This is a genomic window from uncultured Rhodoblastus sp. (genome assembly GCF_903903185.1).
GTDB lineage: Bacteria > Pseudomonadota > Alphaproteobacteria > Rhizobiales > Beijerinckiaceae > Rhodoblastus.
Genome location: NZ_CAIUXT010000016.1, coordinates 56,986 through 105,814, shown reverse-complemented (window position 1 = coordinate 105,814; position 48,829 = coordinate 56,986). Strand labels below are relative to the sequence as shown.

43 protein-coding genes are annotated in these 48,829 nt (G+C 63.9%); 22 read left to right on the top strand and 21 right to left on the bottom strand.

Features of this window, described 5'->3' with window-relative positions; translation table 11 throughout:
* Positions 1–1,332 (top strand): lytic transglycosylase domain-containing protein (locus QZY01_RS01550; protein WP_294532540.1); only part of this gene is annotated, 1,332 nt, incomplete at its 5' end.
* Here the strand turns inward: QZY01_RS01550 and QZY01_RS01545 are convergent.
* Entirely contained in the window at positions 1,325–1,978 is a 654-nt protein-coding gene (locus tag QZY01_RS01545; RefSeq protein WP_294532538.1) for a uracil-DNA glycosylase, read from the bottom strand. The two genes, QZY01_RS01550 and QZY01_RS01545, sit on opposite strands and share 8 nt — an antisense overlap.
* A gap of 104 nt (positions 1,979–2,082) precedes the next feature.
* Positions 2,083–2,700, bottom strand: a complete 618-nt coding sequence (locus tag QZY01_RS01540) for an NYN domain-containing protein (protein ID WP_294532536.1) — start codon at positions 2,698–2,700, stop codon at positions 2,083–2,085.
* A 439-nt stretch (positions 2,701–3,139) separates the two neighbouring features.
* Between QZY01_RS01540 and rpoZ the strand changes: the two genes are divergently transcribed.
* The 7 genes from rpoZ to era all read left to right on the top strand — a co-directional run bounded on the left by rpoZ (position 3,140) and on the right by era (position 9,842).
* On the top strand, positions 3,140–3,523 hold the full coding sequence (gene rpoZ / locus QZY01_RS01535) for a DNA-directed RNA polymerase subunit omega (protein WP_294532548.1): 384 nt from the start codon (positions 3,140–3,142) through the stop codon (positions 3,521–3,523).
* A 178-nt stretch (positions 3,524–3,701) separates the two neighbouring features.
* Positions 3,702–5,897 (top strand): bifunctional (p)ppGpp synthetase/guanosine-3',5'-bis(diphosphate) 3'-pyrophosphohydrolase, encoded by a 2,196-nt coding sequence (locus QZY01_RS01530; RefSeq protein WP_294532534.1) that lies wholly within the window; start codon positions 3,702–3,704, stop codon positions 5,895–5,897.
* Between the two features lie 124 nt (positions 5,898–6,021).
* The gene (locus QZY01_RS01525) at positions 6,022–6,798 is read left to right on the top strand and encodes a pyridoxine 5'-phosphate synthase (protein ID WP_294532531.1); all 777 of its coding nucleotides are present in this window, start codon (positions 6,022–6,024) and stop codon (positions 6,796–6,798) included.
* Positions 6,795–7,196: a holo-ACP synthase gene (acpS, locus tag QZY01_RS01520; protein ID WP_294532529.1), complete on the top strand. Its 402-nt coding sequence runs from the start codon at positions 6,795–6,797 to the stop codon at positions 7,194–7,196. The genes QZY01_RS01525 and acpS overlap by 4 nt, the downstream gene beginning before the upstream one ends.
* A 210-nt stretch (positions 7,197–7,406) precedes the next feature.
* Entirely contained in the window at positions 7,407–8,183 is a 777-nt protein-coding gene (gene lepB / locus QZY01_RS01515; RefSeq protein ID WP_294532526.1) for a signal peptidase I, read from the top strand.
* Positions 8,180–8,914 (top strand): ribonuclease III, encoded by a 735-nt coding sequence (rnc, locus tag QZY01_RS01510; protein ID WP_294532525.1) that lies wholly within the window; start codon positions 8,180–8,182, stop codon positions 8,912–8,914. The genes lepB and rnc overlap by 4 nt, the downstream gene beginning before the upstream one ends.
* Positions 8,907–9,842 carry a GTPase Era gene (gene era / locus QZY01_RS01505; protein WP_294532523.1) on the top strand — a complete coding sequence of 312 codons (936 nt, stop codon included), beginning with the start codon at positions 8,907–8,909 and terminating at the stop codon, positions 9,840–9,842. The genes rnc and era overlap by 8 nt, the downstream gene beginning before the upstream one ends.
* A gap of 59 nt (positions 9,843–9,901) precedes the next feature.
* On the opposite strand, the gene QZY01_RS01500 is transcribed toward era, so the two are convergent.
* Positions 9,902–10,684 carry a hypothetical protein gene (locus QZY01_RS01500; protein ID WP_294532521.1) on the bottom strand — a complete coding sequence of 261 codons (783 nt, stop codon included), beginning with the start codon at positions 10,682–10,684 and terminating at the stop codon, positions 9,902–9,904.
* Positions 10,685–10,784: 100 nt separating this feature from the next.
* On the opposite strand from QZY01_RS01500, the gene recO reads away from it, so the two are divergent.
* Entirely contained in the window at positions 10,785–11,495 is a 711-nt protein-coding gene (recO, locus tag QZY01_RS01495; RefSeq protein WP_294532519.1) for a DNA repair protein RecO, read from the top strand.
* A 66-nt stretch (positions 11,496–11,561) separates the two neighbouring features.
* Here recO and QZY01_RS01490 read toward each other — a convergent pair whose 3' ends face one another.
* Both QZY01_RS01490 and QZY01_RS01485 read right to left on the bottom strand, forming a co-directional pair.
* Positions 11,562–12,614 (bottom strand): NAD-dependent epimerase/dehydratase family protein, encoded by a 1,053-nt coding sequence (locus QZY01_RS01490; RefSeq protein ID WP_294532517.1) that lies wholly within the window; start codon positions 12,612–12,614, stop codon positions 11,562–11,564.
* Positions 12,615–12,808: 194 nt separating this feature from the next.
* Positions 12,809–13,054, bottom strand: coding sequence for a hypothetical protein (locus QZY01_RS01485; RefSeq protein ID WP_294532515.1), 246 nt, complete (start codon positions 13,052–13,054; stop codon positions 12,809–12,811).
* Between the two features lie 250 nt (positions 13,055–13,304).
* Here QZY01_RS01485 and parC point away from each other — a divergent pair, with 250 nt between their 5' ends.
* Together parC and QZY01_RS01475 are read left to right on the top strand one after the other, a co-directional pair.
* Positions 13,305–15,551: a DNA topoisomerase IV subunit A gene (gene parC / locus QZY01_RS01480; RefSeq protein ID WP_294532513.1), complete on the top strand. Its 2,247-nt coding sequence runs from the start codon at positions 13,305–13,307 to the stop codon at positions 15,549–15,551.
* Positions 15,552–15,638: 87 nt separating this feature from the next.
* Complete coding sequence (locus QZY01_RS01475) at positions 15,639–16,115, top strand: hypothetical protein (protein WP_294532511.1); 477 nt, start codon at positions 15,639–15,641, stop codon at positions 16,113–16,115.
* A gap of 35 nt (positions 16,116–16,150) precedes the next feature.
* Here the strand turns inward: QZY01_RS01475 and murI are convergent, their stop codons facing one another.
* Positions 16,151–16,993: a glutamate racemase gene (gene murI / locus QZY01_RS01470; protein ID WP_294532509.1), complete on the bottom strand. Its 843-nt coding sequence runs from the start codon at positions 16,991–16,993 to the stop codon at positions 16,151–16,153.
* A gap of 136 nt (positions 16,994–17,129) precedes the next feature.
* Between murI and QZY01_RS01465 the strand changes: the two genes are divergently transcribed.
* Complete coding sequence (locus QZY01_RS01465; RefSeq protein ID WP_294532507.1) at positions 17,130–18,134, top strand: NADP-dependent oxidoreductase; 1,005 nt, start codon at positions 17,130–17,132, stop codon at positions 18,132–18,134.
* Positions 18,135–18,391: 257 nt separating this feature from the next.
* Positions 18,392–19,009, top strand: coding sequence for a 30S ribosomal protein S4 (gene rpsD / locus QZY01_RS01460; protein WP_294532505.1), 618 nt, complete (start codon positions 18,392–18,394; stop codon positions 19,007–19,009).
* Positions 19,010–19,241: 232 nt separating this feature from the next.
* On the opposite strand, the gene QZY01_RS01455 is transcribed toward rpsD, so the two are convergent.
* The 6 genes from QZY01_RS01455 to QZY01_RS01430 form a co-directional block, all read right to left on the bottom strand.
* Positions 19,242–19,799, bottom strand: a complete 558-nt coding sequence (locus QZY01_RS01455; protein WP_294532504.1) for an alpha/beta fold hydrolase — start codon at positions 19,797–19,799, stop codon at positions 19,242–19,244.
* Between the two features lie 49 nt (positions 19,800–19,848).
* Entirely contained in the window at positions 19,849–21,066 is a 1,218-nt protein-coding gene (gene glp / locus QZY01_RS01450) for a gephyrin-like molybdotransferase Glp (protein WP_294532502.1), read from the bottom strand.
* Positions 21,063–21,554, bottom strand: coding sequence for a cyclic pyranopterin monophosphate synthase MoaC (gene moaC / locus QZY01_RS01445; RefSeq protein WP_294532546.1), 492 nt, complete (start codon positions 21,552–21,554; stop codon positions 21,063–21,065). The genes glp and moaC overlap by 4 nt, the downstream gene beginning before the upstream one ends.
* Before the next feature lie 38 nt (positions 21,555–21,592).
* Entirely contained in the window at positions 21,593–22,408 is an 816-nt protein-coding gene (gene trpC, locus QZY01_RS01440; protein WP_294532500.1) for an indole-3-glycerol phosphate synthase TrpC, read from the bottom strand.
* A 344-nt stretch (positions 22,409–22,752) separates the two neighbouring features.
* Positions 22,753–23,796 (bottom strand): anthranilate phosphoribosyltransferase, encoded by a 1,044-nt coding sequence (trpD, locus tag QZY01_RS01435; RefSeq protein ID WP_294532498.1) that lies wholly within the window; start codon positions 23,794–23,796, stop codon positions 22,753–22,755.
* 3 nt (positions 23,797–23,799) lie between these two features.
* Positions 23,800–24,414, bottom strand: a complete 615-nt coding sequence (locus tag QZY01_RS01430; protein ID WP_294532496.1) for an aminodeoxychorismate/anthranilate synthase component II — start codon at positions 24,412–24,414, stop codon at positions 23,800–23,802.
* Positions 24,415–24,623: 209 nt separating this feature from the next.
* On the opposite strand from QZY01_RS01430, the gene QZY01_RS01425 reads away from it, so the two are divergent.
* Positions 24,624–25,001, top strand: a complete 378-nt coding sequence (locus QZY01_RS01425) for an iron-sulfur cluster assembly accessory protein (protein WP_294532495.1) — start codon at positions 24,624–24,626, stop codon at positions 24,999–25,001.
* A gap of 146 nt (positions 25,002–25,147) precedes the next feature.
* A complete protein-coding gene (locus QZY01_RS01420; RefSeq protein WP_294532494.1) occupies positions 25,148–26,029 on the top strand; it encodes a Dyp-type peroxidase in 882 nt (293 codons plus the stop codon).
* 91 nt (positions 26,030–26,120) lie between these two features.
* On the opposite strand, the gene QZY01_RS01415 is transcribed toward QZY01_RS01420, so the two are convergent.
* A complete protein-coding gene (locus QZY01_RS01415) occupies positions 26,121–26,591 on the bottom strand; it encodes a hypothetical protein (RefSeq protein WP_294532491.1) in 471 nt (156 codons plus the stop codon).
* 662 nt (positions 26,592–27,253) lie between these two features.
* Between QZY01_RS01415 and QZY01_RS01410 the strand changes: the two genes are divergently transcribed.
* The 3 genes from QZY01_RS01410 to QZY01_RS01400 are packed head-to-tail and all read left to right on the top strand — an operon-like array spanning position 27,254 to position 30,516.
* On the top strand, positions 27,254–28,039 hold the full coding sequence (locus tag QZY01_RS01410; protein ID WP_294532489.1) for a hypothetical protein: 786 nt from the start codon (positions 27,254–27,256) through the stop codon (positions 28,037–28,039).
* A gap of 7 nt (positions 28,040–28,046) precedes the next feature.
* Positions 28,047–29,156: an ATPase gene (locus QZY01_RS01405; protein WP_294532487.1), complete on the top strand. Its 1,110-nt coding sequence runs from the start codon at positions 28,047–28,049 to the stop codon at positions 29,154–29,156.
* Positions 29,149–30,516: a VWA-like domain-containing protein gene (locus QZY01_RS01400; RefSeq protein WP_294532486.1), complete on the top strand. Its 1,368-nt coding sequence runs from the start codon at positions 29,149–29,151 to the stop codon at positions 30,514–30,516. Before QZY01_RS01405 ends, QZY01_RS01400 begins: the two co-directional genes overlap by 8 nt.
* Positions 30,517–30,560: 44 nt before the next feature.
* On the opposite strand, the gene QZY01_RS01395 is transcribed toward QZY01_RS01400, so the two are convergent.
* Genes QZY01_RS01395 through QZY01_RS01385 form a run of 3 tightly spaced genes read right to left on the bottom strand, consistent with a single transcriptional unit; the run spans position 30,561 to position 33,155 of the window.
* Complete coding sequence (locus tag QZY01_RS01395; protein WP_294532484.1) at positions 30,561–31,304, bottom strand: methyltransferase domain-containing protein; 744 nt, start codon at positions 31,302–31,304, stop codon at positions 30,561–30,563.
* Entirely contained in the window at positions 31,294–31,962 is a 669-nt protein-coding gene (locus tag QZY01_RS01390) for an alpha/beta hydrolase (protein WP_294532481.1), read from the bottom strand. Before QZY01_RS01390 ends, QZY01_RS01395 begins: the two co-directional genes overlap by 11 nt.
* Positions 31,959–33,155: an 8-amino-7-oxononanoate synthase gene (locus tag QZY01_RS01385; RefSeq protein ID WP_294532480.1), complete on the bottom strand. Its 1,197-nt coding sequence runs from the start codon at positions 33,153–33,155 to the stop codon at positions 31,959–31,961. The genes QZY01_RS01390 and QZY01_RS01385 overlap by 4 nt, the downstream gene beginning before the upstream one ends.
* Before the next feature lie 179 nt (positions 33,156–33,334).
* On the opposite strand from QZY01_RS01385, the gene bioB reads away from it, so the two are divergent.
* Entirely contained in the window at positions 33,335–34,393 is a 1,059-nt protein-coding gene (gene bioB, locus QZY01_RS01380; protein WP_294532479.1) for a biotin synthase BioB, read from the top strand.
* Here the strand turns inward: bioB and QZY01_RS01375 are convergent.
* On the bottom strand, positions 34,333–35,586 hold the full coding sequence (locus tag QZY01_RS01375) for an adenosylmethionine--8-amino-7-oxononanoate transaminase (RefSeq protein WP_294532477.1): 1,254 nt from the start codon (positions 35,584–35,586) through the stop codon (positions 34,333–34,335). The genes bioB and QZY01_RS01375 overlap by 61 nt on opposite strands.
* A 22-nt stretch (positions 35,587–35,608) precedes the next feature.
* Here QZY01_RS01375 and bioD point away from each other — a divergent pair, with 22 nt between their 5' ends.
* The gene (gene bioD / locus QZY01_RS01370) at positions 35,609–36,277 is read left to right on the top strand and encodes a dethiobiotin synthase (RefSeq protein WP_294532475.1); all 669 of its coding nucleotides are present in this window, start codon (positions 35,609–35,611) and stop codon (positions 36,275–36,277) included.
* A 6-nt stretch (positions 36,278–36,283) separates the two neighbouring features.
* On the opposite strand, the gene QZY01_RS01365 is transcribed toward bioD, so the two are convergent.
* The 4 genes from QZY01_RS01365 to QZY01_RS01350 all read right to left on the bottom strand — a co-directional run bounded on the left by QZY01_RS01365 (position 36,284) and on the right by QZY01_RS01350 (position 42,621).
* The gene (locus tag QZY01_RS01365) at positions 36,284–36,928 is read right to left on the bottom strand and encodes a lysozyme inhibitor LprI family protein (RefSeq protein WP_294532473.1); all 645 of its coding nucleotides are present in this window, start codon (positions 36,926–36,928) and stop codon (positions 36,284–36,286) included.
* Positions 36,929–37,498: 570 nt separating this feature from the next.
* Positions 37,499–38,630, bottom strand: a protein-coding gene (gene prfB / locus QZY01_RS01360; RefSeq protein WP_294532472.1) for a peptide chain release factor 2 whose coding sequence is annotated in 2 segments (ribosomal slippage) — positions 37,499–38,560 and positions 38,562–38,630 — 1,131 coding nt in all. Because the reading frame shifts where the segments join, the coding sequence is not laid out codon by codon here.
* Between the two features lie 67 nt (positions 38,631–38,697).
* On the bottom strand, positions 38,698–41,103 hold the full coding sequence (locus QZY01_RS01355; protein WP_294532470.1) for a penicillin-binding protein 1A: 2,406 nt from the start codon (positions 41,101–41,103) through the stop codon (positions 38,698–38,700).
* Between the two features lie 195 nt (positions 41,104–41,298).
* Positions 41,299–42,621: an N-acetylmuramoyl-L-alanine amidase gene (locus QZY01_RS01350; protein ID WP_294532468.1), complete on the bottom strand. Its 1,323-nt coding sequence runs from the start codon at positions 42,619–42,621 to the stop codon at positions 41,299–41,301.
* Between the two features lie 895 nt (positions 42,622–43,516).
* Here QZY01_RS01350 and QZY01_RS01345 point away from each other — a divergent pair.
* Both QZY01_RS01345 and QZY01_RS01340 read left to right on the top strand, forming a co-directional pair.
* Positions 43,517–46,696 (top strand): Rne/Rng family ribonuclease, encoded by a 3,180-nt coding sequence (locus QZY01_RS01345; RefSeq protein WP_294532467.1) that lies wholly within the window; start codon positions 43,517–43,519, stop codon positions 46,694–46,696.
* An 896-nt stretch (positions 46,697–47,592) separates the two neighbouring features.
* Positions 47,593–48,606: an alkaline phosphatase family protein gene (locus QZY01_RS01340; protein ID WP_294532465.1), complete on the top strand. Its 1,014-nt coding sequence runs from the start codon at positions 47,593–47,595 to the stop codon at positions 48,604–48,606.
* Positions 48,607–48,829 lie beyond the last annotated feature (223 nt).

Genomic DNA, 48,829 nt, shown 5'->3' with positions numbered 1-48,829 from the left:
CTTTACGCGCGCATTCACGCCGCGCGCCACGCCGAGCGTATCGACGAGGCGGCCAGCCTGATGCTGGCGGCGCCGCGCGATGCGGCCGGACTTGCGAGCCCCGACGACTGGTGGACCGAGCGCCGGCTGCTGGCGCGCAAACTGCTCGATTCCGGCGACGCCAGGCGCGCCTACCAGATCTGCGCCGAACATTCCGCCGTGTCGAACGAGGCGCGGCTGGAGGCGGAATTTCACGCCGGCTGGATTGCGCTGCGCTTCCTCGACGATCCCGCCCTGGCGGCAAAGCATTTCGACGCCATGTCGCTACTGGCCCATACGCCGCATTCGGCGTCGCGCGCCGCTTATTGGCGCGGCCGCGTCGCCGAGGCTCGGGGCGACGACGGCCGGCCGTTCTATGCGCGCGCCGCCGCCGAGAGCCTGACCTATTACGGCCAGCTGGCGCGGGCCAAGCTCGGTGACGAGGCGGTGGCGCTGAGCGCGCCGACGCCGCCCGCCGAAGGCGCGGCGCGGCATGAGCCGGTGCGCGCCGCCGAACTGCTGTTCGCGCTCGGCGAAAAGGAAGCCGGCCGGCAATTGGCGCTCGAAAGCGCGCAGATCCTGCGCGACCCCGAGCAGATGGCGGCGCTTTCAAAGCTCATTGAGGCAAACGGGGATGCGCATACGGCGCTGATCGCCGGCAAGTCGGCGCTGCGTCGCGGCCTGGTGGTCGATAGTCTGGCTTATCCGGTCAACGGGCTGCCGGATTATGTCGTCCTGGCCAATTCGGCCAGCCGCTCGGTGGTCATGGCGATCGCGCGGCAGGAAAGCGCCTTCGACGCCAGAGCCCAGTCGGGCGCCGGGGCCTTCGGCCTGATGCAGATGATCGCGGGCACCGCGCGCAATGCCGCGCAGCGCGCCGGCCTGGCCTTCGACGAGGTCCGGCTCAAGACCGACGCATCCTTCAACGCCCAACTCGGCGCCTTTCATCTCGGGCAATTGCTCGGCGAATATCGTGGATCGCATGTGCTGACCTTCGCCGCCTATAATGCGGGCGGCGGCAATGTGCGCGACTGGATCAAGGCCTATGGCGATCCGCGCGCCGCCGGCGTCGATCCGGTCGACTGGATCGAACGCATTCCGTTCACCGAAACCCGCAATTACGTGCAGCGCGTGGTGGAAAACCTCCATGTTTACCGTGTCCGCCTCGGCGACCGCGCGCCCGACCTGTTCAAGGCCGATCTGCGCGAGCGCAAGGTGGCGGCGAAGGATCCAGCGGAATCCCTGCCCCCGGCAACCCAGCTCGCGACGGAGTTGGGGGAGGTGGGCGCCCCGTTGGAAACATCAGCTAAATAATTGATAAATCGTTTTTTATAGCGTCAAAAACCGCATCGAACATGGGCGGGGTCAGCACGCCGGTATTGGTGTTGTAGCGCGAGCAATGATAGCTGTCGTAAAGCGTCAGGCCCCGCTCGGACAGACGATGCGCGGCGCCATGTCCAAAAGGCCGGGTTGAGAGCTTTTCGCCCAGCGCGCGGACCGTGCTGTCATGGGCGATGCGGCCGAGGCACAGAATCGCGCGCAGATCTGGCATGGCGGCGATTTCGGCGACAAGATAATCGCGGCAGGCGGCGATCTCCGCAGGCGAGGGCTTGTTTTGCGGCGGGACGCAGCGGACGGCGTTGGTGATGCGGCATTTGCGCAATTGCAAACCATCGTCGGCGCGCTCGCCATAATTTCCCAAGGCGAATCCGAAGCGCAGCAGCGCCGGATAGAGCATGTCGCCGGCCCAGTCGCCGGTGAAAGGCCTGCCGGTGAAATTGGCGCCATGCAGGCCAGGCGCCAGACCGACAATCAGCAGCGCGGCGTCGAGCGGGCCGAAACTCGCCACCGGCGCATTATGGCCGTCCGGCAAAGCGCGCCGGTTGGCCACGCGAAAATCGGCAAGGCGCGGGCAGAGCGGGCAATTTTCTTCGGGACGGCGCGGCGAGGGAAGTGGCATGTCATTGCAACCGAATTTTCGCGCGAGGGCGGTAAACGAAAAACGCGCGGAAACTTTTCCGCGCGTTTAAAAATTAAGTGTCAGAGCGAAGCTTCAGGCCCGAATCACTCTTCGTCGACCGCCGGCTCATGCGCGATATTGGTCACCGGCGCGGCCGGGCGGCGCTCCTGGAAACGCTGCATCCGGTCGGTGCGGTCGCTGGGATCGCGGCCGATTTTATTGACCAGATGCACGAGATCGACGAACTCGTCGGCCTGGCGGCGCAATTCGTCGGCGACCATCGGCGGCTGGGTGGTGATGGTCGAGAGCACGGAGACGCGAACGCCCTTGCGCTGCACCGCCTCGACCAGCGACCGGAAGTCGCCGTCGCCGGAAAACAGCACCATATGGTCGATGTGGTCGGCCATTTCCATGGCGTCCACCGCCAGTTCGATGTCCATGTTGCCCTTGACCTTGCGGCGGCCGAGCGCATCGACGAATTCCTTGGCCGGCTTGGTCACAACGGCGTAGCCATTATAGTCGAGCCAGTCGATAAGCGGACGAATGGACGAATACTCCTGCTCCTCGACCAGCGCGGTATAATAAAAAGCGCGCAACAGCCGGCCTTTGGACTGAAATTCTTTCAGGAGCCGCTTGTAGTCAATGTCAAAGCCAAGCGATTTCGCGGTTGCATAAAGATTGGCGCCGTCAATAAACAGAGCGATGCGTTCCGGGTCTGCCATTATGTCTTTCCGTTTCCTATTGTGTCGCCCTGCGCGTCCCCCGCGCATCGGCAAAGCGATTTTCCCCGTCTTTAAATGAAAATACGTCGAAAACAAGATTGCTACGATTAAATGACGCATCCTCATACTTTGGCGCCATGCTGGCGTTTTTGGCGTCGCCTGTTCGGCACACGCCCCCCGCGCTGGCATGGAAACCACCAACGACGGCTTTCCTGGTTATTCCGGCACGACGCTGTCTAGTAGAATTTTCCTCCCTGCAAAACCCACCCTTGGCAATCTCAGACTAAAATTTGGTTATTTTTTGTTTTCCCTCTGCGCCACCTCCTGCTTTTGCCATTCCCGAGCGGGACGCCGCGCGCAAAACTTGCATCGCGACAGGTTTTTCGTTAACAGGAGCAAGATTCCGGATTTAGCCAGCTTTTTTGAGGAGTGGGGCCGTATGGCGCGCGTCACCGTTGAAGATTGTATTGACAAGGTCAACAACCGATTCGACCTGGTTCTGTTGGCCAGCCACCGCGCGCGGATGATTTCGTCCGGTTCGCAGATCAGCGTTCCCCGTGACAATGACAAGAACCCGGTAGTCGCGCTGCGCGAAATCGCCGAGTCGACGGTGGCGCCGGAAGATCTCAAGGAGGATTTCATCCACTCGCTGCAAAAGCATGTCGAGGTGGACGAACCCGAGGCGGAGGTCGTGCCGGCGCTGGTCACGGCGACGAGCGATGGGGCCGGCGACGTGCAGTTCGACCGCATGACCGAGGAAGACCTGCTGCGCGGGCTCGAAGGCCTGGTGCCGCCGGCCGAAACCGACGACGATTCGGAGTAATTCCAGAGTCTTCAACGAGGGTGGGGCGGTTTTGCGCGACGACGACCGGCGGGGATAGAGCCGTCTCCGCGTTTTCTCATCCGCAAGCGCCCTTGTGCATCCGCCCCGCCACGCCGATAGTGGCGAAGCACGGCCTTTCCCTTCCGGGCGGCCATCGGGCGCGGAGAGTTTTTTTGCAATGATGCGGCAGTACGAACTCGTCGATCGCGTTCGCAAATATAACCCGCAAACCGACGAAGACCTGCTCAATCGCGCCTATGTCTTCGCAATGCGCGCCCATGGCGCCCAGAAACGCGCTTCCGGCGACCCCTACTTCACCCATCCGCTCGAAGTGGCGGCGATTCTCACCGAAATGAAGCTCGACGACGCGACCATTGTCGCCGCCGTGCTGCATGACACGATCGAGGACACCGGGGCGACACGCGCGGAAATCGACTCGCTGTTCGGGGCCGAAATCGGCAGTCTGGTCGATGGCCTGACCAAGCTGAAAAAACTCGATCTGGTCTCCAAACGCGCCGCGCAGGCGGAAAATTTCAGAAAGCTTCTGCTCGCCATCGCCGAAGACGTGCGCGTGCTGCTGGTCAAGCTCGCCGACCGGCTGCACAACATGCGCACGCTGCATTACGTGTCGCCCGAAAAGCGCGCCCGCATCGCCGAGGAGACGCTCGAAATCTACGCGCCGCTCGCCGGCCGCATGGGCATGCAAAGCCTGCGCGACGAACTCGAAAACCTGTCCTTCAAATATCTGATGCCCGAAGCCTTCGCCATGGTTTCGACGCGGCTGGAGGATTTGCGCGACAAGAACAAGGAGCTGATCGCGACCATCGAGGACGAGTTGACCGAGGAATTGGCGCGGCGGGGCATCCAGGCGCATGTGAGCGGGCGCCAGAAACAGCCCTATTCGGTATGGAGCAAGATGGAGCGCAAGTCCGTCGCCTTCGAGCAGCTTTCCGATATTTTCGGCTTTCGCGTCGTGGTCAACGATGTCGATGAGGTCTATCGCGTCATCGGCGTGGTGCACACCAAGTGGCCGATGGTGCCGAACCGCTTCAAGGACTATATCTCGACTCCCAAGCAGAACGATTACCGCTCGGTCCACACCACCGTGGTCGGACCGGGTCGCCAGCGCGTCGAGCTTCAGGTGCGCACCCATGAAATGCACGATATCGCCCGCAACGGCATCGCGGCGCACGCGCTCTACAAGGACCGGCGCAACGCTCCGGCGCCCGTGCTGTCGCATGAGAGCAACGCCTATCAATGGCTCAAGCGCACCATAGACCTGCTCGCCGACGGCGATAGTCCCGAGGAATTTCTCGAACATACGCGGCTGGAGCTGTTCCACGACCAGGTGTTCTGCTTCACGCCGAAGGGGCGCCTGATCGCGCTGCCGCGCGGGGCGACGCCGATCGACTTCGGCTATGCCGTCCACACCAGCGTCGGCAATTCGGCGGTGGGGGTCAAGATCAATGGCCGGCTCGCGCCCCTGCTGGCGCCGCTGGCCAATGGCGACGAGGTCGAGATCATCCGGGCGGAGGGCCAGACGCCGCCGGCGGCCTGGGAATCCATCGCCATCACCGGCAAGGCGCGCGCCGCCATCCGCCGCGCCAGCCGCGACGCGGTGCGGGCGCAATATGCCGGACTTGGGCGCCAGATCGTGCTGCGCGCCTTCGAGCGGGCGGGCAAGAAATTCAGCGAGGACAAGCTGCGCGCGGCGCTGCCGCGGCTGGCGCGCGCCAGCATCGAGGACGTGCTGGCGGCGGTCGGGCGGGGCGAAATGTTCTCGGGCGACGTCGTCAAGTCGGTCTATCCGGACTTCAAGGAGGACCGCAAGCCGGCGCCGGCCAACCCCGCCGATCCCGGCTGGTTCGGCATGCAGAAGGCCTCGGGCGTCCAGTTCAAGGTGCCCGGCGCGACCAATAATGTCCACGCCCTGCCGATTCGCGGGCTGCGCGGCGACCTGCCGGTGACCTTCGCGCCCAATGGCGGCGCGGTGCCGGGCGACCGCATCGTCGGCATCATGACGCCGGGCGAAGGGATCATCGTCTATCCGATCCAGTCGCCGGCGCTGGCCGCTTTCGACGACCAGCCCGAGCGCTGGCTCGACGTGCGCTGGGACATCGAGGACGCGCAGGAGCTGTTTCCGGCGAAAATCATCGTCGCCGCGATCAACGAACCGGGCAGCCTCGGCGCCGTGGCGAGCCTGATCGGCGAATTGGGGGCCAATATCGACGATGTCAAATTCAACAAGAAATCGCCGGACTTCCGCGAAATGATTCTGGAAATCCAGGTATTCGACCTCAAACATCTCACCGACGTCCAGTCGCGATTGCGCGCGCTGCCGATCGTCAACAGCGTCGAGAGGGTGATCGGATGAGTTTTGGCTTGGCGCCGCGAGCAGTTTCAGCTCCGGAGAAATCCCGGCTGCGGTTGGCGACAAAGGTGGATTGCTTCGCTTTGCTCGCAATGACGGCTCCTGGAGAGTCGCGAAAGGCCCTTCGATGAGTCCCGCTTCCAGACTTCCGCCAGAAACCCGCAGAAAAATCCGTCTGGGCGTCAATATCGATCACGTCGCCACTTTGCGCAACGCGCGCGGCGGCTTCGCGCCCGATCCGCTGCGCGCCGCTCAGGCCGCGCTCAAGGCCGGCGCCGACGGCATTACCGCGCATCTGCGCGAGGATCGACGGCACATCAACGACGAGGACATGCGGCGGCTCAAGCACAGCATCGACGCGCCGCTCAATTTCGAAATGGCGGCGACCGAGCAGATGCTCGACATCGCGCTGCGGATCATGCCGCACGCCTGCTGCCTGGTGCCGGAAAAGCGCACCGAACGCACCACCGAGGGCGGACTCGACGTGGTCGGCGGCGAGAAATATTTGATCCCCTTCGTCAATGAGCTGTTGCGCGCCAAGATCCGGGTTTCGCTGTTCATCGAACCGTCCTTCGAGGCGCTTGCCGCGGCGAAAGCGATCCGCGCGCCGGTGGTGGAATTGCACACCGGCGCCTGGTGCCATGCGCTGGAAATTGGCGAAACGGAGAAGGCCGGCGCGGAATTTTCAAAGCTGCGCGCGGCGGCCGCCGAGGCGGCGCGGCTCGGGCTCGAATGCCATGCCGGCCATGGCCTCGATTTCAAAACGGCCCGGACCATCGCCGCGCTGCCGGAACTGGTCGAACTCAACATCGGCCATTTCCTGATCGGCGAAGCCATTTTCATCGGTCTCGACGCCTCCGTGCGGCAGATGATCGAGGCGATCGCGGAAGGCGCCGGGGCGTGATTATCGGTCTTGGCGTCGATCTCTGCGATATCCGCCGCATCGAGAAGGTGCTGAGCGACCATGGCGACCGTTTTGCGCGCCGTTGCTTCACCGAAGTCGAACGCGCCAAAGCCGACGCGCGGACGGCGCGCGCCGCGACCTACGCCAAGCGTTTCGCCGCCAAGGAGGCCTGCGCCAAGGCGCTCGGAACAGGACTCGGGCGCGGCGTCTCGTGGCGCGACATGGGGGTGATCAACGATGCGCTCGGGCGCCCGACGATGCGCCTGACCGGCGGCGCCGCCGCGCGGCTGGCGGCGCTGACCCCGCCGGGGTGCGCGTCCCATGTCCATCTGACCATGACCGACGAATATCCGCTGGCCCAGGCCATGGTCATGATCGAAGCGCTCCCGAAACCATGATGTTTCAACCGCGTTTTCAAGCGAAGTGGAAGCCGGTTCGCGTGAAGAAAACGCATCGAAGAATGAATCGGAAGCCTGAGCCGACCTGCCCGGTCGGCTCAGGCTTCCGCCTCAAAAACGCCTGCAATGGCGCGGAGAAGGCTTGCGCCCGGCCGCGAAAACGACGACAACCGGCGGCGAAACCCTACGGACTTCAAGATGAGCCAATCGATGACCGAGACCGCCGCGCACGCCGCAAAAAAATCCGAGCCGGGTGGACTCGGCGAAACCCTGTCGGTGATCCTGCAGGCGCTGCTGATTGCGCTGGTGGTCCGCACCCTGTTGTTCCAGCCGTTCAACATTCCCTCGGGCTCGATGATTCCGACGCTCGAAATCGGCGACTATCTGTTCGTGTCGAAATATGCCTATGGCTATTCGCGCTATTCCATCCCCTTTGGCCTGCCTTTGTTCGAGGGCCGCATTCTCGCCTCGCCCCCCAAGCGCGGCGATGTCGTGGTGTTCAAACTGCCGCGCGACAACGAGACCGATTACATCAAGCGGGTGATCGGCCTGCCCGGCGAAAAGATCGAGATGAAGAAGGGCCGGCTCTACATCAACGATCAACTGACGCCGCGCGAGCCGATCGAGAAGGCGCAGACCGACGACCTCTACGGCCATTTCGGCCCGGTTCCGACCTATATCGAAACCCTGCCCAACGGCGTCAAGCACAAGATCATCGAGATCCAGGGCGACGACGGCTTCAACGATACTGTAGGGCCTTTCGTCGTGCCGGCGAATCATTATTTCATGATGGGCGACAATCGCGACAATTCCACGGATTCGCGGGTGCCGCCGGACCAGGGCGGCGTCGGCTACGTGCCGTTCGACAATCTGGTCGGCCGCGCCGAAGTGACCTTTTTCTCGGTCGGCGACGGCGCGGCGGCCTGGCAAATCTGGCGCTGGCCCTGGACCCTGCGCCTCGGCCGAATGTTCCACAGCGTGCGATGAACGATCACGCCGCTCCGAAATCCGCCGGCGGCGATCTCGCCGCCCTCCAGAGGCGGATCGGTCATGTCTTCGCCGATCCCTCGCTGCTGGCGCGCGCCCTGACCCATGTCAGCGCGTTGCCGGCGGGGCCAGCGCAAAAGCGCGGCGATTCTTATCAAAGGCTGGAGTTCCTTGGCGATCGCGTGCTGGGGCTGGCGGTTTCGACGATGATCTATCAGGCTTTTCCCGCCGCCGAGGAAGGCGAATTGTCGCGCCGCCTCGCCGATCTGGTGCGCAAGGAAACCTGCGCCGACGTGGCGCGCGACTGGCAGGTGGCGGCCGTCCTGCAACTCGGCGAGGGCGAGGCCCAGACCGGCGGCGCGCAGAAGGCGGCCATTCTCGGCGATATTTGCGAAAGCCTGCTCGGTGCGATCTTTCTCGACGCCGGCTACGCCAAAGCCGAGACGGTGGTGCGGCGGTTCTTCGGCGACAAAATGCTCAATCCGGGCCGGCCCTTGCGCGATCCCAAGACCGCCTTGCAGGAATGGGCTCAGGCGCGCGGCCTGCCGGCGCCGGTCTATCGCCAGTCCGACCGCTCCGGCCCCGATCACGCGCCTTTGTTCACGATGGAGGTCTGCGTCAATACATTCGAGCCGGTTGTCGCCGAGGGCGCGTCGAAACGTCTCGCGGAACAGGCCAGCGCCCATAAATTCCTGCAGCGCGAAGGCGTGGCGGAGAGCGAAAATGAGTGAGGAAACCGCCACTGCCCCAACAGCGACCCCAAATGAGACCTGTTGCGGCTTCGTCGCGCTGATTGGAGCGCCCAACGCCGGCAAATCGACGCTGCTCAACCAACTCGTCGGCGCCAAGGTGTCGATCGTCTCGCGCAAGGTGCAGACGACGCGATCGCTGGTGCGCGGCATTGCGCTCGAAGGATCATGCCAGATCGTGTTCGTCGATACGCCCGGCATTTTCGCGCCCAAACGCCGGCTCGACCGCGCCATGGTGACTTCCGCCTGGGGCGGCGCCGGCGACGCCGACGCGGTGGCGCTGCTGATCGACGCGCGCAAGGGGGTGGACGACGAGGTCGAGGCGATATTGGCTCGGCTGCCGCAATTGCGCGCGCCGAAAATCCTCGTGCTCAACAAGATCGACCTGATCGAGCATGAGAGGCTGCTCGGCCTGGCCGCCGATCTCAACGCCCGGCTGGCCTTCGCCGAGACCTTCATGATTTCGGCGCTGAAGGGCCATGGCGTGGCGAAATTCCGGGAAAAACTGGCGAGCCTGATGCCGCCCGGCCCCTGGCTCTATCCGGAGGACCAGATTTCCGACGCGCCGTTGCGCGCGCTCGCCGCGGAGATCACGCGCGAAAAACTGTTCGAGCGGCTGCACGACGAATTGCCCTATCAATCGACCGTCGAAACCGAATTATGGAAGGACCAGCCGGACGGTTCGGCGCGGGTCGAGCAGACCATTTACGTGACCCGCGAGGGCCAGAAGAAGATCGTCATCGGCGAGGGCGGCAAGACCATCAAGAGCATAGGTTCGGCGGCGCGCAAGGAAATCATGGAGGCGGCGGAGCAGAAGGTCCATTTGTTCCTGTTCGTCAAGGTGCGCGAGAACTGGGGCGACGATCCCGAACGCTACCGCGAAATGGGGCTGGAGTTTCCGAAGGGGTGAGTCCGTCCCCCGGGACCGACTTCAGGCGTTGCCATGAAAAATATCGCCGATGCGCGCCATCAACGGGAATGGCCTGACAGGCTGACCCAGACGATGCGCGCGGCGAGTATAACTAGGATTATTATTGCCAGGAGCAGGGGCAACATAGGGGAAAGGCTGGACCAATTGGCCCGGATGATGAACCCGGCGAACAAAAACCATATGGCTGCAAAGATCAGGGGCAGCCAAATGGAAATGAAAAAGCCCCTCAAATCGTTATAATCGCGTCCTCCCCCTGTCACCATTGGGAGGCGGCCTCTGAAATTCTCGTCTATTCTGACGTGGTAATAATAAATTTTCGTTGCTTTGTGTTCGATCGAATACGTTGGATAGTGTTCGTTGATCAGGTGTTTGATCGCGTTCGCGGCGTCTGAGGCGGCGCGGATCGAAAAGAAACCGATCAAACTGACCAGGAAGCCGACGAAGCAGAGCACAAAAATGAATTGATAGTAAATTTGCAACGCGTCGAGTTCGGCGCCTGGCGGGGACTCCAGGTCGCCCAGAAGGTCGAACGGCCCCAAACCTGCCGCCGAAGCGGCGATTTCCGCGCTCTGACCGACAATTCTTGGAATCATGATGCCGACAGCGGCCAAGAGGAAGCCGTTGATGGTCAGTATCCATGTCTTGCGATGATTCACAAGCATGTCTTCGTGTTCGATGTAGGCGCGCGCCCGGTCGTAAATTTCGATCGGAATGAATTCGGACTTCGACGATGAAGCGTCTTGAGAATCGGTCATGGCGGCGCCTCGCGGAAAAGACGGATAAATCGAGAATTTTCGGTCAGGATCGCGGCGCGCCATCATGACTCGTTTTGGGCGGCGGGAAAACCGCGGCGGCGGCCCGCGCGCGAAAGATTGGCCCGCCTGCGCCGTCGGAGGGGCCGGCCTGTGCTAGACTGAACGCATGGAATGGTCGGATCGCGGCCTGATTCTGGGCCTTAAAAAACACGGCGAATCCAGCGTGATTCTGGAATTGATGACGCATGGCCATGGCCGTCATCTCGGCGTGGTGCGCGGCGGGCGATCGAAAACCATGCAGCCGGTGTTGCAACCGGGCAATGAAGTCGAGGCGGTCTGGCGGGCGCGGCTGGAGGAACATCTCGGGCTTTACGCCGTCGAGGGCGCGGTGCTGCGCACCGATGCGTTGATCTCCAGCGCGCAAGGCCTGCATGGCGTCAACTGGCTCGGCGCGCTGCTGCGGCTCTTGCCCGAGCGCGATCCCCATCCGGGCCTTTATGAACGGGCGCAGGTGCTGCTCTCCCATCTGGGCGGACCGCAGGCGGCGGGCCTGTTCGTGCATTTCGAACTGGCTTTACTCGCGGCACTCGGCTTCGGCCTGGATCTCGACAGTTGCGCCGCGACCGGGACGCAGGACGATCTGGTCTATGTGTCGCCGAAATCGGGACGGGCGGTGAGCCGCGCCGCCGGCGCGCCGTGGGACGCCAAACTCCTGCCTTTGCCCGCCTTCGTTCGGCAGGCGCCCGGTTCGGCGGCGGCGGGCGACGAGATTTGCGAAGGCCTGCGCCTCACCGAATTTTTCCTCGTCCGCGACGTTTTCGCGCCGCGCGGGCTGACCGCGCCCGCCTCGCGCGCCGCCTTCATCGCGCGTCTCTGATCCCTCGAAGCCGGCGGGCGCGGGAGAACCCTTGTTTCACCGCCTTCGTTGCGACATGCGGCCGCGTCACGCGACGACGGGGAGGTGTTTCAGCTTGGCCAGCACGCCTTGCCGCTCCGCCATGAGTTGTTTTTCGCGGGCGATGATTTGGCGCCACATTTCCTCAGGCTGCGGACAGGACCAGCCGAGATCGCGGCGCGCCTTCGCGGAGGAATAATCGAGATGCGCGAGAGTCGCATCCACCGCGTCGCGGGAAAAGAAGGCCGGAAGCCCCAGAGCGCGTTGCAGCGGCTCGACAAGCGCCATTTGCGGCCGCATCACGGCGCGCGGAAGATTGAAACGCCCCGCCGAACCGCCGGTCATCTGCCGCCAGATTTCGAACAGGCGGCCAAGCGAAACGGGTTCGCCGCAAAACAGATAATCTTCGCCCATCGGCGCGCGCTCGGCGACCAGACAGAGTCCCTCCGCGAGAGCATCCACATCGACCGGCGCATAGATCGCGTCGGCGCCGCAACCGACCGGCGGCATCAGGCCAAGCAAGGTCAGACGAAGCAAATAGCCGAACGCAGCGTGATCGTTGGCGCCCATCACGGCGTTCGGCATCGCGATCGACAGCGGCAATCCGGCCCGGCGCATGTCGAGCGCCACATGATGCGCATCGAGCTTGCTTTGTTCGTAGGGCGTCAGGCTATGGCCGTCATGGACCTGGCTTTCGTCCCGGGTCACGCTCGGGGCAGGGGGGCGGCCGCTCGGTCCGAGCGCCCAGACCGTCGAAACATAGACGGTTCGCGGCAACCCTGCCGCCAACGACGCCGACAGGAAATGGCGCGTCCCCTCGACATTGACCTGGCGCATGCGCTCGATGGTCGCGGCGTCGGCGCCGATCTCGTAAACGCCGGCGTTATGAATCGCCACGTCGATTCCCGCCATGGCTTGCGCAAGGCCGGACGGGCTGGTCACGTCGCCCTGAACCAAATTTCCGCCCTGCCTATAGATCCATTGGGCGCTCGCGCTATCGGGATCGCGGACAAGGGCGGTCAACTCCCAGCCGCGTCGCCGGATGGCGGATACGGTCGCCTGGCCGATAAATCCCGTTCCGCCGCTGAGAAAAACTTTCATCGGGCCGCCTCCGGATGCAGGCCCCAAGACTGTCCCAAGACGATCCCAAGACTATCGCCGGGGGAATGAATTGCGAGTTCGGTTGCCCGTATTGTTTTTGCCTGATTCGCAAAGAAGGCCAGCGGACCGGCGCTCCTGGCTGGCGTCGCGCCCGATAGCCGATTCCCCCTGTTCTCTACCTCGCTGGCCTGAATTCAACGGCAGAACAGCCGGACTTCCTTTCGCGAAACGCCATAGCCTTCGTCGGCCTCGACTTCGCGTTCCTCGCATTGGCGGGGCCGATCGCCCTGGATGGCGATGGTCTGCACGGCGACGGCCTGAACGGCCTCGACAACGCCCTCGGCCATCACCTTGCCGACCGGAGAAACAAACCCCACGCCGAATAAAGTAACCATCGCCAGCGCAAGCAGCGCCGACGCAAATTTATCTGAAGTCTTCATCGTCGCCCCAGTCACAAGCCCCAAACCTCAGATCCAGGCGCAAGCAAAGCCATCTTGCCGCGCCTGCGCGTTCTACTGCCCGGACTTAACCATTATCGTTGAGAAAAGTTTCGCAAAAGCGAAGGATTGGAGCGTTTTTATCCTCCCGCGCCGCGACGGGCTAGTGCTAAAAAGCAACAATTGCAGGCAAAGCGACCCCAGGTACAAACAGGGAACTTGAACCGCGCGCCGGCCTGTCCTATGGCAGGGCATGGCCAAACCGCACACGCCGCCTCCGGGCGAGAACAATCCGCCGATCAATCTGCGCGACGCGCTGGAAGAGCGCTATCTCGCCTATGCGCTGTCCACCATCATGGGGCGCGCGCTGCCCGACGCGCGCGACGGCCTGAAGCCGGTGCACCGGCGCATCCTCTATGGCATGCATATCCTGCGGCTCGATCCCGGCACGCCGTTCAAGAAATGCGCGAAAATCGTCGGCGACGTGATGGGGTCGTTCCATCCCCATGGCGACCAGGCGATCTATGACGCGCTGGTGCGGCTGGCGCAGGATTTCTCCTCGCGCTATCCGCTGGTCGACGGGCAGGGCAATTTCGGCAATATCGACGGCGACGGCGCCGCCGCCTATCGCTACACCGAAGCGCGCATGACCGAGGTCGCCCGCGCGCTGCTCGAAGGAATCGACGAGGATTCCATCGACTTCCGCGAAAATTATTCCGGCGACCAGAAGGAGCCGGTGGTCCTGCCCTCGGCCATTCCCAACCTGCTGGCCAATGGAAGCCAAGGCATCGCCGTCGGCATGGCGACCTCGATTCCCCCGCATAATGTCGCCGAACTCTGCGACGCCGCGCTCTATCTGATCGCCAATCCTCAGGCCGCCTCCGAACAATTGACGGTTTTCGTGCCGGGGCCGGATTTCCCTACCGGCGGCATCGTCGTCGATTCGCGCGAGTCCATCGCCGAGACCTATCGCACGGGGCGCGGCTCATTCCGCATCCGCGCCCGTTGGAGCAAGGAAGATTCCGCGCGCGGCATGTGGAACGCCGTCGTCACCGAAATTCCCTATGGCGTGCAGAAATCGCGGCTGATTGAAAAGCTGGCCGAACTGGTCAATGAGCGCAAATTGCCTTTGCTCGCCGACGTGCGCGACGAATCCGCCGAGGATGTGCGCATCGTGCTGGAGCCGAGGGCGCGCAATGTCGACGCCCAGGTGATGATGGAAAGCCTGTTCCGCATGAGCGAGCTCGAAGCGCGCTTTCCCGTGAACATGAATGTGCTGGTCGATGGCGTGACGCCGCGCGTGGTCTCGCTGTCCGAGGCGCTGCGCCAATGGCTCGACCATCGCCGCAACGTGCTGGTGCGGCGCGCGCGCTTCCGACTGTCGGAGATCGAGCGTCGGCTCGAAGTTCTGGCGGGCATGATCATCGCCTTCCTCAATCTCGACGAGGTGATCCGCATCATCCGCGAGGAGGACGAACCCAAGGACGTGCTGAAAAGCCGATTCGAACTCACCGACAACCAGGCCAACTACATTCTCGACACGCGGCTGCGCTCGCTGCGCCGGCTCGAAGAAATGCAATTGCGCGATGAGCACGCCGAACTGAGCCGGGAGAAGGGCGAGCTGGAAATCCTGCTCGGCGACGAAAGCCGGCAATGGAAAAGCGTCACCGCGCAGATTCGCGAGATCAAGAAGAAATGGGGACCGCACACGGCGCTCGGCAAGAGGCGCACGACATTCGAGGCCCCGCCCGCCGTCTCCATCGATTTCGATCTGGCCGAAATGCTGGTCGAGCGCGAGCCGATCACCGTGGTGGTCACGCAGAAGGGCTGGATCCGCGCGCTCAAAGGGCAGGTTTCCGACCTCGCCAGCCTGACCTTCAAGGGCGACGATTCGTTAAGGGTGTCGTTCTTCGCCGAGACCACGTCGAAAATTCTAGTGCTGGCGACGGACGGCAAGATTTTCACCCTCGACGCCGCCAAACTGCCGGGCGGACGCGGCGCCGGCGAGCCGATTCGCCTGCTTGCCGACATCGAGGACGGCGAGGATGTCGCCGCCGTATTCGTCTATCGTCCGGGGGCGAAAATGGTGGTCGCGGCCAGCGACGGAAGGGGCTTTCGCGCGTCGCAGGACGACATGATCGGCAATACCAAAAAGGGCAAGATATTGCTCAATGTCGATCCGCCGGCCAAGGCGCGGTTTATCGTTGCGGCCGAAGGCGACTATGTGGCGGCGATCGGAGAGAACCGGAAGCTGCTCTGCTTCCCGCTGGCGGAAATCCCAGAAATGACGCGTGGCAAGGGGGTGCGGCTGCAGCGCTACCGCGACGGCGGCCTGTCGGACATCAAGACTTTTGCGCTGATTGAGGGCCTCGGCTGGACCGATCCGGGCGGAAGATTATTCAATGTGGCGAAGGAAAACCTGACCGATTGGCTCGGGCATCGCGCCGAAGCCGGCCGCCTGCCGCCGAAGGGGTTTCCCAAGGCGAACAAGTTTAATTGAAGACGGCGAGTCTGGTTGGAAAAGTACGTCGCGATTAAGCTGTTGAAAGCGGACCCGCCCGGGGTCCGTCGCGCGGGAGGATTTCCGTTGAAAGCAACAGTTTTATTCATTCTTTCGCTTTCGCTCGCGGGTTTGCCGGCCCTCGCCGCGACCATAAGCGGCAATGGCGCGCTATCGCTCGCCGCGCTGGTCGGCCAGCAATCGCCCCATCTGACCACGGCCCAAAAAGCCCTGCTGCTCAAATACCTCAACGGCAAGGCCAGGGCGCCATACCCCAAGGGCAAGGAGGTGGTGGTGAAAGCCGATTCGGCGCGCTGCCGCATCAGCAATGTCGATATCGCCGCCCATTCCTGCGATCTGCAATTCGGCGCCAAGACCGTCTCCTTGAGCGGGCGCAAGGCGCATGAACTTTACGCGACCCTGATCGAGAACGGCGTTCCCTCGGACGGGGCCGCCGGCTCGATCTATGAGGCGACCGGCGCGCTCACCTGCAAGATCGTCCCGGCCGAGGTCGCGCAAGAGGCAGGCGCCGGCGCCAAATGCGATTACGCGCCCGCGAATTAAGGATGGTGTTCAGGTGAAGTTTCGCCTCGCCGGGCTCACTGGCCAATAGCGCGATGCCGCAGCATCTCGCTTGCGGGCGATGCTCCTTCCCGCGCTAAACTTTCCAATGTCGTCAGCAGTTTCGGCGCCGGCGTCGCGCCGCTGGTGAAGTGGAAGGAAAAGCCGCCCTCAATCGCGCCCTTGCGTCTTGGGAAGAGCGCGGAAATCACGTGATCGGTTCGCAGCGCGATGGCCGGGGCGGGATCGACCCAGCGCAAAGGCCAGGGCGCTAGGCGGCGGAAGGAATCGAGCAGCAGAGGGTAATGGGTGCAGGCGAGCACGATGGCGTCGGTGCGCCGCCCGTCCCGGTCGACAAAGCAAGGCGCGATTTCCGCCGCCACTTCGGCGTCCTCAATCGCAGCGCCATGGACGAAGCTTTCCGCCAGACCCGCGAGTGTTTTCGAGCCGACGAGCGTCACCTCGCAATGGCCGGCGAATTGGGCGATCAGGTCGAAGGTGTAATCGCGCGCCACGGTTCCCGGCGTGGCGAGAACGGAAATCAGCCGCGATTGCGACTGTTCCGCCGCCGGCTTGATCGCCGGCACCGTGCCGACAAACGGCAGGTTCGGCCAGCGGGCGCGCAGATGCGGCAGGACCAGCGTCGAAGCGGTGTTGCAGGCGATGACGACGACATCGGGCGCATGATCCGCAATCAGCTTTTCCATCGCGCGCAACACCAGGGCGACCACTTCCGCTTCGGCTTTCGGTCCATAGGGAAAGCCGAGATCGTCGGCGGCGTAAAAAAATTGCGCGTCTGGGCGCTGCCGGAACAGCGCCCGGAAAACCGTCAGCCCGCCGAGGCCGGAATCGAAAACGAGAATTCTGGGAATGCGATCCATGGTTTTTGCGCGTCGATCGGGCGTTTTTTCCAAGTGAGGGGAACGCTTTTAGCGTGAAGAATAAGTTAACGCCATCGCCGCGGCCCGCCCGATCCATGCTAATCTCGATCGAACCAGGGCGAATTGAGGGAAGCGCATGCCGACCAACAAGAAAATTGTGCTGGCGTCGCGCCCGGGCGGCGACGCCAGGGCCACACTCGAAAATTTTTCGCTTGTCGAGCTTCCGGCTCCCGAACCGGGACCGGGCCAGGTTCTGGTGCGCCACGACTATCTGTCGCTCGACCCCTATATGCGCGGGCGGATGAACGACTCCAAATCCTATGCCGCCGCGCAAAGCTTGGGCGAGGCGATGGTCGGCGGCACGGTCGGCGAAGTGGTCGCCTCGAACAATCCGAAATTTGCCGTCGGCGACAAGGTGGCCGGCATGGGCGGCTGGCAGCTTTATGCGCTCGACGATGGCGCGCAGTTGCGAAAGATCGAGCCGAATGGCTTACCCGTCCAGGCCTGGCTCGGGGTGCTGGGCATGCCGGGCGTCACCGCCTGGGTTGGCGTCAACCGGATCATTGCGCCGAAGGCGGGCGAGACTCTGGCGGTGTCGGCGGCGACCGGGGCGGTCGGGTCCATCGTCGGCCAGCTCGCCAAAGCGGCGGGAGCCCGGACGGTGGGCATTGCCGGCGGGCCAGAAAAATGCGCCTATGCCGTCGAGGCGCTCGGCTTCGACGCCTGCGTCGATCATCGCGCCGAAAATTTCGCCGATCTCCTCAAGGCAGCCGCGCCCGACGGCATTGACGGGCTGTTCGAAAACGTCGGCGGCAAATGTTTCGACGCCGCCGCCCGGCGGCTCAATGACTTCGGCCGCGTCGCGCTCTGCGGGCTCGTCGCCTCCTATCAGGGCGCGGAATCCTCGAGCCTGCGCGATCTGCGCGTCGTGCTGGTCCGGCGGCTCAAGATTCAAGGGTTCATCGTCTTCGATCATCTGGACTTGTGGCCGAAGGCGGTGGCGGAACTCGGCGCGCTGATCGCGCAGGGCAAATTGCATTGGCGCGAGAGCATCGCCGAGGGGATCGAGGCGGCGCCGGCGGCCTTTCTCGGCCTGCTGGAAGGCCGCAACTTCGGCAAGCAATTGGTGAAACTGCGTTGAGACAAGCGCGGAGATTATGCGGCGGCGATTGACTTATGTCGCGCCGGCCTCTATCACCCCGTTTCTTCGCGTTGCCGAAAGGCAGCCGGAGAACAAGCACCCGTGGCCGTTCCCTTTTGAAGGTGAGCAGCCTGTCGGTCTGCATGAGCAGACAGAGGAGGGCGCGTTACCCCGCAGGGCGGGAGGACGCTTTGGCTCGGCGCAATCCTTGCGCGCGACATCCTGTCCTCGCGTCCCATCGAAATTCGAGGACTTGAATGACCAAGCGTTCAGAAGCCAAGTATAAAATCGACCGCCGCATGGGCCAGAACATCTGGGGCCGCCCGAAGAGCCCGGTCAACCGCCGCGAATATGGTCCCGGCCAGCATGGCCAGCGCCGCAAGGGCAAACTGTCCGACTTCGGCACCCAGCTCAAGGCCAAGCAGAAGCTCAAGGGCTATTACGGCAATATTTCGGAAAAGCAGTTCCGCAAATATTACGCCGAGGCGATCCGCATGAAGGGCGACTCCGGCGATAACCTGATCGGTCTGCTGGAGCGCCGGCTCGACGCCGTGGTTTATCGGGCGAAATTCGTGCCGACGGTTTTCGCCGCCCGCCAGTTCGTCAACCATGGTCATGTCAAGGTCAATGGCAAGCGCGTAAACATCGCCTCCTATCTGGTCAAGGCGGGCGACGTGGTCGAGGTCAAGGAATCCTCGCGCCAGCTTGTGATCGTGCTGGAAGCGATCGGCCTCGCCGAACGCGATGTGCCGGATTTCTACGAGGTCGATCATTCCAAACTGACCGCGAAGCTGACCCGCGTGCCGCTGCCTTCGGAAGTGCCCTATCCGGTGGTGATGGAGCCCAATCTGGTGATCGAATTCTATTCGCGCTGATCGCACGGCAAACGGCAAAATCGCGACGACAAATCTGGCCGCCTCCGGGCGGCCTTTTTCATGGCTGTTTTATGACGATAACCGGCGCAACATTGACTTGCGTCAACGCAAATTTCTCAGCCCGGCGCGACCATTGATCATTCGCAGGGGAGGCGAACGGGGGCGCGCAGGCGCTGACAGGAACAGGAAAACCCTTTGTGTCCGGTTCAACGGCGCGGAAGGGTGAGGGCGGTCAAATTTTAGATAAAAGCCCGGCCAGACGCATCAAGCCTTCTGGCCAGGGTCCATGACCGCTCTCGGCGTTGATATGGCCGGCGTCCCCAGCGTCGGCGAGGTCGAGGCCCCAAAGAAGAGCGAGTCTTTCGGCGAAAGAAAAATCCGCCAAGGCATCGTTACGGCTTGCGACAATCACGCCGGGAACCTGAAGCGCCGCTTGCGGCGCTTTTTCTTTGAAGGCAGGGTCAATTGTAAAGCTCCGCACGGCGGGGTTGCCGGGATCGGGCGGCGCGACCAGAAAGGCCGCGGCGATTTTTCCGCGTGTGGTCTCGTCAATGGCGGCGGCTGCCGCATAGGCGCCAAGACTATGTCCGATCAGCACCACCGGGCGTGTCGCTTGCGCGATTTCACGCTTGATCGTCGCCACCCAGTCCTCATGCCGGGGATTGGACCAGTCCGCCTGCTCGATGACGCGCGCCGTCGGAAGCTTTTGCTCCCAACGCCTCTGCCAATGATCTGGGCCGGAGCCGTCAAGACCCGGGACGAGCAGAAGTTCGAGATCGGAAATGCGCATGGGTTGTCTTTCCGAAACAGAGTTTAAGCTTCGGCAAACGGCGCCGGCGTCACAGCGTCAAGCGCAGGATTGAAACCTTGTCGCCGGCGACGCCGGCGGGCGCCCCGGCGGGGCGCACGATCAGCGCCTGCGATTGCGACAGTACGCGATGGAGCGAGGAATCCTGATCCGGCTGCGCGGTGGCGACGATGCGCCCCTCCTCATCGAGCGCCAGCGTCGCGCGCAAGAATTCCTGGCGCGGACCGCCTTTCGGCAAGGCGGCGCCGGCGGTTGCGGGTTCGCAGCGGTCGGCCCCGGCGAGCGGATCGCCGCTCAGGGCGCGGATCAGCGGTTTCAGGAAAATTTCGCCGCAGACCGTCGCCGAGACCGGGTTGCCGGGCAGCCCAAGCACCGTCATCGGGCCGATATGGCCATGAATCAGCGGCTTCCCGGGCTTCATGTTGACCCGCCAGAAATTGAGATCCATGCCCTCGCGCGCCAGCGCGCCGCGCACCAGATCGCGGTCGCCGACCGAGGCGCCGCCAATCGTCACCAGCACATCGACCCCCGCCGCGCGGGCTCGACCGATCGCCGCCTCGATCTCGTCGAGCCGGTCCGAGGTCGCGCCGAGGTCGATCGCCTCGCCGCCCGCCGCCAGGATCAGGCCGAGCACGGACCAGGAATTGGAGGCGACGATCTGGTCCGGGCCGCGTTCGGCTCCCGGCGCGACCAACTCGTCGCCGGTGGCGAGAACCGCTATTCTTGGCTTGCTGGCCAGGGGCAGGCTTGCGTGGTCGGCGCTGGCGGCCAGGGCGACATCCGCCGGGCTGAGGCGGCGGCCTTTTGCAAGAATGGTTTCGCCCTCGCGGAAATCGATCCCGGCGAGCCGCACATTGCGGCCTTGCCCGACGGGGGCCATCGCTTCGACGGCATCGCCGTCGCGGCGCGCCTCTTCCTGCACCAAAACCGTATCGGCGCCCTGCGGCAAGGGCGCGCCGGTGAAAATGCGCACGGCCTCGCCGGGTCCGCAAACGCCGTCGAACCCGCGCCCGGCGGCGGATTCGCCGATCACCCGCAGCGGGCCCCGGTCGGCGGCGCGAAGCGCATAGCCGTCCATCGCCGACAGGGGTTTTGGGGGCTGGGTGCGCCGCGCGAGCAGGTCCCGCGCCAGGGTGCGGCCAAAACACTGCGACAGCGGCGCATCCTCGATGGCGAGCGGGCCTTTCGCCTGCGCAAGAATCGCCCGGAGCGCCTCGTCCACCGATAGCGGGTTGTTGTTTTCGGTCATGTTTCGGCCTGTGCGACCCGGCGGTAATCGCCCGATTCGCCGCCGGTCTTCTCCACCAGCAGCACGCTTTCGATGCGCATGGCGCGGTCCGCCGCCTTGAGCATGTCATAGATTGTCAGGCAGGCGACGCAGACGGCGGTCAGCGCCTCCATCTCCACGCCGGTCTCGCCGACCGTGCGGGCGGCGGCGCGCAGCCGCAACCCGGGCAGGGCGGGATCGGCTTCGATCTCGACCTCGATCTTGCTCAGATTGAGCGGATGGCAAAGCGGGATCAATTCGGAGGTGCGCTTGGCGGCCATGATGCCGGCGATGCGGGCGGCGGCGAAGACGTCGCCCTTTTTCGCCTGTCCCTTGAGACAGAGCGCGAGGGTTTCCGGCGCCATCGCCACGCAGCCCGTCGCCACCGCAAGGCGGACGCTGCGCGGCTTGGCCGAGACATCGACCATATGCGCTTCGCCGGCCTCGTTGAGGTGGGTCAGCCCGCCCATTTTCAGACCTTGGTCATTCATACCCTTTTTGCCGGCGCTCATGCCGGCTGCGAGGCCGTCGGCGCGCCGGTCAGCAGGCTTCTGGCGGCCTGTTCGACGTTGGACTGACGCATCAGCGATTCGCCGACCAGAAAAATATTGACGCCGGAATTTCTCAGCCGGACGATGTCGGCATGGGTCTCGATGCCGCTCTCGGCGACGATCCGCCGGTCCTTTCCCGCGCGGGCCGCCAATTTCTCGCAGGTTTCCAGCGTCACCCTGAAATCGCGCAGATTACGGTTGTTGATGCCGACCAGCGGCGTTTCCAGCGCCAGCGCGCGATCGAGTTCGGCTTCATCATGGGCCTCGGCCAGCACGTCCATGTGCAGATCATGGGCGGCGACATTGAGCGCGCGGGCTTCCGAATCGCTGACGCAGGCGAGGATGATCAGGATGCAATCGGCGCCGGCGGCGCGCGCTTCATAGACCTGATAGGGGTCGAACAGAAAATCCTTGCGCAGCGACGGCAGGCGGCAGGCGGCGTGGGCGGCGACGAGATCGTCGAGATGACCCTGGAAGGACGGGCCGTCGGTCAGCACCGAAAGGCATGCGGCGCCGCCGGCCTGATAGGCGCGGGCGAGGCTCGCGGGATCGAAATCGGCCCGGATCAAACCCTTGGAAGGGCTGGCTTTCTTGATCTCGGCGATCAGCGCGGGGCGTCCCGATTCCACCTTGGCTTCGATGGCCCGAAGAAAACCGCGCGGCGGGTCGCGATCGTGCGCCTTGCGCTCCAGCGTCGAGAAGGGCACGCGGACTTTCGCCTCGGAAATTTCGGTTCGCTTGTAAGCTTCGATTCTTTTCAGAATATCGGGCATGTTTTGACCTTGGAGCGCTTTCAAACGAAGAGGATGCCGGTTTGCGTCGAAACCCGAAGGGCCAAGCGCCGCACACGCGTTCAAAAAGCAGCCTAGAGCATTTTCGCGATTCCTTGAAATATGAAAACGCCAGCGAGCGGCGCGCGGATCGGCAAATGCCGGTTTTTCGCAAAAAACGCCGCTACGTCAAGGAAATGCCCGTCGCCTCGTTCAATTCCACCCTTTGGCGACTCTGGAGCGTATTCAAGCGAAGTAGACCCGGTTCGCGTGAAGAAAACACTTAAAAACAACAAACTAGAGCCATTTCAGATCCGCTGGAATCGGATCGGACATGGCTCTGGCGCCTAAACCTTCGCCTGTGCGCCTGCGCGGGGTTCCTGGTTGGAGATTTTTATCAATTTATCCAGCGTCGCCGCGGCTCTGCCGCTGTCGAGCGCGTTTTCGGCGAATCGCGCGCCCTTGGCGAGGTTTTCGGCCTTGCCGGCCACTACCAACGCGGCGGCGGCGTTGAGTACGGCGATATCACGATAGGCGTTTTTCGCGCCAGCCAGAACCGCGCGCAGGGCGGCGGCGTTATGGGCGGGGTCGCCGCCGCGCAGATCCTCGATTTTTCCGCGCGGCAGGCCGGCCTGTTCGGGCGTGATCTCGAAATGGCGCAAGGCCCCGTCCTCCAGCGCCACGACGCTGGTCGCGCCGGTCGTCGTAACCTCGTCGAGCCCGTCGCTCCCATGCACCACCCAGACGCGCTCGGCGCCCAGTTCGCGCAGAACGCGGGCGATCGGCGCCATCCATTTTTCGGAAAACACGCCGATCAGAAGGCGCTTGACGCCGGCCGGATTGGACAGCGGCCCGATCAGGTTGAACAAGGTGCGCGCGCCGGTTTCGCGCCGCACCGGCGCGACATGGGCCATGGCGGCGTGATGCGCCTGCGCCGTCATGAAGCCGATATGGGCCTCGCGCAGGCTCGCCTCGATTCGTTCGGGCTCGATGCCGATTCGCACGCCCAATTCGCCGAGCACGTCGCTGGCGCCGCTCATCGACGAGGCGGCGCGCCCGCCATGCTTGGCGACCGGCACGCCGCATGAGGCGACGATAATCGCCGCGAGCGTCGAAACATTATAGGTGTTGGCCCCGTCGCCGCCGGTGCCGACGATGTCGATGGCGCCTGACGGCGCCTTGACGCGGAGCATTTTCGACCGCATGGCGGCGACCGCGCCGATCAGTTCTTCCTCGGTTTCGCCGCGCACGCGCAAGCCCATCAGAAAAGCGCCCATCTGGGCGTGGGTCGCCTGTCCCGAAAGCACGGCCTCGAAGGCGGCTTGCGCCTCGTCGCGCGAAAGAACCTCGCCATGGGCGATTTTCGCCAGGACCGGTTTGAAAGCTTCCATTTTCTAAGCTTGCCGCTGGAGGTCGCGCCTCGCCGCGTTCCAGCCTTTGGCGAGATCGAGGAAATTGCGCAACAGCGCATGGCCATGTTCGGAGGCGATGCTTTCGGGGTGGAACTGCACGCCATGGACGGGACGGGTGATGTGGCTCAGGCCCATGATCAGGCCGTCGGAAGTTTGCGCCGTGACCGACAGCGCCTTGGGAACGGTGTCGCGGCGCACCACCAGCGAATGATAGCGCGTCGCCTTGAACGGGCTCGGCAACCCGTGGAACAGGGTCTCGCCCTCGTGAAAAATCTCGGCGACCTTGCCGTGGACGGGGGTCGGCGCGCGCACGACCTCGCCGCCGAAAACCTCGCCGATGGCCTGATGGCCGAGGCAGACGCCGAGAATCGGGATTTTGGGGCTGGCCTCGCGGATCAGGTCGAGGCAGATTCCGGCCTCGCGAGGCGTGCAGGGTCCGGGCGACAGCACGATGCAGCCGGGCTCTTCGCCGATGATTTCCGCAACGCTGGCCTGATCGTTGCGCACCACCTTCACCTTCGCGCCGAGCGCGCCGAGATAGTGCACCAGATTGAAGGTGAAACTGTCGTAATTGTCGATCAGGGTGACGGATGGCATCGCAAATCTCCGCTCGGGGCGCGGGCCGTGTCGGGCTGTTTTGAGCGGAAGGCGGGGCGAAGTCAATTGCGGCGGCGCCGGCGCGGCGGCTCGGGATTTGCCTTGCTGCTTTAACCTGCCGCGCGTCGATGCTATATGCAGTGCAACGCAATTTTCGTCGGGGCTTGCGCCAGTTGAAGCCGCTGGCCCCCGTTGAAGGGATCGAAGCCATGGCCCTCCGCCCGCTCATGCACATTACCGACGCCGCCGCCGCGCGGATCGAAAGTCTGGTCGAAAAATCCGCAGGCAAGGCGTTCGGCTTGCGCGTCGGCGTCAAGAACGGCGGCTGCGCCGGCATGTCCTACACGGTAGATCTGGCGGAAGAGGCGCGTCCCGGCGAGACTTTGGTCGAGGAAAAGGGCGCGAAAGTGCTGGTCGAGCCCAAGGCGGTGCTGTTTTTGATCGGCGCGCGGATGGATTTCGTTACCACCAAGCTGTCGGCGACCTTCACCTTCGAGAATCCTAACGAGACCGGGTCCTGCGGCTGCGGCGAATCGGTGTCGCTGACCGAAGCCGCGCCGGAAGTTCTGGCCGGTCTTTCGGCGTAAGAAACGCTTCGGGGGACATGCGGCCTGACGGCGGCCAGACGCATTCAAGCGATTGCCCGGCGCCGACCTGACTTCGTCGTTGATCGGGCGCCCGGCCGCGTTTAAGCTTTGCTTTCATCTTGAAGCGCCATCGGCGGGGGAAATGCATGACCTTGACCTATCAGCCTGGCGTGCTCGCGCCGGCTTCGCCGTCGGGCCGGTCGCTGTCCTTCTCTCTCGCCCATGAAAGAGATCCCCGGCCCGCATTGGCGCGCTTGCGCGAAAATTTCGATCCGCAATGGGGCGTCGTCGGGTTGGGCGAGCCTTTGGTTCGGGCGCTGGGGCGCGAGATTTCCGGCCTTCGGGTCTTTCCGGCGCTTTCGGGCAGCGCCCATGCCATCCCCTCCACCCAGCAGGATCTCTGGATTTTTCTGCGCGCCGCCGATCGGGGCGCGATCTTCGATCTGTCGCGCAAAGTCTTCGACCTGCTCGATGGCGCCTTTGAACCCAGCGACGCCATGGACACGTTTTCCTACGCCGGCGGGCGCGATCTCTCCGGCTACCAGGACGGAACCGCCAATCCCGGCCCGCAGGAGAGCCTCGACGTTGCCATCGCCGGCGAGGCCTTCGCCGCGCCGGGTTCAAGTTTTGTCGCCGTGCAGCGCTGGGTCCATGACCTGAAACGCTTCTTCACCCATTCCGTGGCTGAGCGCGACGCCATGATCGGGCGCCGCCACGCGGACAACGAAGAGATCGACGGCGCGCCGGAATCGTCGCATGTCAAACGCACCGCGCAGGAAACTTTTGCGCCCACGGCTTTCATGGTGCGGCGTTCCCAGCCCTGGGCGACCGATCGGGGCGAGGGGCTGGAATTCATCGCCTATGCCGCCTCGCTCGACCCGTTCGAACAGGTGATGCGGCGCATGGCGGGTCTGGAGGACGGAATCGGCGACGCGTTGTTCCGCTTTTCGCGCCCCTTGACCGGCGGCTATTACTGGTGTCCGCCGGTGGCCGACGGCAGGCTGGACCTGTCGCTGGCGGGGATTTAGAGCGCTTCCACGGAAGACGGGAAAGCGCTCCGGTTCGTTCCCAAATCCGTTCGACAGGAAATTTCCAAGGCTGTAAATGATAGAATGGAGCTTATTTAAACCAACTATCATTGGTCAGTATATTCTTCACTGTCTTGCTAATCTCGGGGCCCGCTTGCTTGTGCATGTCGATTCTGGGATAAATATCGCCGACTACCGTGAGCATATTATTGTTGAGTACGACAATAATCCAAGGGTGCACACCATCGTAATGTTCGCCGTTGTTGCTTGAAAAAGATATTTTTGCGACGCTGATAATGCCGTCCTGTGACCCGCCCCGTGTTCGTTCATGCGCTGCAATCATATCCGCAAGATCCTGGTCGAACGGACCAATTGGACGCACTTTTTCCAGGAACGGTCGCAACTCGGGCTTCGGCGGGATACGGACATTCTGCTTCATGCAAAAATATCCAAATCGGACCAGTTCCACATCGTCGGGTTTGTTGGGTTGCCGAGGACCGACATTGGCTGACAAATTCCAGCGAAAAAAATTGCCTTGTTGCTCTACCACAGCGATGACCATGACACCCTCCGACCATTTTCCCCACAAGCGTCATTCAGGACCCAATGATGCCGAATGATGGGCCGCGAGCCGCCGATTTGTAAAGCTGTGCTTTGTTCGAACGGCGGAGTCTTTTGTTCCGTCATATTTGCGCCCTTTCGTCGCGACAGGTCTTGATCCAGCCGAACGCAATCCGTGCGATCCGTTTCCGCGTAACAACGTCGTTGCGGGCGGCGACGGGCCGGGGAAGAAGGCGAAGTGAAGCGCGCACTGGCGGGTTTCCGGCGCGCTCTTGCCCGCAAAGCGGAAATCGGACACATTTTGCGGGCCTGGCTTCCGGAGGGGTGAAGCGAGCCGGAGGGGAAAGCTTGACACTTGGCAACCCAGCGGACGGGCCGGCTTCCGACTTGCAGACGTCGTCCCTCCTGGACCGCCGCCTGGCGAGGGGACGGGGCGGAGCGACAGCGCCGCCGGTCCCGCTGACCCACCACGAAATTCTCCGTTTGATCGAGCCCTTCACCCGTCGCGGCCGCCACGTCGATTTAGCAGCGAGCGACCGCTCCGAGCGGCGCCTGTTGTTCAAGCCGATTGTCCATGCCAGCGAAGTTCCCGCCTATGCTGGGGCCAGCGAAATCCTGCAACTCGAAAACCCGCGACCCGAGGTCTATCGGCTGATCCGCATCGTGACGCTTGACAGCGGAGCGGCGGCGAAGCTGATCGCGGAAGGTCGGACTCCAGCGAACGTGCTTTCCCGCATCGAGACCGTTGCGCCGGAAAGCCAGTTCCAGTTGGTGGCCGGTATTCCCGTCGCACGCAGCTATCGGCTGGATCAGGCTGGCGATGGAACCCGGCCGGCGGGGATGGCGCTCATATCGGCCGAAGCGCGTTTCGATGGCCTCACGCTGGCGTTGAAGGCGGACACTGGAAAAGGATATCCGGCCGAGATCGAGCTGTCGCCTCAGCCGGGTCGTCCGCTGGAACTGTTGGACGGCTTGCCGGACGATCTGCTGGCGACGCTGGGCTGGGACTGGAAGGTGCTGCGCAAGCGCGGGACCGGTTGGACCGGCGCCCTGCGCGCGCCGCGCAACGAACCCCGCCGCAGCCGTCGAATCGAGATCGCGCTGGAGCGGACCGTGGCGCATCTTGCCCGCACCTTGGCTGAACCGCCGCGCCAATTTCACGACAGGATGGTCCGGGCGCGCTGGAGCGTGGTGTTCCGGCGCATGATCCCGCTGTTATTGTCTGTTGTTTTGATCGCCGGCGCCTCGGCGATGGCTTTCGTGGACATCCCTCAGGAATTCGTGATGCTGATGATGAACCTGCCGCCGCTCATGCTTTTGATGCTGTTTGGCATGCGCGAACTGCCGCGATTCGAAATTCCGCCGCTGCCGCGCGCTTCCCAAGCTGCTGCGTGGTTTCCCCCGGGCGAGCGTCGAGCAGGCCCCTCACAGTCGGCAGACCTGAAATAACGGCCCGATGCGCGGCAACCCGATGAACATCCCGCCGGTTTCGATCGCGGCCGCGAAAGCCGCCCTGATCGAGCAATATCGCGATCCGATGCTGCGGCGCCGCGCATCGATGCTATGGGGCGCCCGCGGGGTCGGAAAATCGTCCATCGTCCGGCAGGTCGCGGAACATTTCAAAATTCCGCTCGTCGATCTGCGTCTGACGACGATCGAGCCGGTCGATATACGAGGCGCGATCTATGCCGACGACATTTTGTCGAAGACCGTGTGGTTCCCGCCCGAATTCCTGCCGTCCCCCGACAGCCCCGACGGCATTCTGTTTCTCGACGAGTTGACCGCCGCCGACCAAAGGCTCCAGATCTCGGCCTATTCCCTGATCCTCGATCGCCGGGTCGGCAATTACCGGCTGCCCGACGGCTGGCAGGTGATCGCCGCCGGCAACGCCAGTTTCCACGGCGCGGTCAGCCACGACATGGGCACGGCGCTGGCCGACCGCATGTTCCACTTCAATGTGCAGACCACCATTGACGCCTTTCTCGACCACGCGGCGGCGATGCGTTTCGCGCCGGAGGTGATGGCTTTTCTCAAAATTCGCCCCGACAAGCTCGACGACACCCAGGCGCAACTCGCCGGCGACCATCTGATTGGCGCGAGCCCGCGCGGATGGGAAGACATTTCCAATGTGCTGAAGTCCGGTCTTTCCGAGGCGGCCAAACGGGTGTTTACGCAGGGGCGCATCGGCGCCGCCAACGCCGCGGAATTCTTCGGCGTGCTGCGCGAGATCCAGGCCGGCGCGGACGTGGTGCGGCTGCTCGCGGCGCGCCCCGGCCCGGAGACCGCCGCCCTGCTGCCGACATCGCTCGACGGGCTTTATGGCATGATCTACGGGCTTTTGGCGGCGAGCGTCGACGAAAGGACGCTTGCGCGCGCGCTGGAGATCATCGAACAATTTCCCGATATCCGGAGCGCCGCGCCGCTGCCGCTGCGAGAGGCGCAGACCCTGTCGATGGAGCTGACGATGCAGCGCGCGCTCGCCACGGGGCTTGAGGCCGCGATTCTGGACAGCGCTTCCTACCATCGATATGCCGAGCGGCGTCGCCGGGACGGCTTCGATGCTTGAAACCCCGGCGCATGGCGATCACCGCGGGACCCGCGCCATCCAGCGCATGGTTGAATTTGCGCCATCGACGGGCGGTCTCGCGCTGTGGGTTCGGCACCGGGATATTGCCGACAGAGATGCGCCAGCCGTCATGACGGATGGCGAAGCGGTTTACTATGGCCCCGCCTTCGACGGTCTTGGCCTGCTCGAACAAACGGGACTGGTCGCACACGAGGTCTTGCACATCGCGCTTCGTCACCCGCAGCGCGCGCTCGATCTGCGGCGACTGCTCGGCGATGTGGACCTGCGGCTGTTCAACATTTGCGCCGACGCCATCGTCAACAGCACGCTGGCCCATCTCGGCTGGCTGCGCTTGCCGCCTTCCTGCGTATTCCTCGAACAAGTGCTGGCGCAGGCGCTGGAGCTGCAACAGGACGCCGAAACGGCCCTGCTGCAATGGGATGTCGAACGGCTCTACCGCAGCATCGACGACCGCAGGATCAAGGACGATGCGCGGCAGGGCGATGGCCGAAGCGGCGCCAGCGGCGCGAGGTCCAGCGAATCCGCTTCCGAGGGCCGCGACTCCTTGCAGCCGCAAGGCGACCCGATCCCGTCGCGTGCGCGGGAGGACGGACCGCGCGCGGCGCGGGTGCGGGAACTCGGCGCCGATTCCAGGTCCGATCTCGCGCCGAGCCCCGAGGCGGAGTCTTCGCCGGAGGCCGAAACCGAACAGGCCCGCGAATGGAGCGAACGCTTGTTGCGCGGCCATGCCGGCGATGGCGAATTCTCGATGCTGCGCGCCTTGATCGCCGATTTGCCGCGCACTCGCACCCCGTGGCGGCAGGTCCTGCGCACGCGACTGGCGAGGGGACTGTCACGCAAGCAGGCGGTGTCGTGGTCGCGGCCGACGCGATCCTACATCGCCAACCAGGGGCGCGCCGGTCCGAACCGGCGCCTGCCCTGGGAGCCGGGATATGGCGCGAACGCGACGGCGCCGAAGATCGCCGTCATGGTCGATGTGTCAGGCTCGATCGACGATGCCCTGATGCAGCGGTTCGCCGACGAGATCGCGGCGATCAGCCGGCGCCAGGAGGCGGGCCTCATTCTGGTGATCGGCGATGACCGGGTCCGCCGCGTCGAAGTCTTCAAGCCGGGCCGGTTCGATCTCGGCAATCTGGATTTCACCGGCGGCGGCGGCACCGATTTTACGCCTTTGCTCGAGCGCGCCGACCAGTATCGGCCGGACATTGGCGTGGTCCTGACCGATCTCGAAGGACCGGCGTGGTTCCGACCAAATTGGCCGGTGATCTGGGCCGTGCCCGAATCGCACGCTTCAACGGTTCCGCCGTTCGGTCAACTGCTGACGCTGGCCTATGATTGAGGCAGGCGTCCGCTTTTCGCTCCCGACACGAATCCCGAGACTTGCTATTCCGCGCCGATGGTCAGGAAGGCGATCCGAAAGGTCGCGATGAAGCCCTCCCGGCGGCTCGCCATCAGGCGGCGCAGTGCGGCGGGCGATTCCGGGCGGTGGCCGGGCCGCGCCTGGCGCGCGCCGGTGCGCTTGAGGCTTTGCAGAAAAGCCCCGGCGTCGGGATAGGAGGCGACGAAGGCGCGGATTTCCGTCTTTTCGGTCAGGCCGGCGGCGAAATTTTCCGGCGGGAAGGGCCATAATCCGTCGGCGAGACCGGCTTCGCGGCAGGCGTCGCGCCATTCGTGCAGACTGCCTTCGACCGGCAGAGCGATGAAACATTTTCCGCCCGGCGCCAGCAAATCCCGCCAGACCCGAACGGCGGCGCGCGGCTCGGGCAGCCAATGGGCCATCATGCTCGACAAAATCACGTCATATTCCCCGAGTGGGCCGGGTTCGGCGGCGTCGGCGCAGATGGTCGCGAGGCCGGAAAATTTGCCCTGAAGCGCTTCGAGCATTTTCGGCGCGGCGTCGAGCACCGCAAATTGCGCTTGCGGCCATTGGCGCAGGGCAAATTCCGTCGCATGGCCCGCGCCGCAGCCGAGATCGAGAATTCTGGCCGGCGTCCGCTCGCAGGCGCGCGCCGCGTAAAGGAGCAACTCGCGGGCGATCTCGCGCTGCACCTTCGAGGCCGCGTCATAGGTCGCCGCCGCCGCGTCGAAAGCGCGGATAATGGCGAGCTTGGTCGGGTCAGAAGCCATGAGCGTTTAAGAATGCCTCGATTTTTTCGGCGCAGAATTTTGGCGCGGTCCAGGGCAGTCCATGCCCGCCCTTGGCGCTCAGGGCAAGCGTCCCGCCCGCCGTCCGCGCCAGATTTTCCGCCTCGGAAAGGGGCGCAAGAACGTCGTCGCGCGCCGCCAGAACGCATAAGGGCCGGTTCCCGAGTTGCGGCGCGGCGTCGAAATCGGCCAGCAACGCCAGTCCTTCGGCCAGCGCCGCCGCATTTGCCGGTCCCGGCGGCGGCGCGGCGATGAAGGCGCGGAAATTTTTCACGCTTTGGTCGGCGTCGCGCGCGAGAGCAGTCCGCATCGCCCGCAATTGCGCCAGCTGGACGCAGCCGCGCCCGCGGGCGTCGAGGCAGAAGCGCGAAAAACTATTGATCGCGACCGCGCCGGCCCAATCCGGCCTCTGCCGCAGCCCCCATAAAAAGCCCGCCGAATGGCCGACGAGAATGTCGCCGGGCCGAGGGTCTGAAAAAGCGTCGGACAAGGCGGCTGGCGCGCCGGCCGCGCCGAAATAGCCTAGATCGACGCGCGCCTGAGGGAATTTTTCGAGCCTGGGGCCGACCAAGTCCCAGATTGCCGGCCCGAGCGCCCAGCCATGGATGAAAACCAGCCTCACGCCGCTGCTGCTTTTCACGCGGCAGCCTTCGGCGCGTAAACCGGCGCCAGTTCGCCCAAGACATCGATCAAAACGTCAATGTCCTGGGCTTTATGCGCGGCGCTCAGCGAAATCCGCAACCGGCTCGATCCCTGTGGCACGGTTGGCGGCCGGATGGCGGGGACGAGCAGGCCGCGCCGCTCCAGTTCCGCCGCCAGAGCCAGCGTCTGGGTCTCGCCGCCGACCAGAACCGGCACGATCTGGCTGGCGCTGGCGCCGCAATCCCAGCCCTGCGCGTTGAGCGCCCCGCGCAGCCGGGCCGCCTGCGCCAGCAGGTTTTGGCGTTCCGCCGCCATTTGCGGAACCAGCGTCAGGGCCGCGTCGATGGCGCCGAGCACGGCGGGCGGCAGGCCGGTGGAATAGACCAGCCCGCCGCAGCGCTGGATCAGAAAGTCGCGGATTTCCGGCGCGCAGGCCAGATAGGAGCCAAAACCGCCGAGCGCCTTGCCGAAAGTGCCCATGGCCACGTCCACCACAGGCGCGAAATCCTCACACAGGCCGAAGCCGCGCGCGCCGAAAACCCCGGTGGCGTGGGCCTCGTCGACATAGAGCAGGGCGTCGTAGCGCTGCGCCAGCGCGCCGATCCGGGCGAGATCGGCGAGGTCGCCGTCCATGCCGAACACGCTTTCGGTAAGGATCAGGCAGAAATCTTGCCTTTTGGCGCGGCTTTGCAGAAGCTGTTCGAGATGGTCGCAATCATTGTGGCGAAAACGCATCAGCCGGGCGCCGGAGAGCAGGGCGCCTTGCAGCAGCGAATGATGGGCAAGGCGGTCGGCGAGAATCGACACCGGGCGCCCGGCGACGTCGCGGTCGGCCAGCGCCGCCACGGCGGTCAGATTGGTCTGGTAGCCCGAGGCCAACACCAGAGCGGCGGGCTGGTTCTTGGCGCGCGCGATCCGCGCTTCGAGTTCGCCAAAAGCCGGATGTTCGCCTGTCACCAGCCGCGAGGCGGCGACGCCGGCGCCATATTTTTCCGTATGGACGCGCGAGGCTTCGATCAGCGCGGGGTGCAGGCTCAGTCCGAGATAATCGTTGCTGGCGAAATTGACCAGCAGCCTACCGTTGCGCCTGAGCCGGCCATCGGCGGCGATCTGGCCGGGCGTCAGCGCGCGCAGGCGGTCCTGTTCGGCGCGCCGGTCGCAATAGGCGCGGAAGATTTCTGTTTTTGCCATTTGCCGCCGACCTAATAGTAGAATTGCGAAGATAAAGGCAAACAGCCTATATTTGCAGCCTGCCCTGAGCGCCAACCGGCGCGGCGGCGCATCGGAATCGAATGCCTGTGGCGCCGGACGCTTCCAAAACCGACCGATAGATCGGCTTTGAAGCCAAAAACCTTTTTCACGAGAGCCTCATGACGCTGAACCCGCAATTCGCCGAAATAGCTCCGATCCGCCACGACTGGACGGTCGAGGAAATCGAAGCCTTGTTCGCCTTGCCGTTGCTCGATCTCGTCCATCGCGCGCAATGCGTCCATCGTCAATATCACGACGACACCATTCAACTCGCCAGCCTGTTGTCGATCAAGACCGGCGGCTGCGCCGAGGATTGCGGCTATTGCCCGCAGAGCGCCCATCACGCCAAAAAAACCGGGCAGGCCAAGGAACAGCTGATCGACGTCGATTATGTGCTGTCGCGGGCGCAGATCGCCAAGGAGGCCGGGGCCTCGCGTTTCTGCATGGGCGCGGCCTGGCGCTCGGTGCGCGACGGCAAGGAATTCGACAGCGTCGTGGACATGGTCAAGGGCGTCACCGGCATGGGGCTGGAGGCCTGCGTGACGCTCGGCATGTTGCAGCCGCATCAGGCGCGCCGCCTGGCCGAAGCCGGCCTGCATTCCTACAACCATAACCTCGACACCAGCCCCGAATATTACGGCGAAATCGTCTCGACCCGCACCTATCAGGAGCGTCTCGACACGTTGGGCTATGTGCGCGCCGCCGGAATCAGCCTGTGCTGCGGCGGCATTATCGGGATGGGCGAGAAGGAATTCGACCGCGCCTCGCTGTTGCGGGTGCTGTCGGAAATGAATCCCCATCCCGAAAGCGTGCCGGTCAACGCCCTTGTCGCGGTGCGCGGCACCCCGATGGAAGGCCGCCCGGCGGTGGACGCCTTCGACATGGTGCGGATGATCGCCGTGACGCGCATCGTCATGCCGCGCGCCCGCGTCCGCCTTTCGGCGGGCCGCAGCGAAATGAGCGCCGAAACGCAGGCTTTGTGCTTCATGGCCGGCGCCAATTCCATTTTTTACGGCGAAAAGCTGCTGACGACGTCCAACAATGACGCGGCGCAAGACCGCGCCCTGATCGCGCGGCTAGGCTTGAATGTGCAGGAAATCACCGAGACGCCATTTCATCACGATCTCGACGAGTCCGCCAGGGTCGAACAGATCGCGGAAGTCAGCGCCGCGAGCTGATCCTCCGTAATGGTGAAAGCCGGGGTCAGATAGACGATATCGCCGAAGGGGCGGACCCAGACGCCCTTTGCGACGAATTTTTCGCGCAAGGCGCCGGCGTCGCCGATAGATTGCAATTGCACGACGCCTATGGCGCCCTTGACCCGCACGTCGACCACGCCGGGAAAGGCGCGGCATGGCGCCAATCCCTCCCGCAGCAAAGTTTCAATGCGCGCGACCTGCTTCAGGCGCGGTTCATTGTCAAACAGGTCGAGCGAGGCGTTGGCGGCGGCGCAGGCGAGCGGATTGGCCATGAAGGTCGGGCCGTGCATCAGCGCCTTGGCCGGATCGTCGGAAAGAAATGCCTCAAAAACATGCGGCCGCGCCAAAGTCGCGGCGAGCGACAGGGCGCCGCCGGTCAGGCCCTTGCCGAGACAGAGGATGTCGGGGGTGATTCCAGCCTGCTCGCAGGCGAACAGCGTCCCCGTCCGCCCGAATCCGACGAAAATTTCGTCGGCGATCAGCAACACCCCATGGCGCCGGCAGGCCTCGGCGACGCGGCGCAGAACCTCCGCGGAGTGGAACTTCATGCCGCCTGCGCCTTGCGCCAGAGGCTCGATCAGAACGGCGGCTATCCGTCCCTTCTCATGCTCCAGCAGAACATTAAGTGTATCCTCTAACTCTCTGTTAAAAGGCAATTCTGCCAGAGTTTGTTTGGGCAGATAATTCCTGAACAAGGCGTGCATGGACTCGTCGGGATCGCAGACCGACATGCAGGCCATGGTGTCGCCGTGATAGGAATGGCGGAAGCTGACCATGCGGCTGCGGCCGAGTTCGCCGCGGTTGAGGTGGAATTGCACCGCCATTTTCATCGCCACTTCGACGGCGACCGAGCCGCTGTCGACGAAAAACACATGGTTGAGGTCGCCGGGGGTCCGGGCCGCCAGCCTCTCGCCAAGCTTCAGCGCCGGTTCGTGCACGAGACCGCCGAACATCACATGCGGCATGGCCTCGATCTGGGCGTGCAGCGCGGCCTGGATATGGGGATGGTTATAGCCGTGGCAGGCGGTCCACCAGCTGGCGATTCCGTCGATCAACTCGCGCCCGTCGCGCAGCCGGATCAGCGAGCCCTGGGTCGAGACGGCCTCGGGGGGCTGGCTTGCGGTCTGCATCTGGGTGTAGGGAAGCCAGAGGTGGTTCAGCAGGTTTGTCATTTTGCTCAAGGTTGGAGGCGGCTTGGCCCAAAGATATTTCATCACCTCGACCGGCACCGGCATTGGCAAGACCTATGTCACGGCGGCGCTGATCCGTCAGGCGAAAGCGCTCGGGCTGACGGTCGCCGCCACTAAGCCGGTTATCTCGGGCTTCGACAAGCGGGAAATCGCCGCCAGCGACACGGGGGCGATCCTCGCCGCCCTGGGCGAGGACCTCAGCCCGGAAAATGTCGAAAAAATTTCACCGTGGCGTTTTGCCGCGCCGCTCGCGCCGAGCCTGGCGGCGCGTGCCGAGGGCCGGTCGCTCGACTGCGCGGCGCTGTTCGCCCAGGGGCGGGCCTTTCTGCGGCAGGACGCCGATCTGCTGCTGATCGAGGGCGTCGGCGGCGTGATGGTCCCGCTCGACGCCAACAACACGGTGCTGGACTGGGTCGTCGCCCTGGGCGCGCCGACCGTGCTGGTGGTCGGCGATTATCTGGGCACGATCAGCCACACGCTGACGGCGGTCGAAGTGTTGCGGATGCGTGGGGTCGAGCTTGCGGCGATCGTGGTCAGTCAAGGTCTGGCGAACGAGCCGTTCAGCTATGCGCCCAGCGAAATTGCGCACCGGATCGCTCCCCTGCCAGTGTTGCGGCTGCCTTACGCCGCGCAAGGCGAGTCGCTGGCCGGCCTCGTTCGAAACAAAGGTTGAACCCGATCATTTCACGCGCGGATAATCGCCATGCAGGAACCCCTGCCGCGCCGAAAGCGACATGCCATATTCTCCGCCGAAAGTGATCTTGTCGTCGGTGACGGTTACGGTGGCGTCGTCATGGTCGGCGATCGCATATTTTCCGTCCTTTGCGGTCAGCGCGCCTCCGTCCTGGGCGAGATAGCCGTCAGGAAAAGGTTTCGGCCGATAGGCGTCGGGCATCCAGTCGCCATACCAGTCGAGCCAGAGGCCGCCGTTCTTCTCGTATAACAGCAGGGTGGTTTGTTCGTGACTGAAGGCCTTGCCGTAATCGGTATAGATTTTGGCGTTGCCGTAATGGTTCAGGGCGTCGATGCGCGCCCGATACAGGCCGAGGCAGGTATCGCCACTGTTGCTGGCTTCGAACTGGGGGCATTGTTGCGTCATGCTCAGCCAGGCGCGCTGCGAATCCTTGATGAAGGTGGGAATCGGGAAATCGCGCAGCCGCTGCTGGTAGACTTTGGCCAGCGCCTCGTCGGCCTTGCCCAAGGCCGGCTCACGGCAGATTTTCACTTCCAGCGGCGTTTTGGCTTTGGCGCAATTGAAACTGGCGGACTGCGCGACCGATGCGGGCAGGGCGATGAACAGCACCAAAAGGCCGAGAACTTTCATGTCGCGCGCCCTCTAAAACGCTTCCGACAATTTCCTCGATCATTTAGCCGGAAACGCTGCCGATAACAACGGCCTGCAAGAGCATCGGTCGGTTCGTCCTCGACGACAAGGGCGGCGTCGCGCTTGTCGTCGATCACGACAAGTTGCCGGCCGCGCCGCTCGATCTTGCGATAAGAGGCTGATGGGCGCCTCGCAGGAAGACACGGATCCCCAGGACAGGAGTTTCAGCGCTGAACCGCTTTTTCTATGCTTCGTTCGCAAGGACCACCCAAGGGATCAAAAATGCACTGAAACTCTGATTTTCAACACAAATCCCCTTACCCTGAGGAGCCTGCTTTAGCAGGCGTCTCGAAGGGCGAGGGGGTCGTTAGCCACCAGGTTTCAGCCTCGCGGCGCCAAAGGTTTCTTCGGCTGCCCATGGTTCGAGACAGGCTCCTCCGGGCGTCTCGCGACGCCCGGAGGAGCCTTCCTCACCATGAGGGGCCGGGGGCGGCGAAAAAGCGGCCGAAGGCCAATCATAATAGTCCGGGTTCGCCGAAGGCGCGCCAAATCCTCGCGATAAGGCCGATTCTACTCCACGTCCTCGACCTCGACCGGCCCGCCGCCATTGACCCGCTGGGCCAGCGAGGCTTCGAGAAAATCGTCGATGTCGCCATCGAGCACTTCGTCCGGCGTGCCGGAGACGTAGCCGGTGCGCAGGTCCTTGACCATCTGGTAGGGTTGCAGCACATAGGAGCGGATCTGGTGGCCCCAGCCGATTTCCGATTTGGTGGCGTTGACCTTGCTGGCCTCGGCCTCGCGGCGCTCCAGTTCCTGTTCGTAAAGGCGGGCGCGCAGCATGTTCCAGGCGGTCGCGCGGTTCTTGTGCTGCGAGCGCTCCATCTGGCAGGCGACGACGATGCCGGAGGGAATATGGGTGATTCGCACCGCCGAATCGGTGGTGTTGATGTGCTGGCCGCCCGCGCCTTGCGCGCGATAGGTGTCGATGCGGCAATCGCTCTCGTTGACCTGAATGTCGATCTTGTCGTCGATCACCGGATAGACCCAGGCCGAAGCAAAACTCGTGTGGCGCCGCGCATTGGAATCGAACGGCGAAATCCGCACCAGACGATGCACGCCGGATTCGGTCTTGGCCCAGCCATGGGCGTTATGGCCCTTGATGAGCAAAGTCGCGGATTTTATGCCCGCCTCGTCGCCCGGCGTTTCCTCGATCAGCTCGACCTTGAATTTATGGCGCTCGGCCCAGCGCGTGTACATGCGCAACAGCATCCGCGCCCAGTCGCAGCTTTCGGTGCCGCCGGCGCCGGAATGAATTTCGATGAACGTGTCATTGGCGTCGGCTTCGCCCGACAGCAACGCCTCGACCTGCCGACGCTCGGCCTCGGTCTTGATGGTCTTGAGTTGGTCGATCCCTTCTTTTTCGGCGTCGGCGTCGCCCTCCATCTCGCCCAGTTCGACGAGGGTGATCGCGTCTTCGAGTTCGCTCTCGAAACGGGCGAGCGAGCCGAGCCGGTCTTCGAGCTCGGTGCGCTCGCGCATCAGTTTCTGCGCGCCTTCGGCGTCGTTCCAGAAGTCGGGATGTTCGGATTTGGCGTTCAGTTCGGCGAGGCGGCGCGTCGAGGTCTCGACGTCAAAGATGCCTCCTCAGCAGTCCCACGGACTGCTTGATCTGTTCGACGAGCGAAACGGCTTCCGCGCGCATGGGACTGCTTTCTGTTCAAAAAAGGGAGGCAAAGAATAGAGACCGGCAGGGCAAGTGTCAAAGCCGGTCAATAAAGCCCGCCGGTTCCCGAGCCGACCGCCTGGTCGGTGGCGGGGCTGTGGCTGACGCGCGCGGTTCCGCCGCCGCCGCCGCGATACGTATCGGGGGGCGCGGTGCCGGGCTTGAAGGCTTCGAGGATAGAGCCGGTTCCCGACGAGCGCAGGCCCGAATGGACATCTACCGAGATCAGCTTGATGCCCGGCGGCACGCGGAAGGGGGTGTCCGGCTTGTCGGCCAGCGCCATTTTCATGAAGTCGCGGAAAATCGGCGCGGCATAGGTCGCGGCCTGCGCCGAATCGCCCATCGAGCGCGGCTTGTCGTAGCCGAGGTAGACGCCGACGGCGAGATCGGGCGAATAGCCGATGAACCAGAGGTCCTTGGCTTCGTTGGTGGTGCCGGTCTTGCCGGCGAGATGCTTGCCGACTTCACGGATCGACACGCCTGTGCCGCGCTGGATCACGCCTTCCATGATCGAGGTGATCTGGTAAGCGGTGAGCGGATCGAGCACCTGCTCGCGATTGTCCACCAGCCTGGGTTCGCTTTCGGGATCGAATTTCGGCGCGTCGCAGCCGAGGCACTGGCGCTCGTCGTGGCGGTAGATCGTATGGCCCCAGCGGTCCTGAATGCGGTCGATCAGCGTCGGCTTGATGCGCTTGCCGCCATTGGCCAGCATGGAATAGCCGGTGACCATGCGCATCACCGTGGTTTCGCCGGCGCCCAGCGACATCGGCAGATAGGTCGCCATGTCGTCGTAAATGCCGAAGCGGCGCGCATATTCGGCGATCAGCGGCATGCCGATGTCGCGGGCGAGGCGCACGGTCATCAGGTTTTTCGAATGTTCGACGCCATAGCGCAGGGTGTGAGGTCCGTAATGGCCCGACTCGAAGTTTTCCGGGCGCCAGACTTCGCCATTCGGCTGCGCGATCTCAACCGGTTCGTCGAGCAGGATCGAGGACGGCGTATAGCCATTGTCGAGCGCGGTGGCGTAGACGAAGGGCTTGAACGACGAGCCCGGCTGGCGCAGCGCCTGGGTCGAGCGGTTGAACGACGACTGGTCGAAGGAAAAGCCGCCGACCATCGCGAAGACGCGGCCGGTATAGGGGTCCATCGCGACGATGGCGCCCGAAATTTCCGGAACCTGCCGCAGGCGAAACTGGCCGGGGCGCCCCTCCATTGGCTCGACATAGATCACGTCGCCGGGCTTGAGCGCCTGGCGAAAGCGCTGGCGGGTCCAGCGCAGGCCGTCGGCGGTCAGCGAACCGGTTTCGCGCAGACGGGAAATTTCGCCGGATTTTTCGCGCGGCGGCTGCAGGCCGATGCGGGCGGCGGCGTCGTTGACGTCGAGCACGACGGCCAGCCGCCAGGGGGCGACGTCGCCGAGCGCCGGAACCTCGCCGAGCGGCTTGCCCCAGTCGGTCGTCAGTTCGATCGTGCGCACCGGGCCGCGCCAGCCATGGGCCTCGTCGAAGCGCAGCAGGCCATCGACCAGCGCCTTGCGCGCCATCAGCTGCATTTTCGGATCGAGGGTGGTGCGCACCGACAGGCCGCCCTCATAGAGTTTCTTGTCTCCGTAGCGGTCGTTCAATTCGCGGCGCACTTCCTCGGCGAAATAGCCGGCGGCGATGGAATTGGGCGACAGCGCGCGCGGGTTGACGGTCAGCGGTTCGGCCTTGGCGGCGTCGCCCTCCTTGCGGGCGACGTAGCCATTCTCGACCATGCGGTCGATGACGTAATTGCGGCGCGCGATGGCGGCGTCGCGGTTGCGATAGGGATTGTAATTATTCGGCCCCTTGGGCAGGGCGGCGAGATAGGCGGCCTCGGCAAGGGTCAGTTCATGCGCCGATTTGTCGAAATAATTGAGGGCGGCGGCGGCGACGCCGTAATTTCCGAGGCCGAGATAGATTTCGTTGAGATAGAGTTCGAGAATGCGCTCTTTCGAATAGGCCTGCTCGATGCGCAACGACAACAGGGCTTCCTTGATCTTGCGATCGAAGCTGCGTTCGTTGGTCAGCAGAAAGTTCTTCGCCACCTGCTGGGTGATGGTCGAGGCGCCCTGGACATGCTTGTTGCCCTGCGCCAGCACCATCGCGGCGCGCACAATGCCTTCCGGATCGACGCCGTTATGGCTGTAGAAATTCTTGTCCTCGGCCGAGATGAACGCCTGTTTGACCAGCGGCGGAATGGCGCCGGAGGGCAGATAGAGCCGGCGTTCGTGCGAATATTCGGCGAGCAGCGAGCCGTCGCCGGCATGGACCCGGGTCATGATCGGAGGTTCGTAATTTTTCAGCTGGGTATAGTCGGGCAGGTCCTTGGAATAGACATAGATCAGCCCGCCGAGGGCCACGGCGGCCAGAACGACGAGGATCGCGCCCGTGGCGAAAACGAAGCCGAAAAAACGGGCGATCATCCGCATCCATTGACCTTTCGCAAATTCACTTTTCCGACTCGCCAGCGCCTTTTCTTTGCGCTGCTTTCGCGCGGCCTGGTTCGAATGAAGCCGTCCCGCAAGTTCGCCGGAAGCGCGCCTATATCACCGTGGCTGCGCGCGGGCCATCCGAAATTGGTCAGGGTCCTGAACGGCCGACTGAAATTTCGTATTGCTGCGGCTCTAGTTGCCGCCGCTTTGTGTCGCTTTAAGGGCGCCGCCGCCGGACGCGGCGTCCGGGGCCGGCGCGCCCCCCTGTTCCGGCTGGCGCGAGGCGAAAAACGCATCGATCGCGCGGGCGACCTGCGCGGCGGCTTTTTCGCGCCAGGCCGGCGCGCTCAGGTCGGCGGCGTCGGCGTCGTTCGACAGGTAGCCAAGCTCCAGCAGCACCGAGGGGACGTCGGGCGCCTTGAGGACGACAAAACCGGCCGAGCGGCGCGGATTCTTGTTGAGCCGCGCCGCGACCTTCCAGTATTCCGACAGGGAATGGGCGAAAACATGGGAAAAAGCTCGGGTTTCCCGCCGCGTCAGGTCGAACAATATGTCGTTGACGTCGCTGGCGTCCTCCTGGGCCTCGACTCCGGCGGCGGAATCCGCCTTGTTCTCCTGCTCGGCGACGCGGGCGGCCTCGGCGTCGGAGGCGCGCTCGGAAACCGTATAGACCGTTGCGCCCTGCACGCCGGCGCCGCCCGCCAGAGCATCGGCGTGAAGGGAGACGAAGAGTTCGGCATGGAGGTCGCGCGCCATCCGCACGCGCTCGCGCAGCGGCACGAACACATCGTCCTCGCGGGTCAGCACGACGCGGTAATGGCCGTCATGGCGCAATTTTGACGCCAGAGCCTTGGCGAAATCGAGCACCAGGAATTTTTCGACCCCGCGATCACGTCCGATCGCTCCCGTGTCGATCCCGCCATGGCCGGGGTCGAGCACGACGACCGGCCTGGGCGCTTCGCCGGGAGGCCGGGCGGCGGCGGTCGCGGTTTCCCGCGCCTTGTCCCGGGCGGTGTCCTGCGGCAGGGCGGCGGCGGCCTGTTTTTCGGCGCCGGCGCGCGCGGCCGTCCGGAACGCTGCTTCGGCCTGCGGAGCGAGCGACAGGGACAGTTCATAGGCTTCTGCGGCCGGGGCGCAGTCCGACGAAATCATTTCCGCCGGCCCGGAGAGATCGACGACGATGCGGGATTTTCCCGGGGCCAATCTGCCGAATCGGTAGGAGGCGACGAGCCCCGCCGCGTCCGTCGCCCTGTGCCGGGAGTGGCGACGGCGCTTTTCCGGCGCTTTCAAGCCGGCGTCGGGATCGATCTGGAAATTGACCTCCGACAGGTCGACAATGGCGCGGGCGGGCCGGTCCAGCACATAGCTCTGCGCGGCGACGCAAGCGGAGAGGCTGAAGATCAGCCGGGTCTCGCGCGGCCCCGGTTCGAGCCGGACGGCGCGGGCGATGGGGGGCGGCGCCGAAACCGGCGCCGGTTGTTGCGCCAGCGCCGCGAAAAAAGGCGCGAAAACCAAGCCGAGCGCAAGAACCGGACGCGCAGTCGGGTGATCATGCGTCCGCCGCCGTGGTTTGCCGCCAGAGCCCATGTTTTTCAGATTATTCCGTTCTGCCGACGCCGGTTCGTGCGATGGAGTCAGACCATGAAATGATTAACCTTTGTTTACCATCGCCACAGGCGAGTCCGCGCGCGCACTGTGGCGCCGTCGCCACGCCTGCGATCAAACTTGCCAAAGCCGGGTTCCTTCGGTTAGATAGAACGGTTCCAGTTCGGGCGCGATAAGATTCGCGCCAAACGAGCGAAGAACGGCCTCTCCAGCCTCGACGCGCCGCTTCCTTAAGCAAGAGCTTTTCGCGTCGGCGGGGGTTGAGCCGCTTTTTCGTCCGCCATACGGCCTGGACATAGTCCGGCGTCCCTGCGCGCCGGAGGACAGGTGAAAAGTTTGCTCGTGCTCGAATCAAGACCTCATCGCGGCGACAATAGCCGCGCGAGGCATTTTATCGCGGAATCCCTCGGCGCCGAAAGGCGTCCGGGTTGCGCGCGATTCGCAGCGGGCCGTTCCCCCCCTTCCTCCGGCGTCCCGATCCGCCCACCGGGCCGTTCGCCCGTCTTTTCCCGCTGCGCCGCGCCTCAAGAGCGCTGCGCGTGGCGTTTTCCGTCACTTCACCTTCCCTCAACCCGTTATCGCATGGCGCGCCTCCCGTGGCGCGGCGCCGAGCGCGTAATCGGACCGGGCGGCCCAGTTCGGCTTGATGTTTCCTGGAAACGTCAAAGCGATTTGAGCTTCTGTTTTCAAAGCATAGTCTTATCCGGAAAGTCACCCGCTTTTTGGCAATATGCTCTGGAATCCGCCGACGAATGCGCAAGCGCGATCCTGGCCTGTGGCCGCGTCATGCCTGCAAGAGTTCCCAATGGCCAACAAGATGATCATCGACGCCTCCCATCCCGAAGAAACGCGGGTGGTGGTGCTACGCGGCAATAGAGTCGAAGAGTTCGATTTCGAATCCGCGTCCAAGAAACAACTGCGCGGCAATATATATTTGGCGAAAGTGACGCGGGTCGAACCCTCGCTTCAGGCCGCCTTTGTCGAATATGGCGGCAATCGCCACGGCTTTCTCGCCTTTTCTGAAATCCATCCCGATTATTACCAGATCCCCCATGCCGACCGCGCCGCCTTGCTCGAAGAGGAATCGCGCGCGCATCGCGAGGAAGAGGACGAGGACACCAGCCGCCGCCGCAGCCGCCGCCACCGGCGCGGCTCGGAACGCCGCCGTCCCAACGACGACGAGCGCGTGACCGGCGAGATTCTCGGCGACGACGAGCCCGGCGCATCGGCCCAATCCGGGGAAAGCGCCCGCGAGGATGGTCAGGCAGCTCAGGACTTTGCGCCGGAGCAGGGCGTCGAAATACCTGGCGGGCCGGAAGCAGAATTCGTCGAGGCCGCTGAATTCGAAGGCGAAGCGGCGCCAGATGGCGCGGTCGCGGCGCAAGAGTGGAGCGTCGACGCTGACTCGGTTCAACAGTCGGTCGCGGTTGAATTGCTTGCTGTCGCCGAGCAGGAGCCGGTTTTGGAAGTCGCCCCCTCGGTCGAGGCCTCGCCACGGGCCGCAAGCCACGAACTCGCTTCGGATCCGGAAGGATTCGCTATTGTCGAGGAGGCTGGCGACGAACCGGGTGAAACGCACGACGACACATTTGTGGCCCGCGCGCCAGAAGCCGCTTTTTTTGAACCGCGCGAGTCGCGGGAAGCGGTGGATCCCGACGAGGCCTTGGGTGAAAACGGGGAAGAAGAAGGGACGAGCGCGCGCCGCTTCGCCGTCCGTGACCGAGATCAGGAAGGCGATAACGGCGTCCATGAAGACCGTGAGAGCGGCGACCGTGAAGGCGGCGAAAGCGGCGAGGAAGAAGAAATCGTCGAACAGCTTGGCGGCGACGCCATGGACGAGGCGCCCTATCGCATGCCGCGCCTGCGCCGCCAGTACAAGATCCAGGAAGTCATCAAGCGCCGTCAGGTGTTGCTGATCCAGGTGGTCAAGGAGGAGCGCGGCAACAAGGGCGCGGCTCTGACCACCTATCTGTCGCTCGCCGGGCGCTATTCGGTGCTGATGCCCAATACCGCGCGCGGCGGCGGCATTTCGCGCAAGATCACCGACGCCGTCGACCGCAAGCGGCTCAAGGAAATCGCCCAGGAACTCGACGTTCCGGAAGGCATGGGAGTCATCCTGCGCACCGCCGGGGCGTCCCGCACCAAGCCGGAAGTCAAGCGCGATTTCGAATATCTGATGCGCATGTGGGAGACGGTGCGCGAACTCACCCTGTCCTCCAGCGCCCCGGCGCTGGTCTATGAGGAAGGCTCGCTGATCAAGCGCGCTATCCGCGACCTCTATAACAAGGACATCGACGACGTCGTCGTCGCCGGCGAGGCGGGTTACCGCGAGGCGCGCGATTTCATGCGCCTGTTGATGCCGAGCCATGTCAAGAATGTGCAATTCTATACCGAGCCGCAGCCGATCTTCGCCAAATGGGGCGCGGAATCGCAGCTCGACGCGCTTTTCCATACCCAGGTGACGCTGAAGTCGGGCGGCTATCTGGTCATCAACCAGACCGAGGCCCTCGTCGCCATCGACGTCAATTCGGGCCGCTCGACGCGCGAACATAATATCGAGGACACGGCGCTTCGCACCAATCTCGAAGCGGCGGACGAAGTCGCCCGGCAATTGCGGTTGCGCGATCTCGCCGGCCTCATCGTCGTCGATTTCATCGACATGGAGGAAAGCCGCAACAATCGCGCCGTCGAGCGCCGCATCAAGGAAGCGCTCAAGGACGATCGCGCCCGCATCCAGGTCGGCCGCATCTCGCATTTCGGCCTGTTGGAAATGTCGCGCCAGCGCATCCGCACCGGCGTGCTCGAAGGCTCCTCGGTGATCTGCCCGCATTGCGCGGGCGCCGGCACCGTGCGCTCGACCGCTTCGGTCGCCGTCCATGTGATGCGCGTACTCGAAGACGCTCTGATCAAAAGCGCCTCGCATAATGTGATTTTGCGCACCCGCACGGTGATCGCGCTCTATATTCTCAACCAGAAGCGCTCGTTGTTGCGCGTGATCGAGGAGCGTTTCGGCGTCTCGGTGACCGTCGAGGCCGACGATTCGCTGACCGGCGGCGCCTATCATGCGCTGGAGCGCGGCGAGCCGGCGACCGGTCCGGCGCCGGACCCGCTGCGCCGCTTCGATCCCCGCCGCGCGATCGACGACATCGAACCGATCGGCGAAGCGGAATCGGAAGCCGATTTCGACGAAGAGATCGAGCCCGAGACCGAGGCGGCGGAGGGCGAGTCCTCCGAGGCGGGCGGCGAGAACGGCGATGCGGAAAACCGCCGCCGCCGTCGCCGCCGTCGCGGCCGGGGCCGCAATTTCGAGCGCGACGCCAGCGTCGCCGATCCCAATGCGCCGCAGCCTTCCGATGAAGGGCTGGAGACGATGGCGGAAATCGGCGGCGACCTGATCGCGCCGGTCGAGTCCGGCGGCGAGGAAGAACCCAGCCCGGAGGCGCCGCGCGAAGAAGGTCCGGACGAGCGCCGGCGCGGCCGCGGCCGTTGGCGGCGTCGCGGCGGACGCGGCGCCCGCGACGGTGAAAACGGCGAATTTGCCGGCGACTGGCGCCCGACCGGCGAGACGGCGAGCAACGAGAACGAAGCGGGTGAATTGTCGCAGCTGACGGCGCCCGCCGCCGAAACCGACGAGGCTGTGCCGCCGACTCCTGAGTCGCGCGTCCATCCGGCTTTCGCTGCACCGGAAGCGGCGCACGAGCCGGCTTCGCCGGAAGCAGTCGCCGAGGCGGCGCCCGTTCCGGTTCACATCGAACCGGCGCCTGTCCCGGTCGCCGCGACGCCGGAGCCGAGATCGCAACCGGCGCAAAAATCGCGATCGGAGTCCAGGCCCGAACCTTTGCAAGAGTCGCAACCTTTGCCGGAGGCGGCGCCGTCTCCCGTTCCCCGCCAGATCGAACTGCCGGTCATCACCGCAGCCGACCCGGACAAGCCGAAGCGCTCCGGCTGGTGGGCGCGAGCCAAGGCCAATATTGCCGGCAACTAAACGAAAATAGGCCGCATCCTGGATGCGGCCTTTTTCTTTGCGCTTGCGCTCGGCTTGACCCGGTTCAGGCGGTGGCGTTGACAAATGGGCGCATAAATTTCAGCCCTGCATAGCTCCGCCCGCGCCGCCTAGAGCAATGTGCGAAAAAGTGGACGCCGGTTTTTCGCAAAAACATTGCGAAAACGAAGGAATCTAAATTCGATTGCGATTCAGCCGAATCGCAATCGAAGCTAGTCGCCAGGGGTGCGGAAAAAACGAACAGGCCCCGCCGCCTGGGGCGCGCGGGGCCAAAATTCGCCTTATTGCGAATTCCGATAGAGATCAGAACAAAAGGCGGATGTTTCCGCTATGAGACCTGCTTTGAGTGTTTATCGGCATCTCCCATCGAACTGGCGGATTTCGCGCTTTGGCCTTGGTTCAACGTCGAGACGTCTCACCCTGACGAGAGCGTCCGAAATCAGCTAACTGAGGTGGAGTCATGCAAACCGCTTTCCAGGCTTTATCGCCGATGCGCGAGTGGATCCGGAGGGAGCCTGATCTCACGCGCAGCGATCCATGCTGGCGGCCGATCCACAACAGCAACAAAACATTTTAAGTCTTGTCGCCATTACCGGGGATATCGACCATAATATTGCTCGTCTTGCGGGTTCATAGCCCGAAGGCGTTATCCTTGACTTGAAAGCGGCTCCGCACGTCTTTCAATCGAGGCTGCAATGACTTCTAGTGTGACACCTTTTTTAATTTCGTCAACAGAGATTTTACGCTGGCGACGTCGCGCCCGGGGGGCTCGGCTCAGGGATAGGTCCGGGAAGGCTGGAGCGAACCTGAAATCCTTTGAATATTCGCCTGTTGTTGCGCAAAATGCTTGCAGTTGCGTTCAAGCCGGAGAAGCAAGAATGGCCACACGCGTTCGTTGGCGACCCATTTTTCGGGCGATTCCGTTATTTTCGGCGCTGCTGGCGGCCCTTGTCCTCGCAACCGCCACGGCGCGGGCGCAAACGCCGCGTTTCGACCATATCTATGTCATCGTTCTTGAAAATCATGGTTTCGACGACGCCCTGTTCAACGGCCCGTCGCCCTTCCTGCGCGAACTGGCGCGGACGCAAGGGTTGGCCACCCGCTATTTCGGCGTCGCCCATCCGAGCCTGCCCAATTACCTTGCCCTGATCGGCGGCGACGATTTCGGCATCCGCGACGACCGGCCGAGTTGCTTTGCCCCGGACATCGCGCCTTCGACTCCCTGCAACCAGATTTCGGGCGATTCGCTGGTCGATCAATTGCGCCGCGCCGGCTTGCGTTTCGTTCTCTATGCCGAAACCCTGCCGGAGCCGGGATCGCTGGTCACGGTCGCGCCGGGCGGCGTCGCGGGCGCGCTTTACGTGCAAAAGCACAATCCGCTGCCCTATTTCCAGTCGCTGGCCGCCGACCCCGATCGGGCCACGCTGATCAAGCCCTATGCGGCCTTGGCCGCCGATCTCGAAGGCGAGGCGCCGCAAGTCGCGCTGATCGTTCCCAATCAATGCCATGACGGCCACGGCCTGACCCAGTGCCATGACCGCGACCGCCTCATCGCCGATTTCGACGCCTTTGTGCGCGATGCCGTCACGGCGATTCGCGGCTCGAAAAATTTCTCCCGCCGCTCGGCGATCGTCGTGACCTTCGACGAGGGCGCGCGACCTTTGTATTCGGATGCGCCGGTGTCGGAATTTGTGCGCGCCGCCGGCGGCGCCGACAACCATATTGCGACCATTGTGACGACTTCCTGCGACGCGCCATTCCAGGATGCGACGCGCTTCGATCATTTCAGCCTGCTGGCGACGATCGAGGACGGCTTCGGCCTGCCGCGCCTGCGCAAGGCGGCGCCGGCCCGGACCATGGACGCGCTGTTCGCCGACCGCTGCGCGCCCTGATTTGACCGCGCCAGGCAAACGGCGGAAGCTTGGGCGGCGGCCCCGGCCTTCGAGAGGGCTACAGGCCGGGGCCGCCTTGACCGTCATGCCAGAACTGGCGCGGGAGATGGGGACCGCGCGTGCTCCGGGCTTGACGATTGGGTGCGCCGCCTTTCCAGGCGGCGGCTATAATCCAGTTCCGTGCGCCGCCAACTTTGGCGCGCCGTTATCCAAATCGTGGTAT

Bases quoted from the DNA above. Each gene is read 5' to 3' on its own strand.
- QZY01_RS01545 (WP_294532538.1), bottom strand. From the start codon at position 1,978: ATGCCACTTCCCTCGCCGCGCCGTCCCGAAGAAAATTGCCCGCTCTGC.
- QZY01_RS01540 (WP_294532536.1), bottom strand. From the start codon at position 2,700: ATGGCAGACCCGGAACGCATCGCTCTGTTTATTGACGGCGCCAATCTT.
- rpoZ (WP_294532548.1), top strand. From the start codon at position 3,140: ATGGCGCGCGTCACCGTTGAAGATTGTATTGACAAGGTCAACAACCGA.
- QZY01_RS01530 (WP_294532534.1), top strand. From the start codon at position 3,702: ATGATGCGGCAGTACGAACTCGTCGATCGCGTTCGCAAATATAACCCG.
- QZY01_RS01525 (WP_294532531.1), top strand. From the start codon at position 6,022: ATGAGTCCCGCTTCCAGACTTCCGCCAGAAACCCGCAGAAAAATCCGT.
- lepB (WP_294532526.1), top strand. From the start codon at position 7,407: ATGACCGAGACCGCCGCGCACGCCGCAAAAAAATCCGAGCCGGGTGGA.
- rnc (WP_294532525.1), top strand. From the start codon at position 8,180: ATGAACGATCACGCCGCTCCGAAATCCGCCGGCGGCGATCTCGCCGCC.
- era (WP_294532523.1), top strand. From the start codon at position 8,907: ATGAGTGAGGAAACCGCCACTGCCCCAACAGCGACCCCAAATGAGACC.
- QZY01_RS01500 (WP_294532521.1), bottom strand. From the start codon at position 10,684: ATGATGGCGCGCCGCGATCCTGACCGAAAATTCTCGATTTATCCGTCT.
- recO (WP_294532519.1), top strand. From the start codon at position 10,785: ATGGAATGGTCGGATCGCGGCCTGATTCTGGGCCTTAAAAAACACGGC.
- QZY01_RS01490 (WP_294532517.1), bottom strand. From the start codon at position 12,614: ATGAAAGTTTTTCTCAGCGGCGGAACGGGATTTATCGGCCAGGCGACC.
- QZY01_RS01485 (WP_294532515.1), bottom strand. From the start codon at position 13,054: ATGAAGACTTCAGATAAATTTGCGTCGGCGCTGCTTGCGCTGGCGATG.
- parC (WP_294532513.1), top strand. From the start codon at position 13,305: ATGGCCAAACCGCACACGCCGCCTCCGGGCGAGAACAATCCGCCGATC.
- murI (WP_294532509.1), bottom strand. From the start codon at position 16,993: ATGGATCGCATTCCCAGAATTCTCGTTTTCGATTCCGGCCTCGGCGGG.
- QZY01_RS01465 (WP_294532507.1), top strand. From the start codon at position 17,130: ATGCCGACCAACAAGAAAATTGTGCTGGCGTCGCGCCCGGGCGGCGAC.
- rpsD (WP_294532505.1), top strand. From the start codon at position 18,392: ATGACCAAGCGTTCAGAAGCCAAGTATAAAATCGACCGCCGCATGGGC.
- QZY01_RS01455 (WP_294532504.1), bottom strand. From the start codon at position 19,799: ATGCGCATTTCCGATCTCGAACTTCTGCTCGTCCCGGGTCTTGACGGC.
- glp (WP_294532502.1), bottom strand. From the start codon at position 21,066: ATGACCGAAAACAACAACCCGCTATCGGTGGACGAGGCGCTCCGGGCG.
- moaC (WP_294532546.1), bottom strand. From the start codon at position 21,554: ATGGGCGGGCTGACCCACCTCAACGAGGCCGGCGAAGCGCATATGGTC.
- trpC (WP_294532500.1), bottom strand. From the start codon at position 22,408: ATGCCCGATATTCTGAAAAGAATCGAAGCTTACAAGCGAACCGAAATT.
- trpD (WP_294532498.1), bottom strand. From the start codon at position 23,796: ATGGAAGCTTTCAAACCGGTCCTGGCGAAAATCGCCCATGGCGAGGTT.
- QZY01_RS01430 (WP_294532496.1), bottom strand. From the start codon at position 24,414: ATGCCATCCGTCACCCTGATCGACAATTACGACAGTTTCACCTTCAAT.
- QZY01_RS01425 (WP_294532495.1), top strand. From the start codon at position 24,624: ATGGCCCTCCGCCCGCTCATGCACATTACCGACGCCGCCGCCGCGCGG.
- QZY01_RS01420 (WP_294532494.1), top strand. From the start codon at position 25,148: ATGACCTTGACCTATCAGCCTGGCGTGCTCGCGCCGGCTTCGCCGTCG.
- QZY01_RS01415 (WP_294532491.1), bottom strand. From the start codon at position 26,591: ATGGTCATCGCTGTGGTAGAGCAACAAGGCAATTTTTTTCGCTGGAAT.
- QZY01_RS01405 (WP_294532487.1), top strand. From the start codon at position 28,047: ATGCGCGGCAACCCGATGAACATCCCGCCGGTTTCGATCGCGGCCGCG.
- QZY01_RS01400 (WP_294532486.1), top strand. From the start codon at position 29,149: ATGCTTGAAACCCCGGCGCATGGCGATCACCGCGGGACCCGCGCCATC.
- QZY01_RS01395 (WP_294532484.1), bottom strand. From the start codon at position 31,304: ATGGCTTCTGACCCGACCAAGCTCGCCATTATCCGCGCTTTCGACGCG.
- QZY01_RS01385 (WP_294532480.1), bottom strand. From the start codon at position 33,155: ATGGCAAAAACAGAAATCTTCCGCGCCTATTGCGACCGGCGCGCCGAA.
- bioB (WP_294532479.1), top strand. From the start codon at position 33,335: ATGACGCTGAACCCGCAATTCGCCGAAATAGCTCCGATCCGCCACGAC.
- QZY01_RS01375 (WP_294532477.1), bottom strand. From the start codon at position 35,586: ATGACAAACCTGCTGAACCACCTCTGGCTTCCCTACACCCAGATGCAG.
- QZY01_RS01365 (WP_294532473.1), bottom strand. From the start codon at position 36,928: ATGAAAGTTCTCGGCCTTTTGGTGCTGTTCATCGCCCTGCCCGCATCG.
- QZY01_RS01355 (WP_294532470.1), bottom strand. From the start codon at position 41,103: ATGCGGATGATCGCCCGTTTTTTCGGCTTCGTTTTCGCCACGGGCGCG.
- QZY01_RS01345 (WP_294532467.1), top strand. From the start codon at position 43,517: ATGGCCAACAAGATGATCATCGACGCCTCCCATCCCGAAGAAACGCGG.
- QZY01_RS01340 (WP_294532465.1), top strand. From the start codon at position 47,593: ATGGCCACACGCGTTCGTTGGCGACCCATTTTTCGGGCGATTCCGTTA.